49 protein-coding genes, 1 rRNA gene and 2 riboswitches (1 of these 52 running past the window's edge) are annotated in these 57,671 nt (G+C 47.6%); of the genes, 2 read left to right on the forward strand and 48 right to left on the reverse strand.

Annotation, left to right across the window (positions count from 1 at the left end):
• From BC351_RS27525 to BC351_RS27650, 26 genes are all read right to left on the reverse strand, one after another.
• Positions 1-242, reverse strand: a 16S ribosomal RNA gene (locus BC351_RS27525); the annotation flags it as partial.
• 345 nt (positions 243-587) lie between these two features.
• Complete coding sequence (lysS, locus tag BC351_RS27530) at positions 588-2,084, reverse strand: lysine--tRNA ligase (RefSeq protein ID WP_079417063.1); 1,497 nt, start codon at positions 2,082-2,084, stop codon at positions 588-590.
• A gap of 103 nt (positions 2,085-2,187) precedes the next feature.
• Complete coding sequence (gene greA, locus BC351_RS27535; RefSeq protein WP_079417179.1) at positions 2,188-2,664, reverse strand: transcription elongation factor GreA; 477 nt, start codon at positions 2,662-2,664, stop codon at positions 2,188-2,190.
• Between the two features lie 220 nt (positions 2,665-2,884).
• Positions 2,885-3,901, reverse strand: coding sequence for a tRNA dihydrouridine synthase DusB (gene dusB / locus BC351_RS27540; protein ID WP_079417065.1), 1,017 nt, complete (start codon positions 3,899-3,901; stop codon positions 2,885-2,887).
• Between the two features lie 17 nt (positions 3,902-3,918).
• The gene (locus tag BC351_RS27545; RefSeq protein ID WP_079417067.1) at positions 3,919-4,131 is read right to left on the reverse strand and encodes a helix-turn-helix domain-containing protein; all 213 of its coding nucleotides are present in this window, start codon (positions 4,129-4,131) and stop codon (positions 3,919-3,921) included.
• Positions 4,113-4,628, reverse strand: a complete 516-nt coding sequence (folK, locus tag BC351_RS27550; protein ID WP_079417069.1) for a 2-amino-4-hydroxy-6-hydroxymethyldihydropteridine diphosphokinase — start codon at positions 4,626-4,628, stop codon at positions 4,113-4,115. The genes BC351_RS27545 and folK overlap by 19 nt, the downstream gene beginning before the upstream one ends.
• Positions 4,625-4,993, reverse strand: a complete 369-nt coding sequence (folB, locus tag BC351_RS27555; protein WP_079417071.1) for a dihydroneopterin aldolase — start codon at positions 4,991-4,993, stop codon at positions 4,625-4,627. Before folB ends, folK begins: the two co-directional genes overlap by 4 nt.
• A gap of 20 nt (positions 4,994-5,013) precedes the next feature.
• Positions 5,014-5,832 (reverse strand): dihydropteroate synthase, encoded by an 819-nt coding sequence (gene folP / locus BC351_RS27560; RefSeq protein ID WP_144028552.1) that lies wholly within the window; start codon positions 5,830-5,832, stop codon positions 5,014-5,016.
• A 7-nt stretch (positions 5,833-5,839) separates the two neighbouring features.
• A complete protein-coding gene (pabC, locus tag BC351_RS27565) occupies positions 5,840-6,721 on the reverse strand; it encodes an aminodeoxychorismate lyase (protein ID WP_079417075.1) in 882 nt (293 codons plus the stop codon).
• Positions 6,722-6,725: 4 nt separating this feature from the next.
• Positions 6,726-7,307, reverse strand: coding sequence for an aminodeoxychorismate/anthranilate synthase component II (gene pabA, locus BC351_RS27570; RefSeq protein ID WP_079417077.1), 582 nt, complete (start codon positions 7,305-7,307; stop codon positions 6,726-6,728).
• A gap of 32 nt (positions 7,308-7,339) precedes the next feature.
• Positions 7,340-8,893 (reverse strand): anthranilate synthase component I family protein, encoded by a 1,554-nt coding sequence (locus BC351_RS27575; protein WP_079417079.1) that lies wholly within the window; start codon positions 8,891-8,893, stop codon positions 7,340-7,342.
• A gap of 114 nt (positions 8,894-9,007) precedes the next feature.
• A complete protein-coding gene (cysK, locus tag BC351_RS27580; RefSeq protein ID WP_079417081.1) occupies positions 9,008-9,949 on the reverse strand; it encodes a cysteine synthase A in 942 nt (313 codons plus the stop codon).
• A gap of 114 nt (positions 9,950-10,063) precedes the next feature.
• Complete coding sequence (locus tag BC351_RS27585; protein WP_079417083.1) at positions 10,064-11,014, reverse strand: peptidylprolyl isomerase; 951 nt, start codon at positions 11,012-11,014, stop codon at positions 10,064-10,066.
• 42 nt (positions 11,015-11,056) lie between these two features.
• Complete coding sequence (hslO, locus tag BC351_RS27590; protein ID WP_079417085.1) at positions 11,057-11,923, reverse strand: Hsp33 family molecular chaperone HslO; 867 nt, start codon at positions 11,921-11,923, stop codon at positions 11,057-11,059.
• Positions 11,924-11,947: 24 nt separating this feature from the next.
• Positions 11,948-12,712: a type III pantothenate kinase gene (locus BC351_RS27595; RefSeq protein ID WP_079417087.1), complete on the reverse strand. Its 765-nt coding sequence runs from the start codon at positions 12,710-12,712 to the stop codon at positions 11,948-11,950.
• Entirely contained in the window at positions 12,709-13,578 is an 870-nt protein-coding gene (gene nadC, locus BC351_RS27600) for a carboxylating nicotinate-nucleotide diphosphorylase (protein ID WP_079417089.1), read from the reverse strand. The genes BC351_RS27595 and nadC overlap by 4 nt, the downstream gene beginning before the upstream one ends.
• A 1-nt stretch (position 13,579) precedes the next feature.
• Positions 13,580-15,190, reverse strand: coding sequence for an L-aspartate oxidase (gene nadB, locus BC351_RS27605; RefSeq protein WP_079417091.1), 1,611 nt, complete (start codon positions 15,188-15,190; stop codon positions 13,580-13,582).
• A gap of 150 nt (positions 15,191-15,340) precedes the next feature.
• Positions 15,341-16,279, reverse strand: coding sequence for a quinolinate synthase NadA (gene nadA, locus BC351_RS27610; protein ID WP_047682971.1), 939 nt, complete (start codon positions 16,277-16,279; stop codon positions 15,341-15,343).
• Between the two features lie 202 nt (positions 16,280-16,481).
• The gene (ftsH, locus tag BC351_RS27615) at positions 16,482-18,440 is read right to left on the reverse strand and encodes an ATP-dependent zinc metalloprotease FtsH (RefSeq protein WP_079417093.1); all 1,959 of its coding nucleotides are present in this window, start codon (positions 18,438-18,440) and stop codon (positions 16,482-16,484) included.
• A gap of 97 nt (positions 18,441-18,537) precedes the next feature.
• Positions 18,538-19,077, reverse strand: coding sequence for a hypoxanthine phosphoribosyltransferase (gene hpt / locus BC351_RS27620; RefSeq protein ID WP_079417095.1), 540 nt, complete (start codon positions 19,075-19,077; stop codon positions 18,538-18,540).
• Positions 19,078-19,147: 70 nt separating this feature from the next.
• Positions 19,148-20,563 (reverse strand): tRNA lysidine(34) synthetase TilS, encoded by a 1,416-nt coding sequence (tilS, locus tag BC351_RS27625; RefSeq protein ID WP_079417097.1) that lies wholly within the window; start codon positions 20,561-20,563, stop codon positions 19,148-19,150.
• A 40-nt stretch (positions 20,564-20,603) separates the two neighbouring features.
• Positions 20,604-21,509, reverse strand: coding sequence for a protein kinase domain-containing protein (locus BC351_RS27630; protein WP_079417099.1), 906 nt, complete (start codon positions 21,507-21,509; stop codon positions 20,604-20,606).
• On the reverse strand, positions 21,493-22,212 hold the full coding sequence (locus BC351_RS27635) for a vWA domain-containing protein (protein WP_079417181.1): 720 nt from the start codon (positions 22,210-22,212) through the stop codon (positions 21,493-21,495). The genes BC351_RS27630 and BC351_RS27635 overlap by 17 nt, the downstream gene beginning before the upstream one ends.
• Positions 22,213-22,376: 164 nt before the next feature.
• Positions 22,377-25,769 (reverse strand): collagen binding domain-containing protein, encoded by a 3,393-nt coding sequence (locus BC351_RS27640; RefSeq protein ID WP_244209200.1) that lies wholly within the window; start codon positions 25,767-25,769, stop codon positions 22,377-22,379.
• A 196-nt stretch (positions 25,770-25,965) separates the two neighbouring features.
• Positions 25,966-26,772 (reverse strand): transglutaminase-like domain-containing protein, encoded by an 807-nt coding sequence (locus tag BC351_RS27645; protein ID WP_079417101.1) that lies wholly within the window; start codon positions 26,770-26,772, stop codon positions 25,966-25,968.
• 12 nt (positions 26,773-26,784) lie between these two features.
• Positions 26,785-26,872: riboswitch (cyclic di-GMP riboswitch) on the reverse strand.
• 72 nt (positions 26,873-26,944) lie between these two features.
• Positions 26,945-27,634, reverse strand: a complete 690-nt coding sequence (locus BC351_RS27650; RefSeq protein ID WP_079417103.1) for a class D sortase — start codon at positions 27,632-27,634, stop codon at positions 26,945-26,947.
• A 498-nt stretch (positions 27,635-28,132) separates the two neighbouring features.
• Between BC351_RS27650 and BC351_RS27655 the strand changes: the two genes are divergently transcribed.
• Positions 28,133-33,508: an SdrD B-like domain-containing protein gene (locus tag BC351_RS27655; RefSeq protein WP_158082248.1), complete on the forward strand. Its 5,376-nt coding sequence runs from the start codon at positions 28,133-28,135 to the stop codon at positions 33,506-33,508.
• 83 nt (positions 33,509-33,591) lie between these two features.
• The gene (gene srtB, locus BC351_RS27660; RefSeq protein WP_079417107.1) at positions 33,592-34,413 is read left to right on the forward strand and encodes a class B sortase; all 822 of its coding nucleotides are present in this window, start codon (positions 33,592-33,594) and stop codon (positions 34,411-34,413) included.
• A 9-nt stretch (positions 34,414-34,422) separates the two neighbouring features.
• Here srtB and BC351_RS27665 read toward each other — a convergent pair whose 3' ends face one another.
• The 22 genes from BC351_RS27665 to purR all read right to left on the reverse strand — a co-directional run.
• A complete protein-coding gene (locus BC351_RS27665) occupies positions 34,423-35,250 on the reverse strand; it encodes a transglutaminase domain-containing protein (RefSeq protein ID WP_079417109.1) in 828 nt (275 codons plus the stop codon).
• A 55-nt stretch (positions 35,251-35,305) separates the two neighbouring features.
• Positions 35,306-35,389: riboswitch (cyclic di-GMP riboswitch) on the reverse strand.
• Positions 35,390-35,473: 84 nt separating this feature from the next.
• Entirely contained in the window at positions 35,474-36,607 is a 1,134-nt protein-coding gene (locus BC351_RS27670; protein WP_079417111.1) for a response regulator, read from the reverse strand.
• 497 nt (positions 36,608-37,104) lie between these two features.
• Positions 37,105-39,597, reverse strand: coding sequence for a stage II sporulation protein E (gene spoIIE / locus BC351_RS27675; RefSeq protein ID WP_079417185.1), 2,493 nt, complete (start codon positions 39,595-39,597; stop codon positions 37,105-37,107).
• Positions 39,598-39,972: 375 nt separating this feature from the next.
• Positions 39,973-40,572, reverse strand: coding sequence for a S1 domain-containing RNA-binding protein (locus tag BC351_RS27680; protein ID WP_079417113.1), 600 nt, complete (start codon positions 40,570-40,572; stop codon positions 39,973-39,975).
• Positions 40,573-40,679: 107 nt separating this feature from the next.
• On the reverse strand, positions 40,680-41,006 hold the full coding sequence (locus BC351_RS27685) for an FtsB family cell division protein (RefSeq protein WP_079417115.1): 327 nt from the start codon (positions 41,004-41,006) through the stop codon (positions 40,680-40,682).
• A gap of 15 nt (positions 41,007-41,021) precedes the next feature.
• A complete protein-coding gene (gene yabQ, locus BC351_RS27690; protein ID WP_079417117.1) occupies positions 41,022-41,597 on the reverse strand; it encodes a spore cortex biosynthesis protein YabQ in 576 nt (191 codons plus the stop codon).
• On the reverse strand, positions 41,594-41,878 hold the full coding sequence (yabP, locus tag BC351_RS27695) for a sporulation protein YabP (RefSeq protein WP_079417119.1): 285 nt from the start codon (positions 41,876-41,878) through the stop codon (positions 41,594-41,596). Before yabP ends, yabQ begins: the two co-directional genes overlap by 4 nt.
• Before the next feature lie 158 nt (positions 41,879-42,036).
• Positions 42,037-42,636, reverse strand: coding sequence for a manganese efflux pump (locus BC351_RS27700; RefSeq protein ID WP_079417121.1), 600 nt, complete (start codon positions 42,634-42,636; stop codon positions 42,037-42,039).
• Between the two features lie 164 nt (positions 42,637-42,800).
• Positions 42,801-43,064 carry an RNA-binding S4 domain-containing protein gene (locus BC351_RS27705; RefSeq protein WP_079417123.1) on the reverse strand — a complete coding sequence of 88 codons (264 nt, stop codon included), beginning with the start codon at positions 43,062-43,064 and terminating at the stop codon, positions 42,801-42,803.
• Positions 43,064-43,336 (reverse strand): HU family DNA-binding protein, encoded by a 273-nt coding sequence (locus BC351_RS27710; protein ID WP_029197991.1) that lies wholly within the window; start codon positions 43,334-43,336, stop codon positions 43,064-43,066. Before BC351_RS27710 ends, BC351_RS27705 begins: the two co-directional genes overlap by 1 nt.
• Positions 43,337-43,458: 122 nt before the next feature.
• Positions 43,459-44,985, reverse strand: coding sequence for a bifunctional methyltransferase/pyrophosphohydrolase YabN (gene yabN / locus BC351_RS27715; RefSeq protein WP_079417124.1), 1,527 nt, complete (start codon positions 44,983-44,985; stop codon positions 43,459-43,461).
• 397 nt (positions 44,986-45,382) lie between these two features.
• Positions 45,383-47,104 (reverse strand): putative polysaccharide biosynthesis protein, encoded by a 1,722-nt coding sequence (locus BC351_RS27720; RefSeq protein WP_079417125.1) that lies wholly within the window; start codon positions 47,102-47,104, stop codon positions 45,383-45,385.
• Positions 47,105-47,233: 129 nt separating this feature from the next.
• Positions 47,234-47,776 carry a stage V sporulation protein T gene (gene spoVT / locus BC351_RS27725; RefSeq protein WP_079417126.1) on the reverse strand — a complete coding sequence of 181 codons (543 nt, stop codon included), beginning with the start codon at positions 47,774-47,776 and terminating at the stop codon, positions 47,234-47,236.
• Positions 47,777-48,023: 247 nt separating this feature from the next.
• A complete protein-coding gene (locus tag BC351_RS27730; RefSeq protein ID WP_079417127.1) occupies positions 48,024-49,133 on the reverse strand; it encodes a peptidylprolyl isomerase in 1,110 nt (369 codons plus the stop codon).
• Positions 49,114-52,641 (reverse strand): transcription-repair coupling factor, encoded by a 3,528-nt coding sequence (gene mfd, locus BC351_RS27735; protein WP_079417128.1) that lies wholly within the window; start codon positions 52,639-52,641, stop codon positions 49,114-49,116. Before mfd ends, BC351_RS27730 begins: the two co-directional genes overlap by 20 nt.
• 74 nt (positions 52,642-52,715) lie before the next feature.
• The gene (gene fin / locus BC351_RS27740; RefSeq protein ID WP_036743980.1) at positions 52,716-52,943 is read right to left on the reverse strand and encodes an anti-sigma-F factor Fin; all 228 of its coding nucleotides are present in this window, start codon (positions 52,941-52,943) and stop codon (positions 52,716-52,718) included.
• A gap of 131 nt (positions 52,944-53,074) precedes the next feature.
• Entirely contained in the window at positions 53,075-53,635 is a 561-nt protein-coding gene (gene pth / locus BC351_RS27745) for an aminoacyl-tRNA hydrolase (RefSeq protein WP_079417129.1), read from the reverse strand.
• A 499-nt stretch (positions 53,636-54,134) separates the two neighbouring features.
• Positions 54,135-54,779, reverse strand: coding sequence for a 50S ribosomal protein L25 (locus tag BC351_RS27755; protein WP_079417131.1), 645 nt, complete (start codon positions 54,777-54,779; stop codon positions 54,135-54,137).
• A gap of 164 nt (positions 54,780-54,943) precedes the next feature.
• Positions 54,944-56,347, reverse strand: a complete 1,404-nt coding sequence (glmU, locus tag BC351_RS27760) for a bifunctional UDP-N-acetylglucosamine diphosphorylase/glucosamine-1-phosphate N-acetyltransferase GlmU (RefSeq protein ID WP_079417133.1) — start codon at positions 56,345-56,347, stop codon at positions 54,944-54,946.
• 129 nt (positions 56,348-56,476) lie between these two features.
• Positions 56,477-56,761 carry a septation regulator SpoVG gene (spoVG, locus tag BC351_RS27765; RefSeq protein ID WP_028557369.1) on the reverse strand — a complete coding sequence of 95 codons (285 nt, stop codon included), beginning with the start codon at positions 56,759-56,761 and terminating at the stop codon, positions 56,477-56,479.
• 118 nt (positions 56,762-56,879) lie between these two features.
• A complete protein-coding gene (locus BC351_RS27770) occupies positions 56,880-57,263 on the reverse strand; it encodes a RidA family protein (RefSeq protein WP_079417135.1) in 384 nt (127 codons plus the stop codon).
• Positions 57,264-57,266: 3 nt separating this feature from the next.
• A protein-coding gene (gene purR / locus BC351_RS27775) for a pur operon repressor (RefSeq protein ID WP_079417137.1) crosses the window boundary here: on the reverse strand, positions 57,267-57,671 show its end. 432 nt of this gene lie beyond the right edge of the window; the window shows 405 of its 837 coding nt (coding positions 433-837); the start codon falls outside the window, past its right edge — the gene reads right to left on this strand; it ends in the stop codon at positions 57,267-57,269.

The raw sequence follows: 57,671 nt of genomic DNA on the forward strand, positions 1-57,671 counted from the left end.
GCCGCAGGCCCATCTATCAGCCACAGATTGCTCCGTGTTTCATAATTCTCTCATGCGAGAAAAGCAGTTATCCGGTCTTAGCTATCGTTTCCGATAGTTATCCCGATCTGATAGGCAGGTTACCTACGTGTTACTCACCCGTCCGCCGCTAAGCATTCCCCGAAGGAAATACTCCGCTCGACTTGCATGTATTAGGCACGCCGCCAGCGTTCGTCCTGAGCCAGGATCAAACTCTCCATAGTAGCGAACGATTGCTCGTCCGTATATCTGAAAGCTGAAATGCTCATTGACTTGCTAGCGAGATTTTACAATCTCTTTTTGAACGATTGCTCGTTCGTGCTTACTCACTCGTTGTTCAGTTTTCAAAGATCAATTTCTCTTGTTCAACCTGCTCTCTTGGGAAAGCCGGAAGACCAATATACCATACTGAGTTTCGCATTGCAACTTATAATTTCAAGTCGTTCGCACCACCGATTCCTCGGTGCTCAGCGGCAACTTTTATAAGATACCACAGACGATATGCACAATGCAAGTACTTATTTCAAAAAGTTTCGAGACACCAAGCGGTGCCCCGAAACGAAACCATTTTACTCGCCTTGACGATGACGCATATGTGGGAATAAGAGAACATCACGAATGGAAGGTGCATTCGTTAATAGCATAACCAGTCGATCGACACCTATCCCTAATCCACCTGTAGGCGGCATGCCGTATTCCAAAGCTCGAATGAAATCCTCATCCATTTCATGCGCTTCATCATTGCCTTGCTCTTTCTCGCGAAGCTGAGCTTCAAACCGCTCTCTTTGATCAATCGGATCATTCAGCTCTGTAAAAGCATTGGCATGCTCACGCGCCACGATAAAGAGTTCGAAACGATCCGTAAAGCGCGGATCTTCCGGGTTCTTTTTGGCAAGAGGTGAGATTTCCAATGGATGTCCATATACAAAGGTCGGTTGTATCAAAGTCTCTTCAACAAACGTCTCAAAGAACTGATTCACAATATGACCGAATGTCATGTGCGGCTCTACAGATACATTGTGCTCCTTCGCCAAACGATGCGCTTCCTCATTAGACATATGCACGCTAAAGTCTACGCCTTTGACTTCCTTGATAGCATCGACCATGGAGACACGTCTCCAGCCAACAGCTAGATTAACCTCATGATCGCCATAAGGAACTGTCGTGCTGCCAAGAACCTCCTGAGCGATATGAGCGATAAGCTCTTCAGTAAGCTTCATGATGTCTATGTAGTCCGCATAAGCCTCGTACAGCTCAATCATCGTAAACTCAGGATTATGACGCGTAGAAATACCTTCATTCCGGTAGACACGCCCAATTTCGTATACTTTCTCCAATCCACCTACAATTAGACGCTTCAAATGAAGCTCAATCGCAATTCGCATATGCAGCTGCATGTCCAAAGCATTATGATGCGTATTAAAAGGACGCGCTGAAGCCCCGCCTGCGATGGAATGAAGCGTTGGTGTCTCCACTTCCAAATATCCGAGTGAATCCAGATAACGACGCATAGCTTGAATAATGCGGGAACGCAAAATAAAAGTCTGCTGTACATCTTGATTCATAATTAAGTCAACATAACGTTGACGATAGCGTAGTTCCACATCACTAAGACCATGGAATTTATCCGGCAATGGCAGCAAGGATTTGGTCAAAACCTCTAGGGATTGCACCTTAATAGAAGTTTCACCCGTTTTTGTTTTGAAAACAATCCCTTTTACGCCAACAATATCACCTAGATCTAGAAGATCAAAAGCTTGATAAATGGCTGCTTCCAAGGCATCCTCACGAACATAAATCTGAATTTTCCCTGTAATGTCTTGCAAATGCGCAAAGCTCGCTTTGCCCATGCTTCTTTTTTGCATGATGCGTCCGGCAATACTGACTTCAACAGCCTCAGCATCCAGCTCATCTTTGGTTTTATCTTGATACGCCGTAAGGATATCCTTGCTCGTATGCGTCCTTACGAATTTACTGCCAAACGGATCGACCCCTAGACCACGAAGCTCGTCCAATTTGTTACGGCGAATGGTGAGCAATTCGTTCAATTCCACTTCCTGGCTCATGCTTTCATCTCCTACTTATTTAGTAATCGTATAGAACCATCTTACATTACTCAACGGAAAAAAGCTTCCGAAAGGAAGCTTTCCAAAGAACTGCGGCTGCACGCTACTTTTTAATATCAATAATTTGATACTGAATGACGCCAGCAGGAACGACTACGTCCACGTTCGCGCCCCTTTGTTTACCTAGAATAGCTCTACCTACAGGGCTTTCGTTGGAAATCTTATTCTGTAGCGGATCGGATTCCGCCGTACCTACGATGTTATACTCAACCAGATCGCCAAACTCCAAGTCCTTCAGCGTGACGATTGAGCCTACACTTACCGTATTGGTATCGACATCATCGTTATTAATAATACGCGCATTGCGCAGCAATTTTTCTAAAGTAATGATTCTGCCTTCAATAAAAGCTTGTTCGTTCTTAGCGTCTTCGTACTCTGAGTTCTCGCTGATGTCGCCATATCCGATGGCTACCTTAATTCTCTCAGCCACCTCGCGACGCTTCACTGATTTCAGATGCTCGAGCTCATCTTCAAGCTTTCTTAAACCTTGTGGTGTAAGAATGACCTCTTTTTCAGCCATTTCCAACTGATCTCCCGTCATGTGAAAGATTTTCATATCGTTGAATCGATGCTTCCTGCTAGGAGTTAGGTCTTTATAGAGCTGATTCAAGTAGTATGAATTCACGTTTCATAAATCGCTTAGTTGCGAGTTTGTCTTTCAATATATGCAGGAACACATTAATATTGACTGATTATATTGCAACGGTTTCAAAATGTCAATCTCAACCATTGCTGATTTCTTATTGGATTACAGCTGGTTCTTCCTCTACTGGGGACAACGTTTGTACGGATAGATGCTCGACATATTCATTCAAAACTCGCACCATCTCATCACGCTTCAACATTTCCATGATGGCATCCTTCACACGGGCTGCTCCAGTTAAGCCTTTGAGATACCAAGCCATGTGTTTGCGCATCTCTTTAACGGCAACATTCTCACCTTTGAGCGCAATTAAACGGTCCATATGCAGGATGGCAATGCGGATCTTTTCTTCTGGCGTAGGCTCCGGCGGGAGCTCTCCATTAGCCAGGTACTGAACCGTACGGTACAGCATCCAAGGATTTCCTAAGGCGCCGCGTCCAATCATTACGCCATCAACACCCGTATGGTCGAGCATGCGTTTGGCATCCTCAGGTGTTACCACATCTCCATTCCCAATGACGGGAATCGACAATGCCTGCTTGACGTCGCGAATAATGTCCCAATCCGCTTTGCCTGTATACAGCTGCTCCCGGGTGCGGCCATGAACACTCACAGCGCTTCCGCCGCCTCTTTCGACAGCTTTCGCATTTTCAATCGCGTAGATGTGCTCGGAATCCCATCCGATTCGCATTTTCACGGTAACCGGCTTACTGACAGCAGCGACAACCGTTGCAATCATTTGCTCGATCTTGTCAGGCTGAAGCAGCCAGCGTGCGCCCGCATCACATTTCGTAATTTTGGGCACGGGGCAGCCCATATTGATATCAATAATATCAGCGTTCGTATGTTGATCGACGATTTTGGCCGCTTGGACCAGTGTCTCGGTATCGCCGCCGAAGATCTGCAAGCTTAACGGCTTCTCCCGATCGTCCACGTAGAGCATTTCCATTGAGCGGGTATTCCCGTGAACGATAGCTTTATCACTTACCATCTCTGCACATACCAGACCTGTGCCAAATTCTTTGGCAATCAGTCGGAACGCAGGATTACAAACGCCCGCCATCGGGGCAAGCACAACTCTATTGGGAGCTTCGACATTTCCTATTTTCAGCACCGAAGATTCCCCTCCTCTCATCTCGCAACCGCCGCGACTAACTCATCGGGTTCTATATTAAGGACTTGCGAGATCTTATTAATAATTTTCGCATCCGGCTTGCGCGTGCCTCTTTCAATAGCGCCTAGAATGGCAATCGAGACCCCAAGCAAATCAGCCAGTTCGTTCTGTGTATATCCCTTAAGTTTGCGAAAAGCACGAATGCGCTGAGCTACTGAGCTTTTTTCCATAGAACGACGCCTTCCTTTCCTTCCAGTTTCTCCAAATGCGCGGAGATGAATTCAAATGCAGCATCCTGCCGTGTGTAGAGAACCTCTGTGAGAGGAACTAATACAAAAGCCCGCTCATGCATCCGCGGATGCGGAATGATCAAGTCGGGAGTGGTAAGCTGCTCGTCGCCGTAAAGAAGAAGATCCAAGTCGATCGTTCTCGGACCCCAGCGTAAATCACGTGTACGCCCTAAGCGATTCTCAATGCCAAGCAAAGTGAATAACAAAGCTTCCGCAGGCAAGTTCGTACGAAGTTGAATGACCATATTTAGAAAAGCAGACTGATCCACATAGCCCACCGGTTCGGTTTCGTAGATGCTGGACAAGCCAGTCACCGTAATGCCCGCTTCCTGATCAAGCGCTGCAATCGCATTCTGCAGATAATGTTCTCGATCATTGATATTAGATCCTAATGCTACATAGGCCGTAATGCCTTGTTCTCGATCATCGGCTGTCATTGCGCTGCCCGCTTTCGGTTAATCTCTACAGTCACGCCGTCGAAAATAACGGCAAAAGGAGGATGCGGTTTAATTACGCGCACCGTCACTTCATTGATACTAGTATAAGTATGCAGCAGCTCGGATGCAATGTTTTCGGCTAAAGCTTCGATGAGTTTGAACGTACGTCCTTCGACAATCTCTTTGACTTTAAAAAAGACTTCGCCATAATTCACGGTATCATCCAGATGATCCGACTTGCCCGGTTTGCTTAGCGGGAGCATAAGCTCCACATCTACGTAGAAGCGCTGACCCAACTTATTCTCTTCTGGAAATACACCATGATTGCCAAAAAACTGCATGCGGGACAAAGTAATTTTATCCAATGTCACAACCTCCATTGATTTCATGATGAGCGGATAATGGCATCTGTCATGACCGCTACTCGTTTCATTGCTTGTACATCATGCACGCGGATCATGCCGCATCCCTGTGCAATCCCTAAGGCAACCGTCGACGCCGTACCTTCCAGACGTTCCTCCGGCGGAAGATGAAGAGTCAGACCAATGACGCTTTTCCGGGAAGTACCCAGCAGCACTGGGTACCCGAGATCTGCGACAGCTCGCAATTGATTCATAAGCTGCAGATTCTGCTCATAGGTTTTGGCAAAACCAATGCCAGGATCTAAGATAATGCGTTCTTGGCGAACGCCAGCTTCCTTCGCCTGATTCGCATACAGCTGCAGATCGCTCAAAACATCAGGAAGAAAATCAGAGTACACCGGATTCTGCCGATTATGCGTAATAATGAACGGACAGTCATAACGGGCAGCTACCGCTGCCATGCGAACGTCTGCCTGTCCGCCCCAAACATCATTTATGATATGAGCGCCAGCCGCCAAGGCTTGCTCAGCGACATCGGCTTTATAGGTATCTATAGAAATAGGAACAGGAACTTCCCTGCTTAGCGCCTCAATGATAGGAATAACGCGTCGGAGTTCCTCTTCCCCGGTCACCACAGCGGAGCCAGGGCGGGTAGACTCTCCGCCAATGTCGATGATGTCTGCGCCCTCAGCTACCATTTGCCTGGCTCTGCGCAAAGCATCCTCGATGCGTACGTATTCCCCGCCGTCCGAAAAGGAATCCGGCGTTACGTTCAATATGCCCATAATGATCGTTCGATCACTAATGGGCAGCTCATATCCGTTGCAAGATAACACATTCATCTTCTCTTCACTTCCTGTTGGGTTCAAGATGTTCATTATACAGATGACTAAGTTGACGGGTTATTGGGCCTACTTGGCCGGTTCCAACGGAACAGGCTTGGCCGCTAGGCGTATACAAAGTTGTAACGGGAACTATGTCTTGAATGGAGTTCACAAGAAACACCTCATCCGCTTCGACGAGATCTTCCCAGCGGTACAAGCCGTCTTGTACAGCCACTTGCTGCTGCTGCGCCAGCTTCAAGACATGCGCTCTGGTGATGCCAGGCAAAATGCCTGTATCCAGCGAAGGGGTATAGCAAATCCCAGCTTTGATGAAGAAGATGTTGCTGACAATGCCTTCGGCTAAGTACCCTTCTTCCGTCAGCATCAAGCCTTCAGCACCAGCTGCCCAGCTGTATTGCTGCAGTTCCCTTTTGGCAAGGATGTTGTTCATGTAATGAAAAGATTTGAACCGATACAAGCCTTCAGGGGTGTTGCGAGGCAGCTTGAGCAGCTGCAAGGCTTTGCCCTGCTCGTACGTCTTCTCGTCTCGAACCGGAAGCGGTTTAATATATACAATTTCCGTAGGCTGCTTGTAGTCGCCCATGGGCAGTCCCAAAGCCTCTTCACCCGCAGACACAGAAAAGCGGAAATAGGCATCTTCGAGTTGGTTCGCTTGCAGCAGTTCCGTGATCAAACGCTCGATTCGCTCTAGGTTAGGTTCGTACACGATGCCAAGCTCTCGGCAACCCTCGGTTAAACGGTCCAAATGCTCGGAAAGCAAGAAAGCTTGCCCTCCATAGGTACGGAAAGTCTCGAAGAGACCTACGCCGTAAAGAAAACCGTGATCATAAACGGAGACCACGGCTTGCTGCTCATTTATCAAGCTTCCATTGATACTAATCATCATCGTTTTAAGCTCCTGCTGCCGCCGTGCGACGAAGAAAGTTCCGCAGGATCTGATGACCGTGCTGTGTAATAATGGATTCCGGATGGAATTGAACGCCTTCGATCGGATATTCTTTATGACGCAATGCCATAATCTCACCTTCAGCGGTATGTGCGCTTACTTCGAAGCAATCAGGCAACGTTTCTGCTTTGACAATCAAAGAATGGTAACGTGTCGCTATAAAAGGTGAAGGCAGCCCTTCAAATAAGGTTTTGCCGTCATGGAAAATTTCTGAGGTTTTGCCATGCATCAAGCGCTCTGCGCGAATGACATCGCCGCCAAAGGCTTGCCCGATGGACTGATGGCCTAAGCAAACGCCGAAAATGGGGATTTTACCCTTGAAATGGTCAATGAGTGATAAGCTAATACCGGCTTCATTCGGCGTGCAAGGTCCCGGAGATATTAAGATGTGATCGGGCGCTAAGGCCTCAACACCTGCTAAATCAATTTCGTCATTGCGACGAACGATAACTTCTTCACCGATCTCCCCCAAGTATTGGACGAGGTTGTACGTAAACGAATCATAATTATCAATCACTAAAATCATTCTAAGCTCCCCTTTCGTCAGCCTTCTCAGGCTTAAGCTCGGCTCATGCTCCGCTCGCTATATTCTATGGCTTTCCACATCGCTTTGGCTTTGTTCAGAGACTCCACATATTCACGCTCAGGAATAGAATCAATGACGATGCCTGCCCCTGCTTGAATATGGCCCACCCCTTGAACAGCTACCAGCGTTCGTATAATAATATTAAATTCCATATTTCCATTATAGTCAATCCATCCCATGGAACCCGTATAAGGTCCTCGGCGGACAGGCTCTAATTCTTCGATGATTTCCATTGTGCGAATCTTCGGCGCGCCGGTGATCGTCCCTCCCGGGAAGGTGGCCGCGATGACATCATAGGCATCCTTGCCCTCTGCCAGCTCGCCGACAACCTCGGAGACAATGTGCATGACATGCGAATAGTATTCGATGACCATGAAGTCTTTCACGCGGACGGAGCCATACTTGGAGATCCGTCCTAGGTCGTTGCGCTCGAGATCAACCAGCATGACGTGCTCGGCGCGCTCTTTGTCATTGTCGATGAGCTCGCCGGCTAGGCGCAGGTCATCCTGCTCGTCCTTGCCGCGCGGGCGCGTGCCAGCGATAGGACGGGTCCGCAGGACCCCGTCCTCGAGCTGCACGAGCAGCTCCGGCGAGCCCGATACGAGCGCGAAGCCAGCGAAGCGCAGCAAGCCCATGTACGGCGAGGGATTGACGATGCGCAGCGCCTCGTAGATCTCCTCCGGCGTCGTGCTCAGCTGCCGACTCTGTCTGACCGACAAGTTGACTTGGAACACGTCGCCTTGGGAGATGTAGGCTTGGATGCGCTGCACCGCCGCGATGTAGTCCGCTTTGCCAAAAGCAGGCTGGATGCCCGCGATGCTCTCGACATCGATGTGCAGCTGCTCGCGCGCGATGGCGGGCTGATCTTCGCTGCTTAGCGGCGCTCCACCAGCGGTCTGGATCGTACGCCAGCGCAGGAGCATCGCTTCCGCCTGGGCATGGGCTTCCTTATACAGCTGCTGAATATAAGCGGCCTCGGTTGCCCGGCTTTGATCTAACGGCTTATGAACCACAACGTACAAGGTCTTTTCGATGTGATCCAAGGTCCATACTTCATCATACATAGCGAAGCTATAGTCCGGAATCGGCAAATCATTGGCCGCTTGCTCCGGGAGCTTCTCGATGGTCCTTATCACATCATAGCTCCAGTAGCCTACACAGCCGCCGAGAAACTTAGGTGCTCCCTCTACTTTAGGACTGTGAAAGGGAGCCATCCACATCTTCACTACATCAAGGGGTTTCCCCTGCTGATGAGAAACTTCAGGCTTGTGTTTGGTATCTGTAGAATGTGAGGTGATTTTGGCCTCTAAACCGGTCCCATGCAATGTTGAGAAAGGCTGCAGCCCGAAGCAGGTATATCTTCCGCCTTTGCCGCTCTCGAGTACAAAGGAATCTGGAGCCGCGTCCTTCCAGGCAGCTTCCCAAGACGGCACTCGGTCTTCAGCTGCATCAATTTTAACAATATAAGGCAGCATGCTGTACGCGGAGGACCATTCGCGCCACTGCTCTAAGGATGTTACGATCATGCTTGCCCTCCTTCCCGTCATATCCGATGATTAGTTGTCCATTAGTATACTCCAACCCAACGCAGAAAAAAAGCCCCCAGCAGCTGCTGGAGGCTTCTATGGCTGTACGAAATCTTATTGCTCTTCGAATTGGTAAAGCGGCGTAGAAAGGTAACGCTCGCCGTTACTTGGGATGATCGCAACAACACGTTTGCCAGCTCCAAGCTCTTTGGCCACTTTGAGTGCTGCGAAGATCGCTGCGCCGGAAGAAATTCCGCCAAGAATACCTTCTTCTTTGGCTACACGACGGGATGTTTCGAATGCATCTTCGTTTTCTACAGCGATAATTTCGTCATAAATGTTCGTGTTCAAGATGTCAGGTACAAAACCTGCACCAATTCCTTGAATTTTGTGCGGGCCTGGTTTACCGCCAGAAAGAACAGGGGATGCTGCAGGCTCAACCGCATAAATTTTGATAGACGGGAAGTTTTCTTTCAGCACGCCACCTGCGCCTGAAATCGTTCCGCCTGTACCGATACCGGAAATGAAAGCGTCTAATTTGCCATCATGGGCATTAATCGCTTCAACGATTTCTGGACCTGTTGTTTCACGGTGAACTTTCACGTTCGCTTGGTTCTTGAATTGTTGCGGGATGAAGTAGGAAGGATTTTCTGCTTGCAGCTCTTCCGCACGCTTAATTGCGCCTTTCATTCCTTCCGCTCCTGGCGTCAGAACAAGCTGAGCGCCATATGCGCGAAGCAAGTTGCGTCTTTCTAGAGACATTGTTTCCGGCATAACCAGAATCGCTTTGTATCCTTTTGCCGCTGCTACTAAAGCAATCCCGATTCCTGTGTTACCGCTAGTTGGCTCAACAATCGTATCGCCTGGCTTAAGCTTGCCTTCTTGCTCAGCTACTTCAATCATGGAAATGGCAATACGGTCTTTCACGCTCGCACCTGGATTTTGGTACTCCAGCTTCACATAAATCTCAGCGCTTCCTTCAGGAACAACGCGATTCAAACGAACAAGAGGTGTATCTCCAATCAAATCAGTAACGCTTTGAACTAATCTTGCCATCTTAATTTCCCCTCCAGATTGAGTTATCGAATGATTTCCGAGTTAATTAGTCGGTATTAATACATTAATCTTAACAATGCGCTTACAGGTTGTCAACCATATTTTCACAAACCACTAACGCAGCTGCGGGTCTATGATGGACACTTTCCATTTGGTACGCAGTTGCAGAACATAATCCTTGAGAGGAGGCGCCTGTTGAAGAGCCAGCTCCCTGCGCACATTTTCCCGAATGAAGCTTTGATCCGGATTTGCTTTATCCCGTTTGTTCTTCAGCTTCACAATAGCAAAACCCTGTGCCATACTGACCGGCTTGCTCACTTCTCCAACCTTCAGCAACTTGGCTGCACCCAGAACAGGAGCTGCTATAAAGGGATCATCCCCCTCAATCCAACCTAAGTCACCGCCGGTGTTATTGGTTGCATCATCCAGCGAACGATCCCTGGCAAGGGTCGCAAAGCTCTCTCCTTTGGCCAGTTCCGCAAGCACTTTGTTCGCTTGGTCCTTGGTAGATACGATAATCTGAAGGATGTTGTATTCCGTTTCTTGTTTGAATTCATCCGCATGCGTCCTGATATAGTCATCTACCTGAGCATCCGTAATCTGAATATGACTCGTTGCCAGCTTCTCCAATAACAACTTATTCGCTACATCTTCCCGAATCTGTTGTTCCGACAATCCCAATTGACTCTGCATCGAGGCATAAAATTGTTTCTCACTCTCGTATCCTTGCTGCATCCGTTTCAACTCACGGTTAATCTCCGCGTTTCCAATGGCGGTTCCTGTCTCGGTTCCTTCCAGACTTATCACTTCACGATCCAACAATTGACCCAGCAATTCAACCCCATAATGGCGTTCCAACGCTGTTTGAAGCTCCTGCATGGTTATTTCACGATTCCCGATCTTGGCGACTACCCGCTCGTTCTTCTGCTCACCTTGCTGTTCAGGTTCTGTTGGCTGACTTGGTTCTGTTTGGTTCATGGTATGGGTGATCAGCAAGGATGTGAGCACGAGATTACATACAGCCATCAGAATGATGACTCCCCACAATCGTTTTACGTTCTGCATCCTGACTCCCTCTTTACTTCCATCTTGCGAATATGATCTAAACTATAGATCAATCATACGCTGTAAATCATCTTTGTCATAGCGGTAAGCTTCATTGCAGAAATGGCAAACCACTTCAGCAAACCCTTCGTCTTCAAGAATTTCTTGCAGCTCGGACTTTCCTAAGGAAATCAACGTAGACTCCACTTTCTCACGGCTGCATTTGCAACGGAACATGACATCCATCTGATCCAGCGATTGGAAGGATGGCAGAACAGTTTGGAGAATCTCTTCTAAACTAAGGCCGCCGCCGAGCATATTGGTGAAAGAAGGGATGCGAGCAAGCATCTCCTCGATACCCTTGATTTCATCGTCAGTTAATCCCGGAAGCAGTTGTATCACGAATCCCCCAGCAGCCAAAATGGAATGGTCCGTATTCACCAGCACCCCAAGTGCCACAGCAGAAGGCGTTTGTTCAGACTTTGCAAAATAGTACGTGAAATCCTCGGCCAATTCTCCCGAAATGAGGGGAACGCTGCCTTTGTAAGGCTCCTTAAGCCCTAAATCCTTCGTTATGTAAAGAAATCCTTCAGTTCCTACAGCCGCTGCGACATCCAGCTTGCCATTCTCTTTGAGTGGTGGATCCACGAGCGGATTGTCCACATAACCGCGTACCTCGCCTTTGGCGTTCGCATCCACCACGATTTGGCCGATAGGTCCTTCACCTTTGACCTGGATGATGAGATGCTCCTCGCCTTTGAGCATGGCTCCGATGAGAAGACCCGCTGCAACTGTTCGTCCAAGTGCAGCTGCAGCCGTAGGTGTTGTTTGGTGTCTGCGGCTAAGTTCTTCAGTAAGTTCCGTCGTTTGCACGGCAAAAGCACGAACTCTTCCCTGAAGTGCCGTTCCTCGAATTAAGTAATCGCCCATAAGATATCCTTTCCTTCAAACAGCTTATGCATTTTTCTCATAAATCATTTGCAAACCTTGCAAGGTGAGCAGCGGATTTACGATCTGAATCGTTCGAGACTCACTGGAAATCAACTCCGCAAGACCGCCTGTTGCGATCACCGTCGGGTTGACATTGAATTCTTGCTTCACTCGTTCAACAATACCGTCCACTTGACCAACATAGCCGAAAACAATACCGGCTTGCATCGCCGCAACCGTATTGCGGCCCACTACACTCTTCGGCTTGACGAGCTCTATGCGCGGCAGCTTCGCTGCCTTCTGATATAGGGCTTCCGTGGAAATTCCGATTCCCGGGGCAATAGCACAACCTACAAGCTGCTGTGAAGGATCGATATAGTCGTAAGTCGTTGCTGTTCCGAAATCTACAATAATACAAGGCGCCCCATACAGCTCAAGCGCAGCGACAGCGTTCACAATACGATCTGCGCCCACCTCTTTGGGGTTGTCTACACGCACGTTAAGTCCTGTTTTGATGCCTGGACCCACGATAAAGGGTGTTCTTTTTAAGTAATGCAAGCTCAGGTTTTCCATGACGTTCATAAGTGGAGGAACCACGGAAGAAACAATGACGCCTTCCACATCTGCGAACTGGATACCGGAGTGTTGGAACAAGCTATGGAGCAAAATCCCATATTCATCAACTGTTGCCGAACGGTTCGTACTTACCCGCCAGTGGTGCAGAAGAGTGCGATCCTGATACAAGCCCAGCACAATGTTGGTGTTCCCTACATCGATAACAAGAATCATTGTGCCGTCCCCTTCCGTTCATTCAAATCTAAGGAAATATCCAGCACTGCAACCGAGTAAGTCAATCGCCCAACGGAAATAACATCTACACCCGACTCCGCCATGGCTTTAATCGTCTCGACCGATACCGAGCCCGAGCCTTCTACTACAATATGGGGAGCTTTGCTTTTAATTATGGAAACTGCTTCTTTCATCTTTGAAGGAACCATATTGTCCAGCATGATAATATCTGCACCACTCGCCAAAGCTTCCTCAAGCTGAACGAAATCCTCCACCTCCACCTCAATCTTCATGGTGTGAGGAATCTGCTGGCGCGCTGATCGAACCCCTTGTGTAATGCCGCCTGAACCTTTGATGTGATTATCTTTGATCATTACAGCATCATACAGACCAAAACGGTGATTGTGACCGCCGCCCACACGTACGGCATATTTCTCAAGCAGTCTATGCCCTGGCGTAGTTTTGCGCGTATCCACAAGTCTAGTCGACAATCCGTCTAACGCATTAACGAATTCACGTGTCTTGGTTGCAATGCCCGACATTCTTTGCATCAGGTTCAAGCTTAAGCGTTCACCGAGCAAAATACTGCGCGTATTTCCCTCTACCTCAGCTAGTATGGTCCCTTTTAATACAGACGATCCTTCTGCCACTTTTGTTTCAAAACGGAGAGAAGCATCTACAACGGCAAATACTTCTTGAGCGATGCGAAGACCGCACACAATCCCGTCTTCTTTGACGTGGATAATCCCTTTGGACACATGTTCCAAAGGGATTGTTGTCAACGTCGTGACATCGCCGGTACCGATATCTTCTTCCAGCCATAGCCGGATCTGCTTACGAATTAGTTCCATGTTGATTTCTAACATCTTAGATCCACTCCTCAATCCTAGCTTCCCCGCGCTTAAAAACAATATGCTTCTTCCATGTCTGATCGTCCCGTTCCGGGAAATCCTCACGGTAGTGACCGCCACGGCTTTCTTCCCGTGCAAGAGCTGCTGTTGTCGTAAGCAATGCGCAATTCAATAAATTCGCAAACTCATAATCTTCACGTTTCGACATCAAGGAGTCGAAGAACGAAAGCTGTCGAGCCAATTCGTCGTAGCCTTTCTGCAAGCCTTTGGCTGAACGCTTCAACCCCGCATAGCGCAGCATGACTTTCTGAAGCTTCAGCTTTTTCTCAACAACGGCTTGATTCGAAATTTCTGTTCTTGGCGCTTCGGATTCCGCGCGGATCTGGATGTTTCCTTCCAATGGAGGAAGCTCTTGAATCCGTTCAATGATTCTTCGGCCAAAAACAATGGCCTCGGACAAAGAATTGCTTGCCAGTCGATTAGCACCGTGTACACCTGTAGAAGAGACTTCTCCGCAGGCGAAAAGGCGTTTTACCAACGTTTCCCCATGCAGATCGGTTTTCACACCACCCATCATATAGTGGGCTGCGGGTGCAACCGGTATCCAGTCTGTGCTCATATCCAAACCATAATTCAGGCAATATTCATATATCGTCGGGAACCGATGTTTGATCAGCTCTTCCGATTCGTGCGTAATATCAATGTAAACAAACGTCGATCTGCAATTTTCCATTTCATCAACGATGGCACGGGCAACAACATCCCTTGGCGCTAGCTCAAGCTGCGGGTGGTAGCGCTCCATGAAGCGCTCTCCCTTGATGTTGCGCAAGTAAGCTCCCTCGCCACGCACGGCCTCCGAGATGAGGAAGCGCGGCGCGCCAGGGTAGCAAAGCGCAGTCGGGTGGAATTGAACGAATTCCACATCCTGAATTTGCGCACCGGCGCGGTGAGCGATCGCAATGCCATCGCCTGTGGCGATGTCCGGGTTCGTGGTGTAGCGGAACAGCTGTCCCGCGCCACCGGAGCAAAGGATCGTGGCGTTGCCGCGGACAAATACCCGCTGGCCGCCCGGCTTCTGGACGAGCGCTCCGTAGCACTCGCCGTCTTGCGTGATGAGGTCGATCACGAAGTGATCGTCCCAAATCTCGATGTTCGGATCTTGCTTCGTGCGCTCCGACAGCGCTCGTACAATCTCAGCGCCTGTAGCGTCGCCATGAGCGTGCAAGATGCGGCGCTGGCTGTGCGCGCCTTCCTTGGTTAACGCGAACTCACCGTTCTCCAGATCGAACTGAGTCCCCATTTGGATCAAGTCCTGTACGCCGTTAGGTCCTTCATGCACTAGAACATCAACCGCTTCAGGCGAACATAAACCTGCGCCCGCGATCAGCGTATCCTGCATATGATATTCCGGTGAATCCTCGTCCGATATCACGGCAGCAATCCCACCCTGCGCATAGCGAGTGTTGCTGTCGAGGAGCGATTTCTTCGTGATCATCAGCACTTTCTTATTTTCACTAGCGCGAAGCGCAGTAAACAACCCTGCAATACCTGCGCCAATCACAATAACATCTGTATGTACATGAGGAATGGAATCTAAATCTACATCTACGAGGTATCTTGGAATCATTGGCCGTCTCACCTGTTCTTCGCCATATAGTGCCCCGTTAAGTAACATGGCCCTTAAGCTCGTTTCTTAACGGGGGGCTTATCAGAAAAAGACCGTGTCCTTGGTCAAAGGCGGTCTTTTCTATGTGGTCATTCAGATCTTGATTGGAAATTACTTCACTTGCAGCATACGCTCAAGGGACAATCTTGCTTTGTCAGCCACATCTTCCGGCACATAAATCTCTGGTTGCATCGTCTCAAGGCACTTTACAATTTTCTTCAAGTTGTTGACTTTCATATTCGGGCAAACCAAGTATTTGGTTGCAAAATGAAATTGTTTATCTGGACTATCCAGACGCAGCTGATAACCTGTTCCGTCTTCCGTCCCTACGATAAACTCCTTGCAATCCGATTCTTTGCAATATTTGATAATCGCTGTCGTACTGCCTACAAAATCACCCAATTTCACAACCTCAGGGCGACATTCCGGATGAACGACGAATTGAGCGTTCGGATATTGCGCTCTCATTTCCTCTACATCTTTGACAGTCAGCATATCATGAGTATTGCAATAGCCTTCCCAGATGATCACTTTTTTGCTTGTGAATTTTGATACATAGTCACCCAAATTTTTATCCGGTACCCAGATGATTTCATCCGAATCGACGGAATTGATAACATTGATAGCATTGGCTGATGTGCAGCAAATATCAGTTTCGGATTTAACATCGGCAGACGTATTAATGTAAGCAACTACTTTGGCATTGGGATGCTGACGTTTGAGAGCACGCAACCCTTCCACATTCACCATGTCCGCCATTGGGCAGCCTGCACGTTCATCCGGAATAATAACCGTCTTATTGGGAGCTAATATCTTAGCGCTTTCTCCCATAAAGTGTACACCACAGAAAACAATAACATCTGCATCTGTCTGTGCCGCCTTCTGTGCTAACAGAAAAGAATCCCCCCGGAAATCGGCAACCTCTTGTACTTCGTCACGTTGATAATAATGAGCAAGAATAATAGCATTGCGTTCTTTCTTCAGCTGCAGCAACCGTTCTTTAAGTTCGCGATTCTGTTCCGCCTTGCGTTCTAAAGCTAAAGCTTCCATGGATGCTTCCTCCCCTATCTGGGACGTAAGTTTGCCTTACTAACCTATCTAAAAGTAGTATGATCTAATCGATATGAAATTAGAGATTTACAACTAATTTACACATTCCGGCATCCCCTGTCAATGCGCAAAAACGCCTAAATAACCAGAAAATCCGGGTACACCTGACGTGTACACCGGATTTACGAGTTGGTATTGCTTGTTACTCTTCGGATTGATCCGGATTCGGATCTTTCTCTTTATCTTTCTCGAACTCAAGCTTATTGCTGTCACTGGATTGGCTTTGGCTTTGAATGTTCACTTTGACTTCCTCGTCATCCGTGCTGTCATCCAATTTGCCTTTCTCCAAAAGCGCAATGATTTCATCTTTGTCCAATGTTTCTTTCTCAAGCAGCGTCTTAGCTACGAGATGAATTTGATCCGCATGCTCTGTAAGCATCGCACGAGCACGATCATAGCAAGTGCGAATGAAGCTTTGCATCTCTTGGTCGATCTCATAAGCAATCGCATCACTATAGTTCTGCTCGTGGCCGATATCGCGTCCTAAGAACACTTGACCTTGGGAGCTGCCGAACTGCATCGGTCCAAGCTTATCGCTCATTCCGTATTCCATAATCATGCGACGAACGATACCCGTTGCTTTCTGGAAGTCACTATAAGCCCCAGTACCGATTTCACCGATAAATAATTCTTCGGAAACACGGCCTCCCAGGAGTCCAGTCACTTTATCCAGCAATTCGTTTTTCGTCTGCATCATGCGATCTTCGCCTTCTTTGGGCAGCATCATCACATAACCGCCAGCGCGTCCGCGCGGTACGATTGTAACTTTGTGCACCATATCCGCATTCTCGGCATGGTAACCGATGATTGCGTGTCCGGCTTCATGATAAGCAACGATACGTTTCTCGGCTTCACTGATAATCCGGCTCTTCTTCTGCGTACCTACAATGATACGGTCAAAAGCTTCCTCGACTTCAGCCATGGAAATATCTTTGCGATTGCGACGGGCAGCGATTAGAGCTGCTTCGTTCAATAAGTTCTCTAGATCAGCACCTGTGAATCCAGTTGTGTAGCGTGATAAGGAATCCAGCTTCACATCTTTGGCAAGTGGTTTGTTGCGAGCATGTACTTTCAGAACGGCTTCGCGGCCTTTGATATCCGGACGATCAACCGTAATTTGACGGTCAAAACGACCTGGACGCAGCAATGCCGGATCCAGAATGTCCGGACGGTTCGTTGCTGCAACGATGATAATACCTTCGTTTGCACCAAATCCATCCATCTCTACAAGCAATTGATTGAGCGTTTGTTCGCGCTCATCATGTCCGCCGCCGAGGCCTGCGCCACGTTGACGACCAACCGCATCAATCTCATCAATAAAGATGATACAAGGCGAGTTCTTCTTCGCGTTCTCGAACAAGTCACGAACACGGGATGCGCCGACACCGACGAACATCTCTACGAAATCAGAACCGGAGATACTGAAGAACGGTACTCCCGCTTCACCCGCAACAGCTCTGGCGAGCAACGTTTTACCCGTTCCCGGAGGACCGTTGAGCAGAACCCCTTTGGGAATTCTGGCACCGACAGCTGCGAATTTCCGTGGATCTTTCAGGAATTCAACAACCTCGATTAATTCTTGCTTCTCTTCATCTGCACCTGCCACATCCTCAAATGTGACACGCTTCTTCTCTTCATTATATAAGCGGGCACGGCTTTTGCCGAAGTTCATTACTTTCCCGCCGCCACCTTGAGCCTGATTCAACAGGAAGAAAAACAAGATGAAGATAATGACGAATGGAATAATGGAAGTTAGGAAACTAATCCAAACACTATCCCTCTCCATAGTCTCGTACGATTCTTGCGGGACGCCATTGGCTTCAATCAACTGAACGACCAAAGGCTCATACGGGGCATGGGTTTCAAAGCTCTTCTTGTCAGCACCACTTGGTGGATTAATGTACTTACCTTTAATCAAATATGTGTATCCATCGAACTTCAATGTCACGGATTCCACATTTTTGTTAACAACCGCTTGGCGGAATTTATCGTAAGTAATTAACTCCTTTTGTTCGTTTTGGGTACTGATGAAATGGACGATACCAACTGTCACCAAAAATATAAGTAAATAAAAACCGGTATTCCGGATAATTCGATTCATCCCTAGCCTCCTCTCGAACGGCACACTTTTATTATTTTACCACATCCCAGTAAAGCACTACAACATAACAGCGTTGACGGGCCTGCGGGAGATGACTTTAGCTAGTGTAGATCTCTGGTTTCAATATGCCGATAAATGGAAGGTTGCGATATTTCTCTGCATAATCCAGACCATATCCGACAACGAACTCGTCTGGAAGCTCATATCCTGCATAGTCAGGCTCGAGTTCCACGGTTCTGCGTGCCGGTTTATTAAACAGCGCAACGACCGAGACCGTCTTGGCATTGCGGCGTTCTAGCACATCAATCAGATAAGTCAACGTTAAACCACTATCGATAATGTCCTCCACGATCAGGATATGACGTCCTTCTACAGGTACATCGAGATCTTTAATAATCTTGACCACACCGGAGGATTTCGTGGATTGACCATAGCTCGATACCGCCATGAAATCAATTTCCAACGGTACTCTAATTTGCTTAACCAGGTCAGCCATGAAAATGAAAGCTCCCTTAAGCACGCAAATGACCAATGGGTTTTTGCCTTCGTAATCACTTGAAAGTCGATCCCCTAGTTCTTTGATCTTGTTCTGAATTTGTTCTTCGCTGTAAAGAACTTCTTGAATGTCGCTGTACAAGGATGAACCCCCTAGATTATATTATGAATCCTTATAAATTTACATTCTAGAAGAACGAAATTTACACGTGTTACTGCAGCACGAGCTTCATATGAAGCACACGTTCTGTATCCGGTCCAACCAAAGCATGCTTGGACCTACGAAAGCCAGCAATCCAGAGGATTTGCCCGGAAGCATCGACCAGTAACGGAATGACATCGCGCCGACTTAACGGCATCTTGGCATCAATGAACATATCTTTTACCTTTTTGGACCCGTTTAAACCATGTGGTTCCAATCGATCTCCTGATCTGCGGCTCCTTAACACGAGCGGCAAGCGGAGTTGATCCAGATCCAAACTTACATCCGTTGCTGATGAGTAATGAATAGCGGTCTCTGGGGAACTGACCTGCATCCAAGAGAAGTGGAACTTGGCCTCAGCTTCCGGCAGGTACAGCTCGCTTGTCGCGGGTCCGATCTCATACGAATAAGATTTCGGAACGGGAGCAGCGGTCTGAAATTGAATGGCTTCATATTCTCTCACTATATAAAGCTCTTCATCCACCTGTAGGATTTGATTTGAAACCTGATGCTGCACAATCAACTCGCGAATACGTTCAATTCGACCATAATCCAAACGATCCATTCCCAAACAAAGACAGTTTAATATTAATTTAATCAAACGCCTTTGTAAAGCAAGGTGCAGTTCGGTGAAATCACTTCGCTCTAGGCGGCAACAGCCTGGCCGGAAAGTCGTTATTCGGCGGAAAACCAGCTCGGCTTCTCTGCCTAAATAATCATCCTCAGCTTGCATTAAGTCCGCCAGTCGGTTCAGTGATTCCGAAAATTGTTCATTATAGGTCTTCAGCATCGGCATAACATCCAGCCGAATTTGATTGCGAAAATACTTCCGCAGCAGATTGCTGCTATCCATACAATAAAGCATTTCATGCTGAGCACAATAATTCACAATATCTGTTTTGTATATACGTAGAAAAGGACGAATCAGTTCCACTTTTTTTTCGAGCCTTCGTTCCGGCATGCCAATCAGCCCCGCAGGACCCGTACCGCGGAGTATTCGCATCATAATTGTTTCGGCTTGATCATCCGCATGATGGGCCAAAGCGATGCGCTTCGCACCATATTTGGCCGCCACCTGATGGAGGAATTCGTACCTCTTCTCGCGTGCCGCGGCTTGCCCGTTCAGCGATGTTTCTTCTATATATGCCGGAACGTTAATAACGCCGATTTCACACTCAAGCCCCATCGAGGCAGCCAGTTCCTCTACAAACAAAGCTTCTGCATCGGATTCCTCGCCTCGGAATTGATGATTGACATGCGCAGCAATCAGCTTCCAGCCATGCCGCTCGCTTAACACAAAAAGGACATGAAGCAGCGCCACAGAGTCAGGCCCGCCTGAAACTGCAACAACAACCACATCTCCTGAAGCTATAAGCTTGTGTTCTATAATGCGTTGTTCCACCTGAACTGCTAATTCCGTTTCCATATGTATCCCTTCTCTTCATGCACTTGCTTCCTGACACACACTACCAATAAATATAAACGGTTGCTCCAAAAATAAAAATAGAAGCAGCGAAGCATATTTTCAACCATGGCATTTTGAGCGTCGATTGTGCAATTTTTTTCGTGGATACGAGTGTTCTCCAATATTGATAAGCTTCTCGTGAGGTACGAAACTCCCCATTCAAGGCTTTATGAAGAAAAGGCCCGATATGAGCAGCCACCGCATTCTCACGAATAACGGCTGTTAATTCTTCCAGATCTCGGTTTTGAGGCAGGGTTTTCGTTAAGCCTGTGAAGCGTTTCCGCTGATCCAGCGATTTCAATAGCAATATAGCAAATGAGAATAGATCGTAGCTTTCCTCCGCGACGCGTTCGCCGCGATTCCAAAAACCGCGATCATACACCTCGGTCAATTGCTTGATTGCTCTGCCCTTAGATGTCACACCGCCAAAATCGATGAGGTCCACATCTCCATATTTAGAAACAATCATATTCTCAATCTTCAGATCCCCGAAGACGTAACCACTCTGATGAACTTCCGTCAGCTTCCGCAGCAAATTCGAACCTATGACATAGATCCAATCCTGCCCGCGCTTATGTATAAAATCAGAAATCGTCATTCCTTCAATATATCGCATGACGTAGAAGGAAATCTCTTTACCGCCCACTGTCATATCATCCGCATCTATCAAAAAATTCTTGAACGAGGTCTCTGTCAGCGAGATGGCAAGCAATGAGTTAATCTCCGATTGATGATCAACCGTCTCATGACCTGCTTTCAACGCAAATCTGGCTGTTCCTCTTCGTACGAGAGCCACAATCCCATTAGAACCAGCACCTAATAAACGTTCGACCACATACACCCGGCCGTTCCATTTCCCTTGGATTTCTGATCCTGGACGGAAGGCGTCTTCATACCACGTAGTCACTCAGCATCCCATCCTCGGTTTTTGGTGAGAAAGGCTTTTCCGTCACATACTGCAGCGTTTGCAGCAGCGCCGGACCTGTTGGAGTTGTACCCTTCATGTTTATTTTATAGAACATCTTGTCCAAATTTGCAAGCTGATTCGTCCAGCCGAGGTCCATTTCCAGCTCTTGATCACTAGTTTTGGTTGATGGAAAATGAAAAACAGCCAGTTCACTCTTCCCTGTACGGGCTCTAAGACTCAGCAAAAGATCACGAATGGCTTCGCGAACTGCCGCAAGTTTAGGCTTCATACTGGCACTAGCATCTATTAAAAGAGCTACACGAAGAGACGTGGTTTCGCTCATCGTATCAATCACCTGAACGACCTGAGACCGCTTGTCAGGCGGCAGCTGCTCCAATTGATTCGAGCCAAGTATGCTTTGCAATTCTTTGCCTACAGCATGCTGAATCGTTGTAGTGACCGTTTTGCGCGTCATCATCTGCACCGTTTGTGAAAGCTGGCCCGAATCTACGATTCGACTCATCCCGCCGCCAGCAGCGGAAATCTCACGAATTTCTTCAGAACCCAGCAAACCTAACTCCCCATGATCGATTACCCCAATAACATTCACCGTAACGCCTTCCGCCTGTGCTTGTGCAGCTGCTATGACCGGACTCACCCCTACATTGGAACATCCGTCTGTAATTAAAAGAATCTGCTTCATCATCATATTTGCCTCCCTGGCTGATAGGATTATCGCTCTAGTAGTTTTACTCCTAGTTTTTCCATTTTTGAGAGAGTCTAATCATGGTTCGAGCAAAGGAAATGAAAAGACAGCCCACCCGTGGTACAGGCAGACTGTCTTGAGATTGAAATTCGAATCGGATACTACCTTGTGAATCTTCTTCTTAGGATTAGGCCTAACAGAACCAAGGTGATACCTGCGATTTCTACATACAAGTGACTAGACTCTCCCGTTACCGGAAGGGTTTCTGGCTTCGTTATAGGCGGGATTCCCCCTAATGGAACGCTATTATCACTATCGATAGGAATGTCCGGCTCCGTCGATTTGGGATCCGTGGATGGCGTAGGAACCGCTGGCGGTGATGGCATTGGCGTTATAGTAGGCGCTGGCGTTATCGACGGTGATGGCGTATTTCCAGGTACTGAGCTTGGCGTTGGGCTTGGTGTCGAACTTGACGTTGTTCTATCTGGTGTTGGCGTTGATGTTGATGTTGGCCCATCTGGTGTTGGTGTCGGTGTCGGGCTTGATGATGGTCCCTCTGGTGTTGGCGTTGGTGTCGGTGTCGGTGTTGGCGTCGGGGTAGGCGTTCCCGGATCAGGCACCTTAGTATTTATGACATTTAAACTCAGAACATCCGCTGAATGGAGCGTTACTGGGTTCTCTTCTCTGTTTAATACATAACCAGAAGGCGCTGTTTTCTCAACTACAACATAATCGCCTGCAAGCAGTTCCTTAAAGACAACAGATCCTGTTTCATCCGTCGTTAATGTGTTAATCAACGTCCTTGCCGTACCTGACTTCCGATACAGTTCAAAGGTTGCGCCACCAAGCAATAAGGTGTTATTGGCTGAGTCAATCTTCTTAACGGTCAATGATCCTCGAACCCCGCTGCCCGTACCGGACCCTCCAGAAACACCTACCACAATATCCTTCGTTGTTTCTTTCACTACTGAGGTTACATTGCTGCCGCTGAGACTAACTTTATTGGAAACCGTATCGTGATCGTTCGCCGTAATTAAGGACTGATACTCCAAAATATAAGGACTCGATATCTGATTAACGAAACTCAGTTCAAAAGTTTGTTTGCCATCATTGCTCGTTTTAATGACCAAATTGTAGTCCGTGCCCTTCGTTAATTCCGATCCTTTGGTCACATTGCCATTGACAGCTGCAAGCGCAGCGAATAAATGGAAGGAATTCGGCAGCAATTGCTGATTGCTTGTAGGCGTATCGACGATTTTGGCATCGTTCAATGTGGATTGGCTGCGATTAATTGAAATGGTCCAGTTTATTTTGTCTCCGCTTTGTTCACCGCTTTTGCTGACGTATTCTCCGCCCATTGGGATGTTAAGGGTGGCACTTAAATTATTAGTAATAGGATTTTCTCCGTCAAATGCTCTAGCCGTGTTGGAAACCATGCTGTTAATAAGCTGGCCTTTCAGACTCGTCTTAAAGACAATGTAATAAGCTCCTGGGAGGGAGGGATCGAATTTAACTACTAGTTTGTTTTGACTATCAACCGTGTACGTGTATTTAGACTTGTCGACTAACTCCCCTTGGGATGCGTTGCCGTCAACAGGGATGATCATGTTGTAGACGGCAAGCGAACCATCTATCAGCTTCTGATTAGACTCCAGCGTATCCTGAACGGCAGCCTTTTCAGCAGCCTTGCTGTTGTAATTGACCCCCACTGTCCAAGTAATCTCTTTGGAAGCCGCATTGTAGGCGCCATATTTAAACCCATTATTCTTCACTTCATCTCTGGGAATAAATGTTGCCGTTGTCGTTTTGGTCTGCGAAACCTCAGTTTTGTCTAGCCAATCAATTTTAGCTGAATTTATGAAGTTTGTAGTTCCTTGCGGATTAATCCAATCTATATTAAAGTCCGTTTTGTAATTAATCGACAAAGGCTCTGAGAGCGGGTTGGTGAGTTTGACGAGGAATCCATCACCCGGATCTATCGAACTATCCAGAACATAATCAGCCGACGTTAAGGTCACAGTCCCTTTTTTGATGACGATCGAGCTTGGTATGAAACGCATGCCCTTATTCGGAAATGTATCTCTCACAACCACGCTGTTCATCAACTGACTATCCCGGTTAATGACCAAACTCCAAGCTTCCGTTCTAGCCTTGTAATCTGCCGGTCCAGGGTACTTCAAAATAATTCCCTGTTCAACAGCGCGTGAAGCTGAACCACTGGATCCGCTACCTGACTCAACGGTATTCTTAATGATCGCGTTATCCAGAACACGATTGTTTGCTTTAGTTTGGTACGTAATTTTATAGGCTGAGGAGATTTGGTTATTAAATTGCAGTTTAAATCCTTTCCGGCCAGCAGCTGCCTCCGACGTTACCGTGTACTCAGAAGCTGGCAGTTCACTGCCCAGTGTTTCGGTTCCATTCGAACTCAGTGTAACCGGATAGACATGAAGAGAGCCCGCGATTAAATCTTGCGTATCATTGAATAGGTCCTTTAGGAAGGCAATGGGTTGGGCAATGGTCTTCTCTTTATAATTATATTTAATGGACCAGCTAATAATTTGCGTAATAGGACTATAGCCTACCTCCGCTTTTTCCAAATCATTGCCTTGCTGCACCTGAACCGTCGCAGACGCGGAAACAGCGCCTTTATTGCTTCCTCCGAACGTTGCCGTATTCACGAAAGACACTTTGTTGGAATCCGTTATTGGCGTCGTATATTGAATGCGATAAGCCTTAGTAATGGGACTATCCGTGAACCGAATAGCCAGATTTGCTCCCGTTACATTGACTGTATATTGGCTGGCATCCACCAATGCTCCCTGCACCACAGTTCCATCTAGATGAACCCCTAGTTCATAAACTGCTACCGTAACAGGAACAGATAGACCTGTTGGGATAGGATCCGTTACCACTGCATTCTGAACAGAATCCAGCGCCTTATTCACATCAACAGTCCAATTAATATCCTTGGAATTGAAACCTGCAGATACTCCTTTTTTATCAATTGTTGAGGTGACCGTCGGTCGGAAATGAAGAATGAAAACCTGCTCTCCCGTATTAACCGGTATGGTAATTTTGACAATCGTGCTTTCGGTTATTTGGCTTTTATCTATTTGCGTTTTGAAGGTGAGCGTACCATGTACATTATCATGGCTTTCTATGTAGTTGTTAAAGGTGATCACCACTTGATGACTAGTCCGGTCAACATGGAACGTTCCTAACTGATCCTGCCCCATCACCAAGCCACCGTTGATATCATTAAAAAGCAAAAATTGCTGCGGCAGCGTGAAGGTAAACGTATCGCCGCTATGATACCCGTGACCATTCGGCAGAGACCACGTATAGTCCAGCTTCACCGTGGAGTTCGGCTCGTAAACATCGCCCGTAACGACCTGCCCTGAACTGTCGTATACAGCCATGGTCACACTGTCTAGAATGTTGTTCGATATTGTGTTCGCACTGGCCGTCGTCACAAAGCCAATCCCATAAATACTCTGCATAAGAATTAATAATGTAACCAGCAGCGTACTCATTTTTTTCTTCAACATCATTATTCAAACCTCCATTCACAATTTAATTCTTGTAGAGATTATTTATTTGTATCTTATGCAATTGATACAAGTTGTATCATTATTAATAGTATATGATACAACTTGTATTGTAAATCATTGGAATTCATATTTCTTCACATCGAATAACGAACAAAAAAACCTGCACTCAGTTATGAGTACAGGTTACTTCCCTATCTTAATATATTCTGGCTGCTTTATAATTAGCACTGTTTTTTTCCAACTCTACGACTTCACCGGCTTGTACATGCACAGCATCATAAGTGGTATCAATCGTCACCCATTCATTACGTTCCTTCAAGAAAACTTGATTCCACGCATGATAGGTCTCAGGGGCATGTGTCTCATATCCCATAACAAGACGGGTCGGAATTCCTTCACTTCTTGCCATTGCTGCAAACGTAGAAGCATAGTCGTAGCAGATTCCTTCGGAAGCCTCGTAAACCATATCCAGATCAGGTATGTAACTATCTGCAACGGTTTGGGCCTTCTTATAATCGTATTTAAAATGGGTCGTGATATAACCGTAAATGGCCTTTATTTTGTCCATATCCGTGTCTTTACTGCCCGCTAATTGCTTAGCCTTAACGACTGCTTTGGACTCCGTATTCCAATCAATCAGTGGAATGGCCTGTAGAAAGACAGCATTCTCGTCTTCCATCTTCAAATCTATCTGTTCTTGTGCAACTACTTTATATTTGTTCGTTCCTATGGACTCGCCGATCACCACGCTATAAGCGCCATTGCCAAGCTGCAAAGGGTACTGATCTCCCTCTGCGAAGGTATAATCATATTTGACATTCCCACTCATGATTCGGACGAGAACTTTGGTATTCTTCGCTCTTTCATAGTTAACCGAGATAATCCCCTTATTCAGAGCAACTTTGTCAATAATGGGCGTGGGGGAAGCTGCCCATATCCCTTGAGGGGCAAGACTGCCTAGTAGCGTTGCAAGAATCGCTAGTCTGACTGGTTTCTTAAGCACAAGAAATCTCCTTTCGGTAACTGGCTGCCAACTTAGTTCTACTAAGGAAGGCCCTTTAGCTTTGCGTCTCTAGTTTTCGCTAGATTTGCCTTTATCGGAGAAGAGCACCGAATCCCTATACAGCAATCTTAACATAGGCTTGTATCTCTGAATAGACAAAATATTACATTTTTTATTTCTCAGGCTGCACTAAAATCCCCTTAATCGCAATACGGTGAGTCGGATTTTCCATAGGATGGCAAGTAATTAGCGTAATCTCCCGATCTTTGCCGTTGCCTTTGAGCACCCAGACGTCTTCCGGGAGGACATACTGCTTATCAACCACTTTATAGACATACTTTTTATTCCCGCTATCTACTTCGACTAAATCACCTTCGGTGACTTCATCTAATCGATTGAAGTTTTTTCCGTAGGTCAGGTTTCGATGACCCGCAATCGCATAATTGCCAATGGCCCCTGCTTTTCCGGTATTGGCGATACTGGCAACAGAGATTTTCAAATTATTCACTGTAGCATCCGTTAGAATAGGCAGCTTGAGGTCTATTTTATCAATAATGAGAATACCTTCCATGTTCTTGGGCATCGCTGCAGGCTTCGGCGTCGCCGCGACGGCCACAGGAGCCTGCTGGCTGCTTGTCGGCGTTGCCTCAACCGCAGGTTCAGGGGAAGCCGCGACAGGCACATCCTCCGGCAGTGATTCCTCGGGCTCAACAACAGCCTGATCCATCATTTGCAGATTGTCTTCCCATTGCTTCAAAATCTTCTGCTGCTGAAAGCTCTCATACCGGTCGTTAGCCATCGGATAGAAGAAAATGATAATCCCAAGAACGATACATAACAGTGACAGCTTTTTTCTAATCACCAGAGGTACCTGCCTTTCTCATGGATCTCATGTGCAAGTGCGCTTTCCCAAAAAATCCCACCAATAATGCGCCTTATTTCTATTCTATATCGTAGAAAGAATCCCTGCTCCAAGGTCTGTGAAAGCAGTCCCGGCCGACGCAGTCAGAGCAAAGAGGAATCTTGTCGAAATAGGTAAAAATTGTTCAGAATTTGTTCAGTCTTCTTTGATGTAATAAAAAGAATTCTTTTTTTGGCATAATTTGTTGGATGGAAGGTCCAGAAGCTTTAATTCGAAGGAGGTGACGATGGATCGGGCAATCTCCACGACTACATAGACACTGCTTACTTGATGGATAAGATTGTTCATCTTCAGACATAGATTAACGCGATTACAACAGTATTTTATCTTATGCCAAGAAGAATGAAGGTTTAGAGTCGTTTGAGAGACATGCAGTTGGAATATTTTACAACAAAATACATTGCCAGCTCATGTCATCTGATTTTGGGGGAGCAATGTATGGAACATTTATTGGGTTTGAAAAGAAGCAGGACTCTCTTCCTATTTCCTAAAAGAGTGCTTTTCCTGCTTATGGCCTTATCGCTGGCTATATTGCCGTATTACAACCTTGTTGCGTCTGCCGCTGTTTCCTTGACTCTGGAGAAATCCGTAGACAAGACATCAGCAGCACCAGGAGAAACGATTACGTATACGATCAAGTATGCGAATCCAGGCACAATTGGCAATACCGACAACATGGTTATTACGGATAATTTGCCGAACACACTCGATTTCATCGATGTCGATACGACAGCAGATGTGGATCATGTGGACACAAGCACGCCAGGTGTTGTCAAGTATGTCATGAAAACGCCTCTGGCCAATGGTCAAACTGGCATCCTGAAATTAAGAGCCAAGTTCAAGCCAGGAACAACGCAACCAGGCGACATCGCCAAAAATACGGCAATCGCTACGGCAAACGGCGCCACTTCTCCACTTGCTTCTGCGCCTGTTGTAACAGCCGTCGTGAATGCCACCGATTGGTCGATTTCCAAAACAAAAATCGTCCCAACGGTAGATCCTGTTTTAAACAGCAATGTTACTTATCAGATTAAGCTAAAAGGGAACAGCTCAGGCGGTTCCAACATCCAGAACGTAGGCATCTTCGATACTTTGCCTCCTGGTGCAACGGTAGTTTCCGCTGACGGCGGTGATTACACGTCGGTTCCCGGCTCGGTTTACTGGAACCTCCCTACTTTAGCTACGGGACAGGAACGTGTTTATAATGTGGTCCTGAACTTCCCATCTCCTACCTTTAGCGTAGGGCAAACCGTTACGAATTCTGTGTATGCCAAAGGCAAGAGTCTGAGCGGTGCGAATCTAACGACAAATACGGCAGTTGCGACCCATTTACTTGCTAGCCCATCGCCAGGAACAAGCGGCATTAATAAGGATTCCCGACAAGCCAATGACAAGTACTCCATCGGCCAAATTGTTGATTATAAAATTAACAGCTTCGGAAATACCGGCAACGTGCCCTTGGACAAATTTATTGTCGAAGATGCCATACCAAGCGATATTCACTTGACCCAAGTGTCCACAGGTTCTTACGCGAACAATTCAGGTGTTGTTGCCAATGTGTATTATCAAAAAGACAATAACCCTACTTGGATTCCATGGACAAACGGTGCAGATCTCGATACGAGCAGTAATCATGTATTAAATGTATCTGACTTAGCCATCGGTGGCTCCATCGTTTCCAAGGTTGCTTGGAACTTCAGCACCGTACCTAGCGGCTTCCGCATTGCTTCCGATATTCATGTTAAAGGAACACTGCTTAATACAGCTGCAGTAGGCCAGACTATTACCAATACAGCTACGCTTAAATCCGAATATGCCTCTGTGCCATTGCCCAACAAAACGGATTTCGTAGATATTACGGTAGCAGCCTCTCTCCCTTGGCTTGTGGCGAGTAAATCCGTCAATAATGGTTCTGTCAAAATTGACGATACCGTTACCTATAAGCTGCGGATTAAGAATCATGACTATGCAACAGGAAATCTGACTATGCCGACTGTAGTGGATCTGTTTCCTAAGGAATTAGAGAACTTTTCCTACACAGCAAATCAGACTCTCTCTGGCACCACGACACCGGTTCCAGGTGCTTCGATTACTTTTAACCAACGTACAAAAACAGTAAACTCCGTCAACTATAATGTGTATCAATGGGATTTCCCAGGAATTACACTACAACCCGGAGATTTCATTGATGTTAATGTAAGTGGAAAAGTCAAAGCAAATACAACAAACGGCTATTTCAAAAATACGATGTACGCTGCGGCTTCAGGTGTGCTCGATGATAGAAGCTCAACAGTCAACGATACGAATGACTGGGACAATAACCCAGCTACGACCAAGCTGGCTACCGCTTCCATCGACGTGTATGTCAAATTCAAAGGCTCCCTGGAATCCATTAAATGGGTTAAGGGCGAATTGGACTCAGCCTTCAGCAAAGAACCTGCCTATGGCAAGACCTTGCCTGGCGGGAAAGCCATGTATCAACTTCGGGTTAGCAACAAAGATTCTAACGGCCCTATCTCCAATGTCGTTATTATCGATAAGCTGCCTCGTATTGGCGATACAGGCGTAGTTGATAGCAACGGTCGTGATACCAAGTGGAGACCGTATTTGGTGAATAATGTCACCGGTGCGGACGGGGGCGCTTTTACGATCGTGAAATCGGATGATATCAATCATTTCTTACGTTCTGTAACAGGTGTTCAGATCTTCTATTCAACTAGTCTGACTCCAAATATGTCCGATATTTCACAATCGCTTCCTCCACATAACGATACCGGTTGGAGTTTAACGCCTCCAGATGACATTACAACAGTTACCGCACTCAAGTTTGTCTTGGGCAGCAACGTTGTTCTGTCTCCAGGAGAATCTATCGTATTGGAATGGGATATGCGGGCGCCAGTAAGTGCTCCAACCAACAAGGTTGCATGGAATTCCTTTGGATACGGCGCTACTTACCCTGATGTGAATGGTCCAGAAGCCTTCTTGCCTTCCGAGCCCAACAAGGTAGGATTTGAAGTTGAACCTTATCCTGCTAACACGGCCAGTCTGGGAGACTTCATATGGAAAGACACCAATGCAGACGGCATTCAAGATCCCGGAGAAACAGGTATTAATGGGATCCTCGTTAATCTTTACAGCAATTCCGATTTAGTTAACCGGATCTCTTATACCAGAACCGGTGATGAGCACGGAACTGGCAAACCCGGTTACTATGAATTTCCAAATCTAGCTTCAGGTGACTATACCGTAGAATTCATCATGCCAGCCAACTACTACCTCTCGCCTAATGATCAAGGGAGTGGACCCAATGCGGATGAATTAGATAGCGATTTTACTCTCTACGACAGCACCAATAGAACTTATCATGCCAGCACCCATCTTTCTGCTAATGAACATAATATGACCATTGATGCAGGTATCTTCACTAGAGGTGCTATTGGCGATTTTGTATGGAACGATATCAATATGAATGGCGTACAAGATGCCGGAGAGCCAGGAATTGGCGGCGTTGTCGTCAACTTGTACAAGAATAACGTTCCTGAAACAACGTTTAAGAAAACAACTACGACTGACGTCAACGGCCGATACAGTTTCCCTGATCTAGATCCGTATAACTACATCGTGGAATTCATCCGACCAACCGGCTATAAAGCAACCCTTCAAAACAAGCCCGGCGATGATACCAAAGATTCGGATGCTGACGAAGTGACAGGGAAAAGCCATGTCATTAACTTAACCTCCGGACAGACGGATAACACGATTGATGCTGGCTTTTATCTTGCCGAGCTTGGCAACCTAGTTTGGCATGATCGTAATGGAAACGGGATTCAGGATGCAGGAGAACCTGGCATATCCGGAGCGACCGTGAAACTCTACAACGCGTCCAACCTAGCTACTGCGCTTTATACAACTACGACGAATGGAAACGGTATTTATAACTTTTCCAATCTTCTTCCAGGTAGCTATGTGGTTAAATTTAGTCGCCCTGCAGGCTACGACTTCTTTTCGCCAGCCAACATCGGCTCGGATGATGAGAAAGACAGCGATGCGATCTATGCGGCTCGCACCGATGCAGATGCCAGCACGAGTGTGATAACATTAAATGAAGGCGGACGCGATTACAGCTACGATGCAGGTGTTTACAAGCCAGCTAGTCTTGGCGACTATGTTTTCTTGGATGCCAACAAAAATGGCATTCAAGATGCAGGAGATTCCCCATTCGGAGGGGTTGTCGTCAATCTCTATCTAGCGTCTGATCCAACAACGGTGATTAAGACAACAACTACTGATGTCGCGGGCTTGTATAAATTCACCAACCTAGACCCAGGCAGCTATATTGTTGAATTTAAAAAGCCTCTAGGCTATGACTTCACCCTCAAAGCTCAAGGCGGAAATGACCTTGCAGACTCTGATGCAGATCCGACTACAGGAAGAACAGTACCCATCACCTTATTATCAGGCGATAATAACTTGTCGGTGGATGCCGGATTGTTCCTTCTGACAAACGGCTCTATCGGGGACATCGTTTGGCATGATCTGAATGCCAATGGCATTCAAGATGCCGGAGAACTTGGCATTCCCGGAGTTGCCGTTGAGCTGTACGACGCAAGCACGAATACGAAGCTAAGCTCCACAACGACTGATGGAGGAGGACACTATTTATTCACCAATCTCCCTCTGAACGCAAGCTACAAAGTGAAATTCCTTAAACCTAGTGGCTTTAAGGATAGTCCAGCCAATGCAGGAAACGACGATACGAAGGATTCAGACAGAGATCCTGTCACCGAATTCAGCCATGATATTTCGATTCTTGCAACCGTCAATGATCTTACTATTGATGCTGGATTCTACAAGCTTGCTAAACTGGGCGATAAAGTATTTATTGATGCCAATCGAAACGGCATTCAGGATGCTGGTGAAGAAGGCGTGCCTAACGCGATAGTAACCCTTTATCGTTCAAATGCACCTACTGTGGTGGTGGCAACTACGAAGACTGATGTGAATGGCAACTACTTGTTCGAAGATCTGGAACCTGGTTCCTATGAAGTCGCCTTCACGCCTATCTCCGGTTTTGCTTTTACTTCCAGTAACATAGGTCCAGATAGAGCGGTTGACTCCGATCCTAACATCTCAGGCCGTGTATACAACATTGTATTGGTGTCGGGAGAAGACAATAGAACGATAGACGCTGGCATCTATCCTTACAGCAATGATAATGGTGGTGGTGGCAGTGGTGGTGGTGGCGGTACAGCTCCTACGCCAAGTCCTACGCCTGGTCCAACAACAACACCTGGACCTACACCAACTCCAGCAGTGCCTACGCCTACACCGTCGCCAGGTGTGCCAACACCTTCACCGACGCCAGCACCGCCTGCGCCGACGCCTGCTCCAACGCCAGGACCAACAACGGCTCCTGTGCAGCCAGCTGTGACAGAAGAAGATACACCTGTAACTGGTAAAATACCAAACGCAGGTGAAAACAATCCTAGACCGGTAACCGTAGAAGAACAACCTAAGAACGGAACCGTGGAATTAACGGATGACGGCAATTGGATCTATACGCCCAAAGAAGGATTTAACGGCGATGATTCCTTTACAGTCGGAGTAACCAATGATAATGGTGATATTGATTATCAGAAGATTAATGTGAATGTGCTTCCGAAGGGCAGCAATAAAGGCGCTACGAAAACCTCACTTGTTCCAAAAACTGGCCAAGCGGCCCATAGTACCTACTATCTGACAGGACTAGCTATGGTTCTTGCCGGATTGAGCGCTCTTGGAGCCGTACGCTGGCAGCAGCGCAGAAACAAATAAATGCAAACAGGGGTGGCTTTAAGCCGCCCCTGCTTCTTTTCCACCAAGCCGCTGTTCTACTATAGCTATAGGAAGGGGAAGAAATGATTCCTAGGTCTTCATCTACCAAGCCTGTGAGATATCGACTACTGTATGGGGCAGCCTCGTTATTAATCGTAGGAGGAGCTTCCCTTTTGGCCATAGATCTCTACACGCAGCAGGCACAGAGCAAGCAAGCCGAGCAATTAAAGCAACAACTTGCAAGCATCCATACCACCCAGACGACTTACCCGTCTCCATCTATTGCGGATTCCAATCCCGGGCAAGGAGCAATCGCAGGTGAAACAAGCCCTGCCTCAACGCCCCAAAGTATCAATTGGAACAGCTTGCTTGCCATTAACAAAGAAATCGTCGGCTGGCTGCATATTGACGGCACTAGCGTCGATTATCCAGTCGTCCAGCATAAAGATAATGAGTACTATTTGCACAAGGATGCAGCAGGCCACGAATCAATTTACGGCAGCATCTTTATGGACTATCGCATTGATCTTAACCAACAACTAAGGAACACCATTATTTACGGGCATAATATGATAGATGGTTCTATGTTCGGAAGCCTTCAGAATTATAAAAACAAAGACTTTTTCTTGGCGAATCGCGATATTCTTCTGGAAACAATCGATCAGAAAACGAGCTGGGAGATCTTCTCCGTCTATACCATTGATGCGAGTAAAGATACCGTGGATATTTCCTATGACAACGCTCAGACCTTCCGTCAAGCTATCGATCAATATCGCAAAAAGTCGCTCTTCCAAGCCCCTGTCATTCCGCAAAAAGAAGACGAGATTCTCACGCTTGTAACTTGCAGCAACGAAACCGACGATACACGTTTAGTCCTTCATGCCGTGAAAAAAAAGGAGCCCTAGGGCTCCTTTTTATTTATAAAGCGTATCAGCGATCGGATAATCGCTTTCCACCCATGTATGACCCAAACCTTTCAATGCTGCATTAGTTACATTAAAATACGCTCTAGATTGCACACCTGGCTGATCAGGAGTAGGATCGTCGAAGACCGTATCCAGCATGTACCAGTTATTCTCAATATGAACTTGATTCCACATGTGCGTTTGTGCCGGATCACCGTTCAGATAGCCGACTACCAGATGACTTTCAATCCCTGCTTTTGCAAGAAGCTTGTATGTGAGGATCGCGTACCCCTGACATACCGCTTTATGATTATACAGTGCTGAGTAGGCCGTATGCCCAATTTCACCTAAATCCTCATACGAGGTAGTTGAAACCACATAGTCATGAATCGCGGATTCCTTCTGGAAATCACTCATGTCCGGCTTCAAAATGTCCCCCAGAATCCGATCAACTTCCTTGTTAACGTAGGCATCCTGCTCGGCTGTTGTCAAGTATTCCGGCGTTAAGGTAATCGTCAGATTGCCGACGCTTCCCTTCATTTTATAAGACAGACTTTTTAAATCCCAAAACAAATCTTCTCTTACTGTCTCACGGGCATGATCGATAGAATCACGAATTCCTTGTAGATAACTTGCAGAATCTTTCATATCTTTGGATGTATAGGTAATCGTAATCGTTGCTGATTTCTTAGCCAATTCTTCTTTGATCGTTTGTTCTAACTTAGGCTGTGTATTAACCTCCGCTTGCGTACTGCTAGCTTCAGCATGCACACTCGTAGTGAGGACAAACAAACAAATTGCGGACGATACGACTAGCATTTTAAATTTAGTAAACATGACAAAAAACCTCCCTTGTTATGAAGCCAAAAGAGGGTGGATTGCTCCGCTGCCTCTTGGCGGCCCGACGATCATAGCATAATGCTTTAGACTCGTGGCTTTGCGTCCCTGCCTTTCGACAGGTTTGCCTTTTTCAAAAGTTACTAGAATATGAAAGTATCATACCATACGCCAGTTAGGAGTTCAATGCCATTATATTCATAGATACGGCAGTGATCTTGCTTTATGCTCTCTGTCCAAAAGCCTCATTGTACCAGCTGATAATCGCTTTACTTGGGGGAATATCAAGATCCTCCTGCAGCCGATTTCGGAGCATGGCATACTGCTGTTTCATTTCGGCAAAATTACCCCGTTTGTGGTAAACCTGCATCAAACCAAAGTAGCCATCTTCCGCCAAAGGAAACTGCTCCTTCATCTGTTGATAGGCTTCTCCCGCTTCCTTCAGAAGCCCTTGCTCCAAGCAAAAATCAGCAAAACGCTGCAGATACGTCCATCGAAGGAGCCGCAGACGCTCCCTTTCACTTTCGGCCCATACATACTGAGATTCTCCAAAGTAATCGCCTTTGTACATATCCAGCAGTCTTTTATGAGCACCTAGCTCATCCATGGACAACTCAGGAGACTTCAGCAATCCCGCTTCCCAGACCTCTACATCCACACGCATCTCATCTAGCTGCAAACGATAGCCCTCGTGCTCATAGACGACCTGAACGGCCAACTCCTGCTCCTTCAGCATTTTCCGTATTTGATATATGGTCGTATGCAGCTGCACACCCGCACGGGCTGGATCCTGCTCGTGCCACAGCATGTCCAGCAGCACTTCCTTATGCAGGGCAGGACCATTGCGATGATGAAGCAGAATGGAGAGCAGCTCTTGTGTTTTATTGGTTCGCCAGGAAAAAGACTGCACGCCTGAAGCTCCATGTATCCAGTGAAGGGACTGGAAGCAGCAGAGCATGGTACCCATCTCTTGCACGTCAACATCAGGTGATGCCTCTGCAAGGGCTTTACGCACCCGATTCAAGGTTTTGCCTAATCGACTTTCCGATATCGGCTTCAATATATAATCCAAAGCATTTAATTCAAAGGCATCCACCGCATATTGGTCAAAAGCCGTAACGAATATAATATTCACATCAGGCTGTACAGTAGACAGCCTTGCGGCCAGCTCCATGCCGCCAATTTCCGGCATTTCCAAATCTAGAAATATCGCATCCAATTTCTGCTCCGCAGCAAAAACCAAAGCCTGCCGCGGATCCATCAAAGAAGCTGCAATTTCGATATCCTCGTGTTTGCTCAGCAGCTTCTCCATGCTCCTCAAAGCTAATGATTCATCATCAACCAACAGAACTTTCATATTCGACACCTCTTCGCGGAATTTGAATCATCATCTTCGTTCCTATATTCGGCGAACCTTCGATATTATAGCTAGAACTTTCAAACGTCATAAGTCTACTTCCTAGTTAAGCACGATAGTAATTCTTAACGCAACCTATTTGGGTAAAAAATGCCATTAGGAAAAGGGAGCTCCTCTACAAGTAGAAAAAACTTGAGGAAAACTCCCTGATAAAAGGTACGGACTCCGTGATGGTGCGGTTGTACTTTATATAAACCTACGATCATACATCTTTTTGAGCCTGATTTAGCTGAAAATCAATGAATTCCTGCAATTGTGCATGTTTTTACGGCCTTTATCCGATTTCCAGAGTATAAAGCTGAAAAAGCCTGCATAATCGCAGGCTTTCCACTTTTCGTCCTATATGGTTGAAAAAAAGCCTGCACTTTCGCAGGCTTCCGACTCTATGAGTCCACCAGCTTCAATAGCTTATGAGACAGCAGCTATTATTTCATCAGCTAACTGACAGTCTTGGGACGCTCCATGCGTGTGATGCCCGGCCAGCGGAACGCAGCCCACTCCGGCTGCCTTTTCTCTATGCGGGCCACAACAACCGTCATATCGTCTTGAATCTCGCCGTGATGGTGGCGGAAAATCCGCTCCAGCAAGCAGTCTGCAAAATCCTGCGGCAGGGTCGTATCGATTTCCTGAATCATCCGCTTCATCCACATCTCCTTATTCACCGCATGCCCTGGTGCATCGTAGATGCCGTCGGTCATCATGACGAGGATATCGCCCGATTGAAGTGGAATCGAGACGAGGTCAACCTCGATTTCGCTCAGGATGCCCACCGGCAGATTATTTGCCGAAATGGAAATGACCTCATTCCCGCGCTTGATGAAGCTGGGGATGGAACCAATCTTCATGAACGTGGTATTCGCGTTGTACATGTCTATCAAAGCCATATCTACGGTCGCATACATCTCGTCCGAGGAACGCAGCATCAACACCGAGTTCAGCGACTTGATCGCGAGCTTCTCGTCCATACCTGACTGCAGCAGCTGCTGCAGGATGCTAAGGGCGGTCTGGCTCTCTGCGCGAGCGCGCTCGCCGTTGCCCATGCCGTCGCTCAGCGCCACGGCATACTTGCCATTGCCCAGCTCCACCGTGGAGAAGCTGTCGCCCGAGAAGAGGTCGCCGCCTTTGGCTGCGCCGGCGACACCGGTCTCGACCTCGTATTCCTTGGCGGAGCCGAAGACGACCGTGCTGTAGCCCTCGCCGCGCGCGTGCATCTCTTCGCGCATCACGGCGACGTTCTCGCCGATGATTTCGCTAAGCAGCGGCGCAATGATTTTCCGGCATTCATCGAAGCCTTTCGTATATTGATGAATGATCTCGATTTCGATATTTCCTTCATCCAAGGAAATAATGTCAATGGTATGAATCGATAAGCCCAGCTCCTCCAGCGCATTGCGAATTTGTTCTTCCTGTAGGAAGAGCTCCTGACCTTCCCGCTTAATTTCTTTGGCCAGGTCCTCCATAACCTGAGAGACGCCGGAAAGCTGGTCTGCGACGAGATGACGGCTGTCCATAATTTGCTTTTTCCAATGTAAATCATTCTTGTACAAGCTGTACTGCTGCTTCATCACTTCCAGCACCTGCTCCGTCTGTATACAAACCTTCTTCCATTCGGCTGGTATTTGCTTCTTCGTCATATTCTCCTTTGATTCAATATTGGTCATCATATCGGTCATATAGGTGTAAGTTTGATAAAATTTCTGATCCCAGCATTGGCTCTTCTTCCAACAGGAATCACAGGCTTTCTGCGCAACAGCATTCATGAAATGCCCAACTTCCTCCTCTTTGCGGCTTACCGCATCATCCGTCGTCAACTGTTTGAAGCTGCGCGACAACTGCCGGAATACCTCTGAGAATTGCTCCACACGGCCCGCTGTCACGTCACGCACCCTTTTGGCATAATCCTGCTGCGATTTCAGATTCTCCTGCGTACCCGGCACATATTTGGCAAGAGTCTGAACAAGACTGCGCGGGGTCAGGAGGAAGAGCGCTACAGCGACCAGCGACTCCCACATCGAGTTAAGCACATCCACACCCGTCCCCATATAGAACGAGAGAATTGCTGATCCCAGCAGCATGCCGAAAGCAACTGCCAAACGATTCCCTTCCTTGAGAAGGCCAGCCAGCATGCCGGAGAAAGCTAATAAACTCATTTGATAGATAGCATTGCTATTGGCAAGACTTAGAATTAAGCCTGTAATTACGCCGACTGAAGCCCCGAAAGGAGCACCGCCTACCAAGGCAAATAATAGAATCAAGTAACGGGATAACACATGCTCCACCGTGACAGGGCCGATACTCCAGCTTACTGTACCTGTCATGACAGACGCCAAAAGGATAATCAAACAAATAATTTCTTCGTGTTTCAAATGATAGTTTTTACGGGTAAGTGTAAAGACAGGTATGGCCTGTATAAAAATCAAGGTCAGCACCAGACTCAGCAGTGCCTCTACGGATATCATCATTAGGGAGTACCAGCTTAAATTGGAGACCACGAGCTCTGCAAAAAGCTGTACTAGGAACGTGGAGCTGAATACAAGAAGCGGCGCCAACGAAAGCTCCGAACGCTCGAATTTATCCAGCGCCTTTTGGATGAGTAAGAAGACGATAATTTCGGTAACGAGATACCCTGTATTCGAATGGAGCGATAATAAACTTCCGGCGAAAGCAGCAACCCCGACCCAGTGTAAAATATCTCTCCTTGTAAAATAAATGACCGCGATAAAGGCTAGCGCGAACGGGGACAGCTGTTCCAAAATCATGGCACGTCCGAGCAGGAAGGCCATAACGACCAGCAGCATTGACCATTTCTTAGCTACAAATGCTTGAACAAATCGGTTTTCCACAGTTGCGCTTTGAGCGCCTGTCTTGGCTTTCTGCCAAAATCCTGTCCACCCGCCACCAATCACTGCACCTATGCTTCTTCTTTGCATGTTTGCGAACACCATCCATTCCATCCTTATTTGTTTCTCTAGTATAGAGACAATCTAGCAGAAAGTTTGTCAGAATGAGTTGATAGTTTCAAAGAAATTTCCGACAAGCCGCGCCAGCTTTGTCACCATGCCTCAGCCCTTGCCTAGACTCGCTTTATTCAATTGAGAACGTTTCCAGAAGTCTGATTACCTCGAACTTTCGCCCTGCGTATGAGGGAGATACCCGTAATACCATGTCGACAGATCTCTCCGTTCTGAAGCCTTGCGACGGATCCCTATGACGAATACCCTTCGCATCATTCCGCTCCATATCTTCTGAAAACGAATAAAAAAACCACACCCGCCGAAGCGAATGTGGTTCGTGACTTGCATCTATTAATCTCTTCTTCCGCCCCGGCCACCGCGTTTGGACTCGGTGTTCTTCTTCAGAGACGAAATCCGCTCTTCACTATCTTTAAGGAAACGAGATACTTTATCTTCGAACGAGAAGGGTCTAGCTCCGCCCTGCTGCTTGTTAAAGCCGCCGCGTCCGCCGCCACCGCCGCCGCGATTGAAGCCACCGCCGCCACCTGGACGACCGCCACCACCACCGGGACCACCGCTTGGAGGGCCACTGCGTTCTCCGCCACTGCTTGGGCGTCCGCCTTGATAACCGCCGCTTGGACGATCTCCGCTTGGGCGTCCTTGATAGCTGCTGCCACCTGTACGTTCAGGACGAGCAGGTCTTTCCTCAACTGGCTTGTCAACCGTTTGCTTGATCGACAGTCCGATCTTGCCATCCTTGTCCACGTTAATCACTTTGACCGTTACTTTGTCTTCCAGCTTCAAATGGTCATTAACGTCTTTCACATAATTGTCCGCGATCTCCGAAATGTGAACAAGACCGGTAACTCCTTCAGCAAGCTCGACGAATGCTCCAAAGTGAGTAATCCCCGTCACTCTACCCTCTAACTTGGTGCCAACTTCAATTGCCATAAAGTAAAATGTTCCTCCCTTAAAATGTTGAAAACACTGGCTACGCCGATTATAACCGATGCAGAAACCCCGGTCAACACGGCATGAGCCGCTTCTTCTTATAATTTTTATTGCGACTTGGAGACACTCAGTGGCGTCTCTCCCGTTTTGCTATAGTGAAAATCCCGGCGAATGATTTGATCCAAATATTCGTCATTGTGAAGTCTAGCAATTTCTCTCTTTGTTTGCTCTTTGAGCTTATTCGCTTCAACGAGTTGTTGCTCCATATTTGCGACGACGTTGCTCTTTTCGTGCAGCTTTGCGAACTGCCCCCATATGTTAACAGCAGCCCAACTCATAAAACATAGGACAAAGATCAAAAGAAAACGCAGTCTTCGCTTTGAGCCTATGCTAGCGCTGCGCTTAGATGATGGTACGGTTGCACGAGCTTGCATATATAGGACTTCCTCCTACTTAGAGAATAACCTGCGATAGATCGTAATGATATTACCCATTAGTTTCTTCAACCAAACAGGTACCACGAAATATTTATGGGCAGGCCGAGTCATCCACAGGAGCAATCTCCAAAAAGGATAAAGCAATTGTAGCACAATTCTGTAAAGGAATATAGCTACAGCCAGCAAAAAGCCTAAAATTATCACCGTTAGACGATATAAGCCAATAATCGGTTTAATCAGGATGATTTCGACAGTTTTGGCAAGAAAGCGGTAGATCGCAATAATGATTTGGATAATTAGCAAGGTAAGACGAATAACCAGATTACTGAGAAAAGCGAAATAAAAACAAACACCGATGCCCAGCCCCAGGAAGATAAACACACGAACTTGTCCTTCATTACTGTAAAGAAGCAGACGGAACACAAGGATTGTCGCCACAATCCAATAAACAATATCAACGAGCGGAATCGTCCAGCGCGGCAGCTTCAGCTTGCCGGAGAGCACACGAAACACATCAAAAATCGCGCATATGGAGACTCCACTCAGGAACATCATGAAGATTGTTTGGAACTGAACGTGAAGGGTCACTTGAATAACTTACCAAGAAACCCTTTGGATTTCTCCTGGGTATTCCCATCCACATAAGCTAATTCCTGAATTAATCCTTCAATGGCGACTAACCCTTGCTCCAAGCTCAAATTCTTGATGTGCAAATTCTGGCCTTTAATCATCAAATAGCCCATTTCCGTTTCCAGGAGGAACTCTTCACTGTCAAAGCTTTCTACGTTCAAAACTCCGGAGATCTCCAAGAGCTTGCGATTAAGCATTTTGATTTCTTGCCGTTTATTGTTTTTCACCGGTTCGATCATGGCCTGTACCCCTCCTTCATCTATCCTTACGATATGGGAGGATGTCCTTTTTTAGAACCACTGGGCACGGTCATCTTTAATAAAATATGCGGCTTATTCTTAGGAGGAGAGCCCTTCCATGAATCGACAAACACTCTCCCCTGTGCTCTCACGAACGTTTACACGATCAATTCATAACAACCTATGACAATTAACAACAAACATCCCAGCAGCTCCGCATATCGTCCGAACCAAGACTTGGCAATTTTGCTGCCCATACGAATGCCCAAGTCGACAGTTAGAAGGGAAAAGACGCCCACCGAGATCGCAGAAAGGATCGGAGAGACTCCACTGGCCCCGGCACCCAAGCCGCTCGCCAGACAGTTGATGGACAGCGCAAAGCCCAGAGACAACGATTCTCCCCACGAAATAACGTGATTCCCATCCTTATCTGATCTTTGGGCCATCCCTGCGAACTGCTCGCCTAATTGGGCATCCCTGGCCGCATGTCTAAATCGCTTCAAGCTTGCACGCAGTCCCCATGCACCCAAAAGGATAATAATAATACCACCGATCAAATTGCCCACGGATGGGGACAAGAGATGCGAAACATAGTTACCAGCAGACATAGCCACATAGGTTGCAGCCATCGATAGCAAAGCAATAAGCAGGTTGGACAACAGCGGCACTTTCGTTGAACGCGAGCCAAAGGATAAGCCTATGCCCAGATTATCTAGATTTGCGGCAATGCCGATCGCCACAATTGTAAACCAATGCATTCCTCCACCACCTAATTCATTATTCTTTGATGTATGATATGCGCAGCGAGCCCAGACGGAACCTGAACAAGCCTAGAAAGAAAGTGTCCGTGAGAAACGCTTGATTTCAAAAAAATAGCCCAAGACCCCTATTCAGGATCTCGGACTATTTCACAATTGCAGCTTTATTCGGATTGAAAAGCTTCTTCCTTGAGCAGTGAGTACATCTGAGCAGCGTCTTCCTTGCGAGTTGACTCCGACAGAACTTCCACTCGAATCGTCACCTTTTTCTGGCCGAATTGAATGGACAGCTCATCTCCGACTTTCACATGTGTACTCGCTTTGGCATCACGGCCGTTAATCCAGACACGCCCCTGATCGGACACATCCTTCGCTACGGTACGACGTTTGATCAGACGAGATACTTTCAGAAACTTATCGATTCGCATTATTTAACTGCGTCTTTAAGTTTGTTGCCCGCTTTGAAAGCAGGAACGTTGGATTCTGCAATTACAATCGGGTTGCCCGTTTGTGGGTTGCGGCCTGTGCGACCGGAACGTTTGCGAGTCTCGAACGTACCGAAACCGATTAATTGAACTTTATCTCCGGATGAAAGAGCATCTGTAACTTCACCAAGGAATCCATTAAGTACGACTTCTACGTCTTTCTTAGTAAGTCCGCTTTTTTCTGCAATGTTGTTGATCAAATCTGTTTTGTTCATGTGTTTTCTTTACCTCCCAAAAATGTTTGAAGATCAAAGTCTTCTATGTACCAATAGTGGTTACATTTCCATATTCAACCTTACACCCAACTTAGTATTCTGCCTTTTTCGCTAAAATCCTTCTATCCTTGTTTAAGTTTTGCAACTTTTTTTGCTTCCTGCCAATATTTTTCCATCTCTAATAACTCAGTTTGTTCAAAAGAAAGGCCTCTTAAACGTAGTTGATCCTCGATATAGGAAAACCGCGCAACGAATTTGCGATTCGTCTGTGCGATGGCATCTTCCGGGTCAAGCTTAAGGAATCTAGCCACATTCACGATGGAAAAAAGCACATCTCCGAGCTCGTCCAACCGCTCTGCGGCCCCATCCTCCGAAGGATGAGCGATGGCTTGCCGGAGCTCCGCCAGCTCTTCATCCACCTTACTCAGCACATCCTCCAGCTCTGTCCAGTCAAACCCAACCGCCGCCGCCTTCTTCTGGAGCTTCAGCGCCTTCATAAGTCCTGGCAGCTCACGCGGAACGCCATCCAGCGCAGATTGCTGCGCAACGTCGATGCCCTTCTTGCGCTTTTCCTCCGCCTTCATGGCATTCCAATTCACAAGCGCCTCATCCGCATCCTCGGCCTTGTTTTCGCCGAAGACATGCGGGTGACGACGAATCAGCTTCTCGTTAAGCGTAGCAATCACATCATAGACTGTGAACGTGCCGATCTCTTCCTCCATCTGCGCGTGCAGCATGACCTGCAGCAGCAGATCCCCAAGTTCCTCGCACATATGGTCCGGGTCATCCTCATCAATCGTTTCAAGGACTTCGTAGGCTTCTTCGATCAAATTTTTGCGGAGGCTGGCATGCGTTTGTTCACGATCCCATGGGCAGCCTTCCGGACTGCGCAGAATTTGGACGATTTGATGCAAGCGGCCGAAGGTGCGGTAATCATCCTCATCCTTCTCACTTTTTGGCACCCAGACCAGAGACAGATTGCCGTAGCCCTTAACATGGTCAAGCTCGTGCAGCGGCACCTCGAACATCTGTTCTTGCCCAGTCACACCCAAGGAATGACCCACAACAACGCGATAATCATCAGGATACATATCCATGAGGCTGATTTTGAGGTCTGAAGCGGTATAAGTATCATACACCTGTCCAATAACGGTATGAAGGTGCGGATTCAGCGTGTAACGGCTCAGACTGGTCGCATCCAGCAGTTGAAAGCCATCAATCGGGTCGAAACCAAACCGCAGGAAGGCCTGATCCAGAAAGCTTTCTCCCCCCAGAATGGTTAGAGAAATCCCCTCTTCAGGACAGCGCTGCTTCAAGAGCTGAACCGTGTATTCCGCCACCATCGGATGCCCTGGAACCGCATAAATGACCTCACCAGCCTGCTGCTTGGCGGTTTGAATCAACGCCTCCGCTATGGATTCATACACCTGCTCAAAGCTTTGGTGAGCCATATAATTCTCGTCGAAGGTTTCGTAAGGAATTTGATTGCTATCCAGCATATGCACCATAGGATGGTCCTTCGTGCGCAGGTACAGCACGGATTGCGATTGGGCGGCTAGCTGCAATTTCTTCCATACTCCCAAGGTTAGCTGATCTTCGTCTCCTGTTCCAAGCCCGACGACGGTAAGCTGTGCGTTGTTGTTTGACATATAAGGAACACCTCCTGAATTGGTATTGTATACGTGCAAGGAAAGCGGACATACGCAAGCGTTGCCGCTATTTGTGGCATAGCCGTCTTTCCCGAGCCTTCGTAGCCTTCGCAGCCTTCGCAGTCTCCACAGTCTCCACAGTCCCCGCAGTCCCCACAGTCTCCCAGCGTCCATACGCAGTCTCTCCAGCATTTCAAAGGGAACTACATTCCCTTATTTGTGCGATAACCGCCTCTTCTACGCCTTAGAGGGAACTGTGTTCCGCTATTTCAGCCGTTTCACCGAGAAAACCGCTGATTCGGAAGATATAAGACCCTGTAGTTCCGCTAAGCAAATGGAAGAGTCCATTTCCGCTCAGATAGCGGATTGTAGTTCCCTTTGCACACGCAGCTTCTCGTTAGCTGCGCTCGCGGGGGCCGGCGGCTGTCTTCGCCGGCCACAGCTTCGCCAGGACCGGCGCCAGCTTCCGGTCCAGCTCCGGCATCAGCCGCAGCTCCTCGCGGCTGATGCTGCCGCTGCGCAGCAGCGCAAGCCCGTAGACGGCCGCGCCGCCGACTACGCACACCAAGGCGATTGCGCTCGCGCTCAATCGCTCAGGCACGTGCCATGCCGCCACAGCGGGCATGGCCAGCAGTTGCAGCGCTGCGAGGCAGCCGCCCAGCAGCCCCACGCCCAGCGCGGGACTGACGGCGTACGGCCGCAGCGCGAAGCGCGCCCCGGTGCAGCGGCGCAGCTGCACCAGATTGAGCCCCGCCGCAGCGGCGTAGGCGATCACAGCGCTCAGCGCGGCGCCGTCGATGCCCCAGCGGGGCATGAACACCACGTTGCCGAGTGCTTTCAGCACGATGGCAACGAGCAGAGCCTTCGCCGGCGTGCTGATCGCGCCGGCCCCCTGGAGAACGCTGGCGGAGACAGCGTTCAGCGTACTGAACAAGGCCGTGAAGGCCAGCACGGCCATCGTCCAGCTCGCCTCATCGCTTTTGTACAGCATGACATTGATGGGCATCGCCGCAAAAGCAAGCCCAAACGAGGCCCCGAGGCCGATCAGCCAAGAAAGCCTTACAGCCATCTCCGCTCTGAAGCGAATAACCTCAACCTGCCCCCTTGCCTTCGCTTCCGCCATCGCGGGAACTAACACAGCGGACATGGAGGAGGCAATCATCACAACGAGCTGAATCAGCGGAAGACCGCGATTATACAGCCCAAACTGCCGCATAGCCTCTCCCTCGCTGCCTTGCGCAGCCTCAAGCAGCCGCGGCATGGTAAAGGTATCGACCAAGGTCAGCAGCGGAACCACAATAGCTCCCAGGCAAACCGGGATGGCATACGCCGTAATCCGTTTCGCCCACTGCCAGGATGTCAGCTCCGTGGAAGCGAGCGCACTCTGATCAGATGCTCCCTGAGCCCTCTGCTCCCGCTCCCCCTTCATCGCCTTGCGCCAATACATCCCCATCACAAGCAGTCCTGCCGCAGCCCCTGTAACAGAGCCAAACGTAGCTCCCGCTGCAATCCATTCTTCGTCATAGGCAAGCGCCGCCATGTACAGAAGAAGAGCGACCATCGTAATGACCCTGATCAGTTGTTCAATGACTTGCGACACAGCCGTAGGCAGCATATTCTGATACCCTTGAAAATACCCGCGCAGCACAGCAAGCAACGGAGACAACAGCAAGGCAAACGATACACTTCGGATCGCGCTTTCCGTCTGACTGATGCCTATCAGGCGAGCAATCTCGCCAGCGCCCGCATACAGCAGCAGAAACAAGGCGACCCCTGTGCTTAACAGCACAGCTGCGGATACGCGGACAATACGCTTGGCTCCTCGGTGATCCCCATGAATGACGCGTTCAGCCACGAACTTGGATACAGCGACCGGAAATCCGGCCGTAGCTGCAAATAAAATTAAAATATAAAGCGGATATACCGCATTATAGATTCCAAATGCCGTATCGCCTGCAACATTTTGCAGTGGAATCTTTTGCAAGGTGCCTAATAATTTAGACAGAACAGCCGCGCCCCCGAGAACAGCAGCACCTTTTAACAGCTTCCCGCCTTGTTTACCGACATTCCCCTGGAGCCCTTCTTTCTCAACGACATGCTCCTTGCCGGCTTCCTTCATAACCATGTCTCCTCAATCTGATTAATTCCTATAGACGTATTATAACGAAATCAGTCATAGCAGACAAAAAAAGCTTCGCTTACAGATGGCAACATCTGAGTAAGGAAGCTTTTGTGTGTTGTTTTTTTTCTATTGCTCCATCTGTTTGGCTAGGAATCCAGCCGCGGTTTCTACCATTTTCACTTCCATATTGCCCATTTTTACATTCTCATCCTTGGAGATCAAAATGACCGATCCAATCGGGTCTCCACCTGCAACGATCGGTGCCGCTACAAAAGAGGAGAACGTTTCAACGGCATCCTTAATGATCTCAAACTGTCCACTGCTGCTTTCCAACAGCGCTTTGCGGTTTTCCATGCAGGATTCAATAATTGACCCTACTGATTTCTCCAAATAATCCTTTTTGGATCCGCCAGCCATGGCAATAATATTGTCTCGATCAGAGATCAAGGCTACATGATTGGTGCTCTCAAATAAGGATTCTGCATACTCCTTGGCGAAATCGCCAAGTTCACCAATAGGTGAATACTTCTTGAGTATCACTTCACCATCGCGGTCTACGAAAATTTCCAAAGGGTCACCTTCGCGAATGCGTAGTGTGCGTCGTATTTCCTTGGGAATCACAACTCTCCCTAAATCATCTATCCGACGGACAATTCCAGTTGCTTTCATACCTCTAGATGCCTCACTTTCCGCTTACGAATTAGATACGACAGGAGCATGAAATCTTGTATGCTAGATCGGGATTGGGTGGGAACTTGAATTCTATCCATAGTATTCTTCACTTCCCATTCTTCTATGCAGTCGCTTCTGCTAAGGGAATCATCTTTTTATGTAGCTTTGCACCCTGCTGCGATTATGATGTCCAAAAATAACAAATAAAAACAGGATGCCCATAATCGGACATCCTGGTAAGTTCTTACTTTGCAGCAGGGCTAGCTGCTGGACTTGCAGCCGGGCTAGCGGCAGGAGCTGGGCTCGCTTCCGGTTTCGGCAGGTTATTCGTTTGAATCAGATTCGGATATTCTTTCTCCGCAAACTCAGTCAGCGATTTCTCTGCCAACTGCGATTTGATTTGTGTTTTCATCGTATCATCCAGCGGCTTCGTGCTTCTGGACTCCACTTTCATAACGTGATATCCAAAGGAAGATTCAACTGGATCGCTGATCGTGTTCAAAGGAAGCGTGCTTGCTGCTTGTTTGAACTCAGGTACCCATTGGTTGATATCGGCATCTTTGTACGTACCGCCATTGTCTTTGGAACCTGGATCATCGGAATATTCTTTCGCTAGGGCTGCGAAGTCGCCGCCTTTATCCAGCTTGCCTTTCACTTCTTTGGCTCTTGCCAAAGCTTCATCCTTCGTTCTTATATCTTTCTGTGTTGCTGCATCTTTCAGGGAAATCAGAATGTGGCTAACGGTAGCAATATCAAACGCATGCGCAGCCGCTTGCTCATTATAGGCATCTTGAACAGCTTTATCTGTGATTGTGCTTTCCATACTGCCCATCGTGTAGAAGCTCATTTTCATCAAAGACTCAATATCCTTCAATTCGATACCATTGTCTTTGAGTTGTTTATCCATGCCGCCTTCTTGTTTGCCGAAATAATCCGTAATAGCTTTCATTTGCTCTGCTACTTGCTTGTCCGCATCAGCTTTCACTTTATCATCCGCTTTGGCAGACAAGACACGGAAAGTCACCATTTGCTTCAACATATCTTGTTGAAAAGCAGGATCTGTCATGTATTGAGCCAATTGCGGCGAAAACATTTTGTTCACATTGATGAAGGAGTTGAACTCGCCGCGCGTAATTTTACCGCCTTCTTTGTATGTAGCTAGGACATCAGTCGGGTTACCCGCTACTGCTGCAGAAGCAGCAGGTGATGCTGCAGGTGAAGGTGATGCTGTTGCGTCCCCTGCTTTTTTCGTTCCGCAAGCGCTAAGCACTGAGAATGCAACTACGACAGCTGCCATGCTTAAGATCCATTTTTTAGAAAAAAGTCGTTGTTTACTAGTATGATTTGGCAACATCCTTTAATTCCCCTTTCGTTTTCAAAACATCTTTATATTGTACCAAAAATTTCTCCACCAATTCGATGGAAGCTTCTGGCTTCAAGCCTTTAGCGCGAATAACAATTTGAAGCTGTGGATCTGCATTGAGCTTGATTCGACCATCAAAGCCTTTGGAGAGAGCAATCAGCTTCTGACCATCCAGCTTGCCATTTTGGTCAATGTGCACCTTGATGAGGTAATCATCCCCTTTTTGGCTGATCGTTTCAATCCGGTAATCCGAACCATAAGCTTTCAAACGAGCCACTGACAACAGGTTGAATACGGACTGCGGCAGATCTCCGAAGCGATCCACGAGCTCATCATGCAGATCCGCGGCTTCTTCCAATGTACGAATGGCGGCCACTTTTTTGTAGATTTCGATTTTTTGCATGCTGTCGTAGATGTAGTCGGATGGCAAATAAGCATCCAATTGTATATCGATCGAAGTATGCCATTCCGGTTCCGGAATTGCTGCTTCTCCATCTATTTCTAGTTTCAGCTTTGCAATTTCTTCAGCTAGCATTTGGGAATATAAATCAAAGCCCACGGATGCAATGAAACCATGCTGCTCTGCACCGAGCAAGTTGCCGGCGCCGCGAATCGACAAATCCCTCATGGCAATTTTAAAGCCTGAACCAAGTTCTGTAAACTCTTTAATCGCTTGGAGGCGTTTCTCCGCCACTTCTGTAAGCACTTTATCACGCTGATAAGTGAAATAAGCATAGGCTACACGATTCGATCGTCCTACACGGCCGCGCAGCTGATACAACTGCGACAGCCCCATTTTATCGGCATCATGTACGATCAATGTGTTCACATTCGGAATATCAACGCCGGTCTCAATAATGCTGGTGCTGACAAGCACGTCGTATTCCCCATCGAGGAAATCAAGGATCGTCTTCTCCAGCTCCTGCTCACCCATCTGTCCATGTGCCACCGTCACACGGGCATCCGGAATCATCATCGAGATTTGATCAGCCATCTGCGTGATGCCTTGAACACGATTATAGAGATAGTACACCTGACCTTCACGTGCCAGCTCCCGCTCGATCGCTTCCCTCACCAATGTCGGTCCATATTCGACCACATAGGTCTGAACCGGGAACCGATTCTCCGGCGGCGTCTCGATTACGGATAAATCCCGAACGCCCAGCATGGACATGTGCAGGGTTCGCGGAATCGGCGTTGCCGTCAGCGTAAGCACGTCCACATTGGTCTTAAGCCGCTTGAGCTTCTCCTTATGGGACACGCCAAAACGCTGCTCTTCATCGACAATCAGCAGGCCAAGATCCTTGAACTGCACGTCCTGCGACAAGAGGCGGTGAGTTCCGATCACAACATCAACCGTGCCTTTCTTGACGCCTTTCATAACTTCCGTCTGCTCTTTCTTGGAACGGAAACGGCTTAACACTTTCACGTTGAAAGGATAACCCGAGAAGCGCTCTCGGAACGTTTCGTAGTGCTGCTGCGCCAGAATCGTCGTTGGCACCAGGACAGCCACTTGCTTGCCGTCGATTGCCGCCTTGAAAGCCGCGCGCACAGCCACTTCGGTTTTGCCGTAACCAACGTCGCCGCAGAGCAATCGATCCATCGGACGCGATTTCTCCATATCGACCTTGATTTCCTCAATCGCACGAAGCTGATCCCGCGTCTCATCGTAAGGAAACATAGCTTCGAACTCATTCTGGTAGGAACTGTCCTTGCTGAATCCATAGCCGGTCGTTGCCTGGCGTTCCGCATACAGCTTGATAAGCTCATCAGCGATATCCTTAACGGATGCCCGCGCTTTGCTCTTCACTCTGGCCCAATCCGCTCCGCCGAGTTTATAAACTTTCGGCTCCTTCTCTTCGGAACCTACATATTTCTGGATTAAATCAATCTGGTCGATGGGCACAGAGAGCTTATCTCCGCCGGCATACATGATGTGCAGGTAATCCTTATGGATACCGCCAACTTCCAAGGTGCCGATACCGACGTACTTCCCGATACCATGATTGACGTGAACCACATAGTCGCCAACCTTGAGCTCTTGATAGCTCTTGATACGCTCTGCATTCTCGAGCTTCTTCTCGACTTTGCGCGCCTTGCGCTGCTTCTGCGTGAAGATTTCGCCTTCCGTGATTACCACCAAATGGATCGAAGGTAGCTCAAATCCTGTTTGCAAATTGCCATCAACAATCTCGGGTATGTCGATCTGATAATCCTGCAATACCCGCCTCACGCGTTCCGCCCGATCATCCCCGTTGGCCAGCAGAATCACCTGGCTGCCATTCTTCTTCCAACGCTCCATCTCGGCTTTGAGGAGATTCATTTGTCCGTGGAAGTTTTGCATGACGCGACTTACGAAGTTCACGATATTTTGCGGCTGGATACCAACGACCTGACGAAGGAAAAGAGATAAATATAAAGTCGGGAAAGGCCTGCGGTGAAGCAGAGTTTCATAGGATTTGGACAGCACAAAAGCCGGCAAGCTCTTCCCCTCAGTTATCGCATGCATCATCCACTCTGCCTCGTCGCGTTCCAGCTGCTTCGCCGTTTCCAGCAAACGCGCCGGTTCGTCGATAATCAGCACAGCATCCTTCGGCATGTAGTCGATAAGGGTCTGTCTTTCCGTATATAAAAGTGAGATATATTTATAAATGCCGGGGAATGTCTGCCCTTCACGGAGCAGCTCGATATCGTGTCCAATCCCTTCGAGCAGCTTGTCTTTTGCCGTACGATCCGTCATCTTCTCCAATTGAGCCTGAAGGAGTTCGTAAGCATGCTGCGCTGCCGACTGTAATCGCTTTCTATCCGCTTGAATCTCGCGGCAAGGAGGGATGGTTATCGACTCTAGCTTATCAATTGACCGCTGGTCACTCACATCGAAAGTCCGAATAGAGTCCACATCGACATCAAACAGCTCAATTCGAATCGCATGCTCCGACGTCAACGGATATAAGTCGAGAATGCCGCCACGAACACTCATCTCACCCTTGGTTTCTACCCGCTCCACGCGCTCGTAACCCAGATTCGATAAGGTGCTCAGAAGTTCCTCCAACTGAACCGTGTCTCCGATTTTCACGGTTACGCGCGATGCTTCGAAAACTTCCTTAACAGGGAGCAGTCTTCTCACGCCTGCGAATGGCGCAATGACTACGCCTCGGTAACCGCCAGCCAGCTTCGTCAGAACGTCAATACGCTGCGCCAGCATCTCAGGACTTGAAGCCGCTTCTTCGGCTGTCAGAAGCTCTTGAGATGGATAGAGCAGCACTTCATCCGTGGATAAACATTCTAGTAAATCCTCCGCTATTTTCTGAGCAGCGAACATATTGTGAGTCACAATGAATAGCGGGCGCGTCAAGTCTCGTGCAAGAGCTGCAATCATCACCTGCTTCGAGGAGCCGGTAAGCCCGGCAACGAGCTGCTCTCTCATCTCGGACCTAATGCCTGACACGATCGTTTGAAAGTCGGTATCCGCAGAAAAAGCTTGAATTAAAGCTTGCAAACAAGTACACTCCTCTCACAAAAAGAAGCCTTGGCACACTTGCCTCGGCTATTAACTCTTTATCTTCCTAATTTTTACTGCAACGGACTGGCCAGTAGGGAAAGCTCCGGGTTCGCTTCTAACGCTTCATGACAGTAGTCGCAAACAACCCTAACCGTAACATCTCCATTCGTGTTATACGATATTATATCTCTACGCTCATCAGGGGTCAAGAAATGGAAACCTAACTGCTGTTCCGTTATCGCCTGCTGATTAATTTCCCCCACAAAGGTATGACAATGCCTGCAAATATACTTAATCATATGTATGCCTCCTTCACTTATTCGATTACATCCTAGTATGACCATTCTCCGGATAAATTAGCCGAATGTGCCATAGTCATTTTCGAATAAGGAACTTGCATACAATGAGTCTGAAGCCGGGCGAGACCGCCTTATTTATTAAATTTGCCCATCGTCTTCTCGAAAGGCTCTCCCAAGCTGGACAACATCGCTTCACAAGTAAGATCAAGCACATCTTCGATGGACTTCATTTCTTCCTTGGAGAAGTTGGATAGGACATAATCCGCGATATTGTAGCCTGGAGCCGGTCTGTTCACTCCCATGCGGATACGGTTGAAGCTCTGTGTCCCGCCATGCTGAATGATTGATTTAATCCCATTATGGCCCCCTGGACTTCCTTGATAACGAAGCCGAATCTGACCGAAAGATGTATCCATATCGTCATAAATGATCGTGACATCCTCCAGCTTCGCTTTATAGAAGTCCAAGAAAGCTCTCATCGATTCGCCGGATAAGTTCATGTAGGTCATCGGTTTAAGCAAATAAACCTTCGTCCCATTGATATTGCCCTCGCCGAGAAGCCCCTTGCATTTGTTTTGAAAAGAGGTAATCCCCCATTTGGCTGCAAAACGGTCAATGGCCATGAAACCGATATTATGCCGATTCATCTCATATTGTTTACCCGGGTTACCCAATCCGATAAAACATTTCATTTTCTTCCAAGTCCTCCTAGATCTCTATGTAAAAAAATCAAATTCAAAGCTGCGGGTGAATCAGCAAATATGTATCTTAACGGTCAACAGCTTACAAGCAATCTGCATTACCAAGATCATCTGGATGCCAGCATTCCCGTCCAAGTATACTATCAAAATCTCCACAAGGATATAGGCTTCATTGAAATTTACAGCCCGCAATTCGTTCAAATCAATCATACATTTTACAACCGAAAAACTCACGTTTTTCTTTCGCGGCCCGGGTATTAAACGCTTACAACTTTAATAAATAAAAGATGCCGAGTGGCCATATTCGCTGTCAATATCACAAGAACATTCACGTTTTCAAAGTAGAAAACATAAGGATAACCATAAAATACAGGCGAATTTCCATTCCAATTGAATGAAAATCCGCCTGTGTCTACCTTCAGCCGCCTCCTCATAGGAGAAGGCATCTCATCTTGCAGCTCATGATCCGCTCGAATAGCTGCTTCGCAGGCTACACCGGTTGTTCGGCTGTCGCAGCCTCATTCGATGTCTCCGCTTCCCCAACTCTCTCCTCGTTGTTCGCAGGCTGCGGCACATCCGTTTCTTTTTGCGGCGCAAGCACAGTTAGAATCAGATCATTGGAATCCGATTTCACTTCAATTCCTGCAGGTACCGTAATTTGATTCACAAGGATGTTCTCGCCAAGTCCCACATTCGAAATATCCACTTGAATCGAACCTGGTATTTGACTCGGCAGACAGCGAATCTCCAGCTCATGCATTTGGATCTGCACAATGCCGCCTTCTTTGGCGCCCTCGGCCTCGCCGATGAATTCCAGGGCCACAACCGTTTTCACTGGCTCATCCATATTAATCTGGTGAAAATCAACATGCAGCAAAACGCGGCTAAGCGGATTGCGCTGTATTTCATTGATCATAACAGGCTGTTTGCCACCGCCATCCGGCAGATCCAGATCAATAATCGCATGCGGGTTGTGACGCAGCAGCGCCATTAATTCCTTCTGATCAACCGTAATGACCGTAGCAGCTACCTTTTTGCCGTAAACAACCGCAGGAATTCTTCCTTTCGCACGCAGTTGCTTAATATCTGATTTTGTTGCTTCTTTGCGGGCTTCCGCTTTTAACGACAATACCATAAGAAAAAGAACCTCCTAAGCGTTTTGCCCGGCATGCTCATATTCACAAGCAACACCGAGTGGGTCATAGCTAATGCATAGCGTGCCCAACCTTAAGAAGTTCCATCCAAATTCCCCCTCACGAAGGGAGATTTACCGTTTTTTAGCGAATCGCTGCATAGTGCTTACTCTTTGCTTGCTTTGTTAGCTTTCTTCGCTTTCATTCGCGCTTTAATTTTATCCGCGTAGCCAGGCTTGTTGACTTGCCGTTCACGGGCAATCGCCAGATCGCCTTCAGGCACAGCATGCGTAATGGTAGAGCCGGCAACAACATAAGCCCCATTGCCAATCTTCACAGGAGCAACCAAATTCACATTGCTGCCTACGAAAGCGTCATCGCCGATCTCTGTCAGACTCTTATTGAATCCATCATAGTTAACCGTGATAGCGCCACAACCGAAGTTCACATTCGTCCCAACAACAGCATCCCCCACATAACTTAAGTGGGATACTTTGCTTCCGTCGCCAACCGTCGCATTCTTAATTTCTACGAAATCACCGATTTTCACTTGTTTCCCGATGTTCGCGCCAGGTCTTAGATAAGCAAACGGGCCTACGCTCGCTTCGTTATCGACAAAAGCATCCTGAAGAACAGACTGTTTAATCGTCACGTCATCTTTAATGATGGAATCGATAATTTCCGTTTGCGGCCCAATCGTACATTGCTCGCCGATAACGGTGCTTCCGCGCAAAATTGTACCTGGCAGCAGCACCGTATCCGCCCCGATGGCAACATCCTTTTCGATATACGTGTTTGCGGGATCAATAATTGTAACCCCATTCAGCATATGCTCACGGTTAATGCGAGCTCTGAACAAACGCTCTGCTTCCGCAAGCGCAACACGGTCATTCACACCGATGGATTCAGCTGCCTCTGCCATACAATAGCCTTGGACAACTTCTCCTGCACCCGTCAAAATGCCGATAACATCTGTCAGGTAATATTCATTTTGCACATTATTGTTCGTTACTGAGGCCAAAGCTTTAAACAGCTTCTGATTATCGAAAACATACGTCCCCGTGTTGATCTCCTGAACAGCCGCTTCTTCGCTGCTGCAATCCTTCTGTTCCACGATCCGCGCCACTCGTCCGTCTTCGCCGCGAATAATTCGACCATACCCTTGCGGCTCATCGAGCTTCGCAGTCAGAATGGTCGCAGCCGCATTCGACGCTTGATGCAGTTTCATTGTGCTCCGCAGCGTCGCTTCCGAGATTAGAGGGGTGTCCCCGCAGATCACAATGGTCATCCCGTCTTCTTGACCAAGCGCTTCCTTCGCTTGAAGAACGGCATGCCCAGTCCCTAACTGCTGCTCCTGCAGCGCATACTCTGCGCGATCTCCCAGATAGCCTTTGACAGCCTCCGCGCCAAATCCAACAATAACCAACGTTTTCGTTACTTCTATATGCTGCAGCGTATCAACAACGTGCCCTACCATCGGTTTGCCAACGACCGGATGAAGCACCTTGTAAAGCTTGGATTTCATACGTTTCCCTTGTCCTGCCGCTAACACAATCGCCATGAGCTTCAACTACCATCCAACCCCCTTATTCTAAATGATCACACGAATATATGGTTAATTGATCAGTTCATCACCAAATATAGCATCAAACCTACCCTAAAGAAAAGAGAGCCTCGAGGGCTCTCTCATTAAGTTAGATTATGCGCCTTCTTCTATTACCTCTTCTTCAACTGCTGCACGGTCATATTCAGCTAGTACGGCTGCTTGAATTTTCTCGCGGGTTGTGGAAGAAATGGGGTGAGCGATATCGCGAAACTCCCCATCCGGTGTCCGTTTGCTAGGCATTGCCACGAACATTCCGTTATTCCCATCGATGACACGTATGTCGTGTACGACGAATTCGTTATCAATGGTAATGGAAGCAATCGCCTTCATCCTCCCCTCGGAGTTGACCCGGCGGAGTCTTACATCTGTAATTTGCACTTGTGTTCACCACCTTTTTCCATCTCTGAGACTTGGGTGATATATTCCACATCCTCATGCAAATTCCTTCTTCTTTTTTTGAAATTTTCGATAATTTTATACAATCTTAATGTTAATGTTAAATTTCGACAGGAATCACAGCAATTAACTCTATTTCGACAAAAACATCGCGTGGCAATCGCGCCACTTCCACTGTAGATCTAGCTGGTTTATGGTCTCCAAAATAGGTGGCATAAATCTCATTCAGCTCTGCAAACTGATTCATGTCTTTAAGAAAAACAGTCGCTTTGATAACTTGGCCAAAAGAGGACCCTGCTGCTTCGAGCACGCCTTTCAAATTCGCGAATACCTGATGCGCTTGTTCCTTGATACCGCCTTCAACAATCTGCCCGTCCAAACCAAGCGGGATTTGTCCCGAAGTGAAGAGCAGATTGCCCAGCTTGACAGCCTGTGAATAAGGTCCGATGGCAGCAGGCGCTGCCGAAGTTGAAATCAATTCCATCGTCTAGGATTCTCCTTTTTTAGCGTCAAAATAATTGCCCGGCTCTACCGTGATCTGCTTCGTCTTGGAGTCTACGCCGTACAAACGAGCCAGAGATACATATTGGTCAACGAGATGCTCCTCGACTTCACAGGATTCCATGAAGACGCCCACCCCTTGGACAGTAGCCTTGAACTCAGCCAACAAATCCATCATGCCGTGAATGGTGCCTCCTACATGCATGAAATCATCAATGATAAGGACTTTTGATTCTTCTTTCAACGCCCGTCTCGCCAGCGACATCGTCTGAATACGTTTGTTCGAACCCGAGACATAGTTGATACTAACGGCCGAGCCTTCTGTCACGCGACTGTCTCTGCGAACCACGACAACAGGCAGATTCATATAAGTAGCCGTCGCATAGGCGAG

It is taken from the genome of Paenibacillus ferrarius (assembly GCF_002027705.1).
In the GTDB taxonomy this organism is placed as follows: domain Bacteria; phylum Bacillota; class Bacilli; order Paenibacillales; family NBRC-103111; genus Paenibacillus_E; species Paenibacillus_E ferrarius.

What these genes read in the sequence shown, in the direction of transcription:
- lysS (WP_079417063.1), bottom strand. Translation starts at nt 2,084, where the DNA reads ATGAGCCAGGAAGTGGAATTGAACGAATTGCTCACCATTCGCCGTAAC.
- greA (WP_079417179.1), bottom strand. Translation starts at nt 2,664, where the DNA reads ATGGCTGAAAAAGAGGTCATTCTTACACCACAAGGTTTAAGAAAGCTT.
- BC351_RS27545 (WP_079417067.1), bottom strand. Translation starts at nt 4,131, where the DNA reads ATGGAAAAAAGCTCAGTAGCTCAGCGCATTCGTGCTTTTCGCAAACTT.
- folK (WP_079417069.1), bottom strand. Translation starts at nt 4,628, where the DNA reads ATGACAGCCGATGATCGAGAACAAGGCATTACGGCCTATGTAGCATTA.
- folP (WP_144028552.1), bottom strand. Translation starts at nt 5,832, where the DNA reads ATGAATGTGTTATCTTGCAACGGATATGAGCTGCCCATTAGTGATCGA.
- pabC (WP_079417075.1), bottom strand. Translation starts at nt 6,721, where the DNA reads ATGATGATTAGTATCAATGGAAGCTTGATAAATGAGCAGCAAGCCGTG.
- pabA (WP_079417077.1), bottom strand. Translation starts at nt 7,307, where the DNA reads ATGATTTTAGTGATTGATAATTATGATTCGTTTACGTACAACCTCGTC.
- BC351_RS27575 (WP_079417079.1), bottom strand. Translation starts at nt 8,893, where the DNA reads ATGATCGTAACATCCTTAGAGCAGTGGCGCGAATGGTCCTCCGCGTAC.
- cysK (WP_079417081.1), bottom strand. Translation starts at nt 9,949, where the DNA reads ATGGCAAGATTAGTTCAAAGCGTTACTGATTTGATTGGAGATACACCT.
- BC351_RS27585 (WP_079417083.1), bottom strand. Translation starts at nt 11,014, where the DNA reads ATGCAGAACGTAAAACGATTGTGGGGAGTCATCATTCTGATGGCTGTA.
- hslO (WP_079417085.1), bottom strand. Translation starts at nt 11,923, where the DNA reads ATGGGCGATTACTTAATTCGAGGAACGGCACTTCAGGGAAGAGTTCGT.
- BC351_RS27595 (WP_079417087.1), bottom strand. Translation starts at nt 12,712, where the DNA reads ATGATTCTTGTTATCGATGTAGGGAACACCAACATTGTGCTGGGCTTG.
- nadC (WP_079417089.1), bottom strand. Translation starts at nt 13,578, where the DNA reads ATGTTAGAAATCAACATGGAACTAATTCGTAAGCAGATCCGGCTATGG.
- nadB (WP_079417091.1), bottom strand. Translation starts at nt 15,190, where the DNA reads ATGATTCCAAGATACCTCGTAGATGTAGATTTAGATTCCATTCCTCAT.
- nadA (WP_047682971.1), bottom strand. Translation starts at nt 16,279, where the DNA reads ATGGAAGCTTTAGCTTTAGAACGCAAGGCGGAACAGAATCGCGAACTT.
- ftsH (WP_079417093.1), bottom strand. Translation starts at nt 18,440, where the DNA reads ATGAATCGAATTATCCGGAATACCGGTTTTTATTTACTTATATTTTTG.
- tilS (WP_079417097.1), bottom strand. Translation starts at nt 20,563, where the DNA reads ATGGAAACGGAATTAGCAGTTCAGGTGGAACAACGCATTATAGAACAC.
- BC351_RS27635 (WP_079417181.1), bottom strand. Translation starts at nt 22,212, where the DNA reads ATGAAGCAGATTCTTTTAATTACAGACGGATGTTCCAATGTAGGGGTG.
- BC351_RS27640 (WP_244209200.1), bottom strand. Translation starts at nt 25,769, where the DNA reads ATGATGTTGAAGAAAAAAATGAGTACGCTGCTGGTTACATTATTAATT.
- BC351_RS27655 (WP_158082248.1), top strand. Translation starts at nt 28,133, where the DNA reads ATGGAACATTTATTGGGTTTGAAAAGAAGCAGGACTCTCTTCCTATTT.
- srtB (WP_079417107.1), top strand. Translation starts at nt 33,592, where the DNA reads ATGATTCCTAGGTCTTCATCTACCAAGCCTGTGAGATATCGACTACTG.
- BC351_RS27665 (WP_079417109.1), bottom strand. Translation starts at nt 35,250, where the DNA reads ATGTTTACTAAATTTAAAATGCTAGTCGTATCGTCCGCAATTTGTTTG.
- BC351_RS27670 (WP_079417111.1), bottom strand. Translation starts at nt 36,607, where the DNA reads ATGAAAGTTCTGTTGGTTGATGATGAATCATTAGCTTTGAGGAGCATG.
- spoIIE (WP_079417185.1), bottom strand. Translation starts at nt 39,597, where the DNA reads ATGCAAAGAAGAAGCATAGGTGCAGTGATTGGTGGCGGGTGGACAGGA.
- BC351_RS27680 (WP_079417113.1), bottom strand. Translation starts at nt 40,572, where the DNA reads ATGGCAATTGAAGTTGGCACCAAGTTAGAGGGTAGAGTGACGGGGATT.
- BC351_RS27685 (WP_079417115.1), bottom strand. Translation starts at nt 41,006, where the DNA reads ATGCAAGCTCGTGCAACCGTACCATCATCTAAGCGCAGCGCTAGCATA.
- yabP (WP_079417119.1), bottom strand. Translation starts at nt 41,878, where the DNA reads ATGATCGAACCGGTGAAAAACAATAAACGGCAAGAAATCAAAATGCTT.
- BC351_RS27700 (WP_079417121.1), bottom strand. Translation starts at nt 42,636, where the DNA reads ATGCATTGGTTTACAATTGTGGCGATCGGCATTGCCGCAAATCTAGAT.
- BC351_RS27705 (WP_079417123.1), bottom strand. Translation starts at nt 43,064, where the DNA reads ATGCGAATCGATAAGTTTCTGAAAGTATCTCGTCTGATCAAACGTCGT.
- BC351_RS27710 (WP_029197991.1), bottom strand. Translation starts at nt 43,336, where the DNA reads ATGAACAAAACAGATTTGATCAACAACATTGCAGAAAAAAGCGGACTT.
- yabN (WP_079417124.1), bottom strand. Translation starts at nt 44,985, where the DNA reads ATGTCAAACAACAACGCACAGCTTACCGTCGTCGGGCTTGGAACAGGA.
- BC351_RS27720 (WP_079417125.1), bottom strand. Translation starts at nt 47,104, where the DNA reads ATGAAGGAAGCCGGCAAGGAGCATGTCGTTGAGAAAGAAGGGCTCCAG.
- spoVT (WP_079417126.1), bottom strand. Translation starts at nt 47,776, where the DNA reads ATGAAAGCAACTGGAATTGTCCGTCGGATAGATGATTTAGGGAGAGTT.
- BC351_RS27730 (WP_079417127.1), bottom strand. Translation starts at nt 49,133, where the DNA reads ATGTTGCCAAATCATACTAGTAAACAACGACTTTTTTCTAAAAAATGG.
- fin (WP_036743980.1), bottom strand. Translation starts at nt 52,943, where the DNA reads ATGATTAAGTATATTTGCAGGCATTGTCATACCTTTGTGGGGGAAATT.
- pth (WP_079417129.1), bottom strand. Translation starts at nt 53,635, where the DNA reads ATGAAATGTTTTATCGGATTGGGTAACCCGGGTAAACAATATGAGATG.
- BC351_RS27755 (WP_079417131.1), bottom strand. Translation starts at nt 54,779, where the DNA reads ATGGTATTGTCGTTAAAAGCGGAAGCCCGCAAAGAAGCAACAAAATCA.
- BC351_RS27770 (WP_079417135.1), bottom strand. Translation starts at nt 57,263, where the DNA reads ATGGAATTGATTTCAACTTCGGCAGCGCCTGCTGCCATCGGACCTTAT.